A 57671-nucleotide genomic window follows, 5' to 3' on the forward strand; every position below is an offset into this window, starting at 1 on the left:
TTTCCGTTACAACGGTACCGACATTTCTTTACCTGAAATTTATAAGCAGAATAAGAAGCGCCGTGGCAAATCAAGATATCTATTATCTGTCATGGTAGATGTCATCAAAGATGGAGAAGCTATACCCGCTAAGGTAGTTTATGTTCGCAATAAAAACAACCGTAAGGAATATCTCTGTATCATTTCCACTGATATCACAATAGATGAGGATGAAATCATCCGTATTTACGGAAAGCGGTGGGATATCGAAGTATTCTTTAAAGTCTGTAAAAGCTATCTCAGACTTGGTAAAGAATGTAATTCTCTTTCCTATGATGCAATGACTGCTCATGTAGCCGTTATTTTTACGAGATATATGATGCTCATTGATAACTTAATTACTGCCAGATATTGAATTTTCAAGGTGCATAGCTAAAATCTATGTGCGAAGTTTGAGTAATATAGCCATAATTGAATTAATCCAATAAACTCACATAATTTGTAAGATAAGCTTTTTATTTTCTTTTCCTTTTGTATCCAAAGGAATACTATCTTTATTATAATAAGGGAGGCAGTTGGTATGGAACTCTCTTTTTAGGATTTTTATATCCGTCAATAAAATAGTCAACTAACCCCTTATTATAAATATATAATTGCCCCTTTAGTCAGCTGATATAATTTTGCTAATCGTCTTTTACTCCATTTTTTTGGATGCTTTTGAATTTCCCCAAATAATATATCTATCCAGTATAAAGCATATTGCACTGAACACACATATCGGTATGATTAGGAACAATATCCTAATCGAAAAGTGTGCGATAAAGCGGCTGGAAATTATCAGCATCGCGAATCCAAATATTCTCATAACAGTTGATAATAGTGAAGTAATTGCAGATATGTTTCCAACATTAACAATTTCACTATATTTTATTTCTGTATAATAAGCCGCTATTGTGATTGCAAAAACCGGGACTGCATAAAGAAACAGTTGTAGAATCGGCTTATTTATAAGAAACATTAATGCCACAGCTACTATTGCAATCATAAAAATCGGTACAGAAGTATTCCTAAACAATTTATTTACAGGAGCCTTATAAGCTAATATGGTAATAAGCTGAAAGGAAAGGTAAATACATATAAACCAATCTGAATTGATTCCATATTCGATAAACAGGCTCTGCCATAGCTGATAATGAACTTGTAAAAACATTTGAAATAACGCAAATAATATCAGCATATATCTTAATTGCTTTGTTTCTCTTATCTCTCTTAAAGAATCTTTTACAATGATAAGTATACTTCGGTTCCCTGATTTATCCACCCGATTCGGAATTCTGTAAAACACAACAATCAGCAACACATTAAGAAGCACAATACCAAGCATTACCCAATAAATATCCGTATTTATTATTCTATGTAATACAAATCCTAAGCAGGCTCCACCAATAGCTGATATCGAGGAAATCTGACTCATAGTACTAATGAAGCTCCCAATCGCATTCGACACTTTTTCTTTATCCTTGTTCTCTTTAATCCAAATTATAATATCAGAATCGATTGTTCCCGTTTCCATAGCTGTTGAAATGCCATATATAAACCAAGTAAGAATAAGAAACCAATAATTATCCGTACTAAGAATCAAAAGGTAGCTAAGCATCAGTAACAAGGACGAGATTAGATAAATATTTTTTTTGGGATATTTGTCTGCCAAAACTCCAGAGGGGTATTCAAACAGTACCACACCACATGAATAAAATGCCTGTATCATTGCTATTTGGGAATAGTCCATGCCTTTATCCAAAAAAATCAACGTTAAAAAAGCATGGGGCATCGCAATAGCTGCACTTTTTAGAGCTAAAGCCACATAATAAAAAATCACAGAGCTATCTGTATTGTCCACACATTTTACAATTTTCATTTTTACTTAATGCCACCCTTTCAACATTAAACTCAAGGTTACCGATTCCAACCCTGCTTAAAAGACCCATAATATGCATATACAATCCTCCTCTCCAATTTTGAATTCATCATTTTGATAACGCGTGACTGCTTCAGCGTGTTATCGAGATATAGTATAGTGAATAAGTTTTTTTTTGTCAATATTTTTTCGAATTTGAGTTTCCCCATTTTTTGTAACAAATAAAATGTACAAAATTAGTCCACTTGTTTATGTAAATAAAAAAGCAAAAACACCACCATAAATGTTATAATTAAATCACCATAAAATAATAAAACAAAGGAGTGTTTTTGCATGATTAATTATAACAGATTAGGATATGAGATTAAAAGAGATTTATCTAAATTTTCTGAAAAAATTTCAAAAAACTTAAAAAAACCCAAAAGCAAATTTGTGGTACAAATGTTATATGGTATTTTAGCAGGCAATAAAATTCATTTGAGTGAAATTGCTCGTTCCTTAAATGAGAAAATTACTCTGAAAAAAACTATAGATTGTCTTTCAAGAAATCTGTATCATTTCTCCGAGAAAAATCTTGTTATGGAAAATTATATTTCAGAAGTCAAAACAATAACAGATGAAAAAAATTCTGTTATTGTTATAGATAATTCTGATATTACAAAGCCTTGTAGTCCCCAGATGGAAGCTATTTCGGATGTACGTGATGGAAGTACTGGTGAAATCAGAAAGGGATATTTTACTATAGAAGCAGCTATTTTATCTAAAGATAAAAAGATGCCTATATCTGTTTATGAAAAAGTTTTTTCCACAGCTGAAAGTGGATTTGTAAGTATGACACATGAAAATATTAACTGCCTAAAGTCTTTGTCGGAACATTTTAGTAAAAGCTGTGTTCGTACTCTTGATAGAGGTTTTGATGCAAATGAATATTACAAGTATTTCTTAAAAAATAATGAAAAATTCGTTATTCGTGCAAAAAAGAATCGAAGTATTATTTATAAAAACCAAACGCAAAATATTATGGATGTTGCAAAAAAATATAAAGGGAATTATCGAATGGATTTTATGGATAAGCATGGCAAAAAAATTGAATGCAAAATTAGTTACATTCCAGTAAGTTTATGTGAATTTCCTAAACAGAATTTAGGACTAATTGTTGTATATGGTTTTGGAAAAGAACCTATGTTATTGCTTACAAATTTAAAATCGTCAGAAAAGAAAAAACTTTGTATGATTATTACAAAAGTATATTTGATGAGATGGCGTATAGAGGAATATTTTAAATTTAAGAGACAACAATTTGGATTAGAAGATTTGAGAGTTATGTCATTACAATCTATCCGAAATTTAAATTTATTTGCAAACCTTGTGGCAGGTTATATTGCAATAATAAACTCAGAAAAAGATGATACTATTTTTATGTTGGAATTGAAGGAATGTTCTAAGAGAATTTATAAGATACTTTTCGAAAAAATTAATTTTTACACTTTCATCATCTGCCATTTTTGTTTTCTTCTTTATACAGGTAAGTGCTACAGATCTGCTTCTGAATACTGGCGAACATGATATATCCTTCACGCTTATTACCTGTAGAATAAATGATGATTTAATAAGTCAGGTTGCAGATCTTGGAAAAGGTCAGAAAATCAAAGTAAAAGGATATTGTTCCGAAGTTGGCGAGATTATGGGATATACAATTAAGGTTGAATCCATAAGTGCAGAATAAGTTTCATTCATCGTTTTGCTTAAAAATCAGAATTTCTTATAAATACAGGTAAAAAAGGAGTATCGCTCTATAACTAGCTTTTAGTTATTTTGCGATACTCCTTTTTAGGATAGCTTGTCCTTATAAATGGATTTTCCAGTTTTTATATCAATATGCTCTAGCTGACGGTAAGCCTCCGAGGTGCTTTTTAGGTTCTTACAGGAAAGCCGGTATTCAATATAGGTGCTGACAATGTAATAAACAACAGCAAAAAACGGTACACCGATAAGCATACCGATGAGACCAAACAGACCACCTGCTGCAAGGATAGAAAAGATAACCCAGAAGGCAGAAAGACCGGTAGAGTCTCCTAAAATGGTAGGGCCAATGATATTGCCGTCAATCTGCTGAAGAACCAGAATAAAGATTAGAAAATACAGGCACTTCATTGGGTCAATAAATAAAATCAAAATAGCACTTGGGATAGCTCCAAAGTAAGGACCAAAAAATGGAATTACATTGGTAACGCCTACAATAACACTGACTAACAGGGTATATGGCATTTTAAAAAAACTCAGTCCAATAAAGCAGAGAACACCCATAATCATGGAATCGATAATTTTTCCCATGATAAAGCCACCGAAAATTTTATTACTCTGGCGGAGAGTTTCGATAATAACGTTGGCCGGATGCGTTTTAAAAAGGGCGTAAATAATCATTTTCCCCTGAGCTGCAAAATGTTCTTTTTCTATCAGAATATAGACGGAAACAATAATACCAATCAATAGGTTTTTAATGATATTGATAATGCCAATAACGCCGGTAGCAAAATAGTTTACCCAGGTGTTAACCTTAGATAAAAGGTCGGTTTCCACCCAGTTTTCAAAGTAGTCAGTAATTTTTACAATGCCTTCTTTAACATAGGAGGCTACAAGCTGGTTGTTATCCAGGGTATGATTAATCCAGTTGGTGAACATATCAATATGTCCAGGCATGTCCTTTATAATTCCAGTGATACTGACATATATCTCCGGAATAATCAGGCTTCCTAAAATATAAATGAGGAAGAAGGCTATCAGGAGAGAAAGAAAAATGGCGATACCACGGATAAAGGAAGAGATACGGGAGCTTACGGTATCCTTTTTACTTTTAGAAAGAACAAATCGGATAAGCTGCCGTTCAAAAAAATCCATAATCGGTGAAAGAAGATAAGCTATCACAAAACCAATTATAATTGGCTGAAGTATCCCTGTGAGCTTATGAAAAAAGGAACGTATCGTATCCAGGCGGAATAAAAGAAAAAAGAAGATTACGGCTGCAGCAATAACCAGAAAGGAAACTACTCCTACTGTAAAATAAGCCCGGAATCCCTGTTTTTTTGGTTCATTTTCTAAATCATGTATCATGATAACAGACCTCCTGTCTGACATAAAATTTTGATAAATGTATTCTGTAATTATTATAGCAGATAGAGAGAAAAAAACCAATACTGGAAGAAAATAATAAAAAAATAGAAAAAACAAAAAAATTTTTGTCAACAATGATAAAAAATATTGTGTTTTTATAAAAGATATGTTATAGTATTAACAAAAAAGGAGGATAAATAAAAACTATGGGGAAAACAACAAATAACAATGTCAGTATTGACAACATTTATCAGCTGGATGGCAGAGTGCCGATAGCAAAAGCGATTCCTTTTGGACTTCAACATGTGTTGGCGATGTTTGTATCCAATTTGACACCAATTCTTATGGTAACAGCAGTAGCAAAGCTTGCTGGAACAGATATCGTTGGTATTACGGGTGTAGATCAGGCGATGCTTCTACAGGCTGCGATGTTTATTGCCGGATTGGGAACACTGATTCAGCTGTATCCTATCTGGAGAGTGGGAGCTAAGTTACCAGTGGTCATGGGAGTAAGCTTCACCTTTCTAGCATCATTGCAGTATGTAGCAAGTACCTTTAATTATGAGACAATGATAGGGGCAATTATTGTCGGAGGCTGTATTGAAGGTTGCCTTGGACTTTGTGTTAAGTACTGGAGGCGGTTTGTGGCACCAATTGTATCAGCCTGTGTAGTAACAACCATCGGATTTTCGTTGCTTTCCGTAGGTGCAAGATCCTTTGGTGGCGGTTATGTAGAGGATTTTGGTTCTATAGAGAATATGATAATTGGTACTGTAACTTTGCTGGCATGTATTTTATTTAATTTATTTGCCAAGGGCTTCTGGAAACAGTTAAATGTATTGTTTGGTCTTGTAGTAGGATATACCTGTGCAGCAGTTATGGGCATGGTAGATTTTAGTAATTTTGCTGTTACCATTGATGAGGTAGGCTACATATCCCTCCCAAGATTTATGCCATATACACCACAGTTTAATATTGGAGCGATTATTGCAGTATTGGTAGTATTTTTAGTATCGGCAGCAGAGACAATTGGTGATACAACAGCAGTAGTATCCGGTGGACTGGGAAGAGATATTACAGAAAAGGAGCTTTCTGGTTCTTTAGCCTGTGATGGATTTTTAAGTGCTGTATCTGCCTGCTTTGGATGTACACCGATTACCTCTTTTAGCCAGAATGTAGGCCTGGTAGCTATGACAAAGGTAGTTAATCGTTATACCATTATGTTTGGTGCTCTGACCCTTATTCTTGCGGGACTGTTCCCGCCAATCGGAGCATTTTTCTCAACACTTCCGCAGCCGGTATTGGGAGGTTGTACTATTATGATGTTTGGTACCATTGTAGTCAGCGGCTTTACAATGCTGAGCAAATGTGGTTTTACACAGAGAAATACGGTAATTGCAGCATTGGCAATTAGCATTGGAATTGGATTTACTCAGGTACCAGGTATCTACAGTGCATTTCCAAAGATGGTAAATGATATTTTTGGGGGCAATCCGGTGGCTGGTGTATTTGTAATCGCTATGGCTCTGAATCTAATACTTCCAAAGGATATGGAAGTAAAGCGAGTTTCTTCTGAAAAATAAACAAAATTGACTCCTGATTCATATCTTAATAAAAAGAGTGAATCAGGAGTTTTTTATGTTTAAAGTAATGGTAGATGCAGGACATGGCGGTTTTGATAATGGAGCAACCTATGAAGGAAGAAGAGAAAAGGATGATACACTAAGGCTTGCCTTAGAGGTAGGAAGGATTCTGGAAGAGAATGGAGTAGATGTGGCCTTTACTCGGACAGAGGATATTTACCAGAGTCCTTCGGCAAAAGCCAGAATTGCAAATAACAGTGGAGCCGACCTTTTGGTTTCCATCCACCGGAATGCAGCCTATGCACCGAATACCTATAATGGAGTACAGACGCTGATTTATAATACAGGAGATATCAAGGAAACAATCGCAAATAATATCAATGAAGAGCTTGCTGAGGTCGGGTTTCAAAACCTGGGAACAGAAGTAAGACAGAATCTGGCAGTGCTGCGGCAAAGCCAGATGCCTGCAGTTTTAGTAGAAGCTGGTTTTATCGACAGCGACAAGGATAATGAGATTTTTGATGAATCCTTTTATGAAACAGCAAATGCAATTGCCCAAGGAATTTTACGGTCAATTTAGTAATGCCACACTGTAGTTATAAAATCTTAAGAATTCTTTAAAAAAAAATTTACAGAAATAGTAAGCTTTCTAGGATATGATAAATGAAGATAAAGAAGGAACTGTTTCGTTAGAGATAACAGAAGGAACAAAAGAAAGGAGAAATATAGATGAAGCAGAATATCCTTGATATAAAAAAGCTGATGAATGGGGCGACTATTGCAGGTATGCTGACTCTCTTAGTGCTTGTAATCCTGGGCTTTCGGATAGGGATTTTCCAGTCAGCAGAAAGCTTTCGCTCTTTTATAGAAAAGGGTGGACTATGGGGCATCGTGCTTTTTATTACCTTTCAGGCGGTACAGGTAGTAATTCCGGTGCTTCCGGGTTCCCTGGGCTGTGTGGTTGGTGTAATGGCCTTTGGACCGGTTATGGGATTTATCTATAACTACCTGGGAATCTGTCTTGGTTCCCTGTGGGCTTTTTTATTGGCCAGGCAGTATGGGCGTCCCTTTGTGAAAAAAATTACCAAGCCAGAGCACTTTGAAAAATATCAAAGCTGGCTGGAAAAGGAAAAACGCTTTGATACGCTGTTTGCAGCAGCAATATTTTTTCCGGTAGCACCAGATGACTTTCTTTGCTTTTTAGCTGGTTTAACAAAAATGACGGTAAAGAAATTCTCTGTTATTATTCTGCTGGGGAAACCAGCTGCTTTAGCTGCATACAGCTTTGCTTTGACAATGGGCTTTGAACAGATCATGAAATTTTTAGCCTAGACGGAGAAGAATTAAAAATGGAGGAAGGAGAGTTAAGATGATTTATATAAACATGCTTTCAAAAGCACACACCGTAAAGGGACAGGGGGTACTTTCAGCCCATGATGAGCAGGTAAGGCTGGTAAAAACAAGACTTTCAGATACCTGCTTTGTAACAGAGGATGACAGAGTGATGGGAGAGGTGAATCATTATCATACCATTAATCTACAATATTTTTTCCATGCTCTGTGGGCGAAATTAAGAGGCCGGGTGAGAGTAGGATATGTACATTTTTTGCCTGAAACACTGGAAAATAGTATTCATCTTCCGAATTGGATGAGAAGGATTTTTTACTGGTATGTAATTCGGTTTTATAAGGAAATGGATGAGCTGGTGGTTGTAAATCCGTATTTTATTAATGAACTTGAAAAATATGGTATTCCAAAGGATAAGGTAACATACATTCCTAATTTTGTTTCTGCCTTGGAATTTTATCCGGCAAAGGAAAAAAAGAAGAATGACCGTTTTACGGTTCTTTGTGCAGGGCAGCTTCAGAAGAGAAAGGGTGTGCTGGAGGTAATACGTCTGGCTGAGGAGCTTCCCCAGGTACGCTTTTTATGGGCTGGAAATTTTGCTTTTGGTAAGATTTCAGAAGGGTATGAGGAAATCAGAAAGGCTGTCGAAAATCCACCGGAAAATTTAGAATTTCTGGGACTTGTAGATAGAAAAGCCATGAAAAGGCTTTATCAGGAGGTAGACTTGTTTTTTCTGCCGTCCTACGAGGAACTGTTTCCAATGACGATTTTAGAGGCCTGGAGCTGTCATACACCGGTTCTGGTACGGAAGCTTCCAATCTATCAGAATGTACTTTTCGATTTTGTAGAATATGGAGAAAATCTGGAAGATTTTAGGGATAAAATCCAGCGGTGGGAAAAAAAGCCACCAGCCATGGAGCTACTAAGAGAGGCTGCTAAGCGGGGAAGTGCTTATTATTCGGAAGAAAGAATTGCCGGATTATGGAAAGAATTTTATATAGTTGCCAAGGAGCACCATTATGTTTATAATAATAGTCAGTATAAGAAACTAATGGGAGATAGAGTAAATGGCATACATTATTGATGGAAAAAGAATATCTGGTGAAATTAAGGATGAGGTAAAGGAACGTGTAGAGAGGCTGAAAGCACAGGGAAGGGAGATTAGGCTGGCAGTAGTGCAGGTAGGAAGTGATCCGGCGTCCACTGTTTATGTGGGAAATAAGAAAAAGGCCTGTGATTATGTAGGAATCTGCTCCCTCGCCTATGAGCTTCCAGAGGAAACGACAGAGGATGAACTGTTAGCATTAGTAGAAAAACTGAATGAAGATGACAGTGTAAATGGCATTTTAGTGCAGCTTCCGCTTCCTGTTCATATCCGAGAGGATAAGATAATAGAAACTATTAGTCCAAAGAAGGATGTGGATGGTTTTCATCCTCAGAGCGTAGGTGCTTTAAGTATTGGAAGAGAGGGCTTTGTATCCTGCACTCCTGCAGGGATTATTGAGCTTTTGAAGCGTTCTGGCATTGAGATAGCAGGAAAAGAGTGTGTTGTTGTCGGAAGAAGCAACATCGTAGGAAAACCGATGTCGATGCTTCTATTACGGGAAAATGGAACGGTAACGGTCTGCCATTCTAAAACAAAGAATTTAAAGGAAGTTACAAAAAGGGCTGACATTCTGGTGGCAGCTATCGGAAAACCAAGGTTTATTACAGAGGAATATGTAAAGCCGGGAGCCTGTGTGATAGATGTGGGCATTCACCGGAATGAGAATAATAAGCTTTGTGGTGACGTGGATTTTGAAAGGGTAGAGTCGGTTGCAGGAGCCATTACACCGGTACCGGGTGGCGTTGGTCCGATGACGATTTCTATGTTAATGTACAATTGCCTTTGGGCAGTGGAGAGAGAATACAAATGAAAAATGTAACTATGCAGGAAACGACAGAGATGTTTTTTTATCATGAGCAGAGTTTTTCTGTTATGATGATAGAAAAAGGGGAGCTTTTTTGCCCGTGGGAGCTGGGGCTTCTTTCCCAGAAACAGAACAAGGAAGAGCTTTTCATAAGAGGCAGCTATCAGATAGAAGATTTTGTACTTTATCTAGAAGGCTTTGAGGCTTACAGCAAACAAAAGGAGCTAATAATAAAAAAGGAAGATCTACATATACCATTAAGCTATAATGGAAGTGTATTGCTTGTACGGGAGCTATTAGAGAGATATGCAGAATACAAGCCTCTTTACGGATATAAAAAGCTTATGGAGCTTATTTTTGATCACGGTAAACTTATAACGGCCATTGATCATAGCCGTGCGATGTACCGGATACGAAGAAATCTGGAAGCGGGACTTCGGGATATGGCCAATCCCAAAGATGCCCGTTGTATTTTAAGTTTTATCGATGATTTGTTTGTTGGAAAATATAAGGAGTCTATCCGTACCAGATATTTTCAGGCGATAAAGAGAGCGATGGGAAAGGCATGGAGGAGGCTGGGAAAAAAAGATGAATCATAACCGGCTCTGGACGAAAAACTTTACGATTATTACCCTTGGAACGGTTGTTTCTATGCTGGGCAATGCGGTATCAGGCTTTGCCATCAGTCTGTTGGTGCTGGATTATACAGAATCTACATTTTTATATGCATTATTTATGGTGGTATATAATCTGCCAAAGATAATAACACCGATTTTGGCAGGTCCTTATGTAGATCGTTTTTCCAGGAAAAGGGTAGTCTATATACTGGATTTTTTGAGCTCCGGTATCTATCTGATTATGTTCTGGGTACTGGGACAGGGATTTTTTCATTACGGAGTATTTTTGCTGGTCTGCCTTTTGGTGGGTTCCATTGATGGTATTTATACCGTGGCTTATGACAGCCTGTACCCGAATCTGGTCAGCGAAGGTAATTTTTCAAAAGCATATTCCATATCCAGTATGATATATCCACTGGCAGCTTTTATGGTGCCAGTGGCTTCTTTTGCGTACAGTTATTTTGGAACGGCGGCTCCGTTGTTTTTATTTAATGCAGTTACCTTTTTTATTGCAGCGGTTTTTGAAACACAGATTGATTATAAGGAGAAGCATATAAAGAATGAATATCAGCATTTTGATGCTGCATCCTACAGACGTGACTTTAGGGAAGGACTGCAGTATTTGCTTGCAGAGAAGGGGCTTTTCATTATCACTGTTTATTTTTGTATTACGATATTTTCCGGTGGTGCGATAGAGACACTGATACTGCCGTTTTTTAAAAATCACCCCCAATACTTTCATACAGCAGTAGATGTAGTTACACTGTATACGATAGTAACCGGCTGTGGTGTTATAGGGCGTCTGGCTGGAGGCATGATTCATTACCGCTTTAAGTACCCGGCAGATAAGAAATTTATGATTGCATTAACGGTATATACAACCATCAGTTTTTTAGATATTTTCCGGCTGTACCTGCCGATAAACCTGATGATGCTTACCTATTTTATTACGGGAATTATGGGAGTAACCTCTTACAATATCCGTATTTCAGCGACCCAGTCCTATATTCCGGATGATAAAAGAGGAAGATTTAATGGTATTTTTAATATGGCCTGTACCTGTGGCAGCATCGTAGGCCAGCTTCTGGCAGGTGCCCTGGGTGACTTTTTCCCGGAACGGAGAATTATTATCGGCTTTGCATTGATTAATCTGGCTGCTGTGTGGCTGGTAATGTATCAAGGTAGAGAAGCAGTGAAAAAGATATACAACAGGAGTGTGTAGATATTGACATTTTAGCCTCCCTATCATACTTTAGGGAGGCTGATTTTATGACGATACCAAAGGTATAGATTGAAAATTGTGAAAAAGTAGAGAAAGAATGGCTCCTGTACGCTCTCATAGGAAGAAGTACAGGAGCCATTCCTTTGCAAACTTTTATTTCAGAATACCCGTTACTGTATTGACTTCAGAGCCTTCCGTATATTCCAGACGGATAGTATCGCCTTCCTGGTAGGTTACGATGCCGATATGCTCACCGACGTTGACATCATAGATACCGCTACGGCCCTTTAACAGTACATAGTAGTGCGAATTGCCTTCGATGACGCAGTCGGCAATTTTTTCAATTACACCGGTAATTGTTTTCGTATCTTCGGTGGAAATCTCAGCAGAAATATTATTCTGCTTTAGCTGGGTGACATAGTCCTTTTCACATTCGGCTATCGTATCACCAATAGCTACAATGGTATACTTTTCAATATTTACCATGGCATATTTCTTAACCAGACCGGCACTGTCCTTAAGGGCAATGAAATAGGTTGGCTCATTGGAAATATTTAAAAGCAGTGGGAAGGTAGCTACATAAGATAAGTTCTGTACCTTACCCTCGGCAGAGGCCATGGCAGAGTATTCCTTTGCACCGGAGATAGAGTAATAGCGGGTTTCTGCAGTACGCTGATTCATCAGAACAAATCCAACTAAGGATTCATCACTGACGACGCTGGTAACACCGGTATATACCCAGACATCATCATCCAGGGCAATGTAATTATAGCCTTCCGTTGTCTGTAAGCAGTCCTTTTGACCGAAAATGGAATTTAAGAAGCCGTGCTTTAAGGTTCCATAGTAATCATAGTAGGAAACTAAAAGGTTAGCTGAATATACACGGTCAATCCAGGTAGGAACCTCATCTACCTTGTAGTTTGTCATTTCTCCTGTAATTGCATTAACCAGAACTACATTTTTAACGGTCTGGCCACCGAAAAGACCGATAGTAAAGTCCTTAACCGGGCATACCCAGTAAGGAGTACCTTCCTCATCAATCTCAAAGTTAATGGTATCAAAGATATAGGTCGGATAATTAAATCTTAAGTGGCGGTAAATATAACGTCCGAAATGCTCAGACTCGGAATATTTGATACCAGAAGAAAGCTTAACACACTCGGCATTCTGGGTAGCCATATCAATTTTAATATAGGCTGGAAGTCCGTCCTTGCGGTTGGTAAGCCATTTAAACAGGCTGGCGTATTTTAATGGTGTGACCCGGACCGGAGCATCGTTTAAATTAATCTGTGCATAGTTATCTGCGACCTCAAACTGAGATACATATTCTACCATGCTTCCCATTTTACGGGAGCCTAACAGGGCAGCAGAGTCTTTATCCAGAAGTGGAATCTCGCTATAGGAAATCTGTTCGATATCCTGGGAAAAATCCCGGGTTTCTATGTTGATTAAATCCCGGTATTTTTTAGCATTGATAATCGGAGAGGATAACAAACTTCCGATGGCATATACGGCTAAAAGAACCAAAGTAAGGCTTAAGAAAAGCTTGAATACAGGGTTCTTTTTGGCCGGGCTTTCCAGATTCATTTCCAGATTTTTGCCGTTTTGCTTTAACCTTGGGCGGCTACCGAAAATAAGGGCAACAGCGGTCATAATTGCGAAAAGAATAAATAAAAATATCCAGAAGTCACGGGAATGGATATTAACCGCTGGTAAATAAATGTAATAGCAGATACTGCCAATCACCAGAAGAAAGATGAGGGGCAGCAAAATACGCGATAATTTTTTCATAAAATAAAACCTCCACATATAGCATTTTCTCTAATGATAACACTAATTTTAGGAAAGTTAAAGAAAAACTTATGATTTGGGTATTTCCTTTTAGAAAAAAAGCTGGTAGAATACAAGTTATGTAAGAAAGAAAGGAATGTAACGAATGAAGCTATTATTTGTTTCTCTGGGCTGCGATAAGAACCTGGTAGACAGTGAGGTTATGCTGGGACTAATCCGGGACAGAGGCTGGGAAATAACGGATGATGAAAATGAAGCAGAGGCGGTTGTAGTAAATACCTGCTGCTTTATACATGATGCAAAGGAGGAAAGCATCAATACCCTGATTGAGATAGGGGAGCTTAAGAAAACAGGAAAGGTAAAGGTGCTAGTGGCAGCAGGCTGTCTGGCACAGCGTTACCATGATGAGATAAAGGAAGAGCTTCCGGAGGTGGATGCGATTATTGGAACGACTGCTTATGAACATATTGTTGAAGCAGTAGAGACAGCCTGGAATGGAAAGAATTATGAAAAGCTGGAGGAGCTTAGCTATCTTCCAAAGAATGAAACTACCAGGATAACTACAACAGGAGGTCATTATGCCTACTTAAAGATTGCAGAGGGGTGCGACAAGCATTGTACCTACTGTATTATACCAAAGATCCGTGGAGACTTCAGAAGTGTTCCAATGGAAAAGCTTCTGGAGGAGGCCTCTTATTTGGCTCTGAATGGTGTAAAGGAGCTGATTTTAGTTGCTCAGGAGACCACTCTTTACGGAAAAGATATTTATGGGGAGAAGAAGCTTCCAGAGCTTTTACGGGAGCTGTGCAAGATTTCCGGTCTTGAGTGGATACGGCTTTTATACTGTTATCCGGAGGAGATTACAGACGAGCTGATTCAGGTTATCAGGGAAGAGAATAAAATCTGCAATTACCTGGATATGCCGATACAGCATTGTGCAGATTCAATTTTAAAGCGGATGGGCAGAAGGACCAGTAAGGCAGAGCTTGTGGAGATTGTTACAAGGCTCAGAAGGGAAATTCCGGATATCTGCCTTAGAACAACGCTGATTACCGGCTTCCCGGGAGAGACCGAGGAGGATCATAAGGAGCTTTTGGATTTTGTGGATGCTATGGAATTTGACCGGCTAGGTGTATTTACCTATTCACCAGAGGAAAATACAGCAGCAGCGAAAATGGAAAACCAGATTGACGAAAAAGTAAAATGCCGCCGCCAGCAGGAGCTGATGGAGCTGCAGCAGGAAATTGCCTTTGAAAAGGCAGAGGACAGCGAAGGCAGAAGGCTTATGGTTATGATTGAGGGCTCTTTACCGGAGGATGGCGTATATATTGGAAGAACCTACAAGGATGCACCAAAGGTGGATGGGTATATTTTTGTGAATTCGGAACGGGAGCTCTTATCTGGTGAGCTTGTGCCTGTTTATGTGACCGATGCCAAAGATTATGATTTAATTGGTGAATTAATTCAGTAACGGGAGGGTATACTATTATGAACCTACCAAATAAAATTACGATTGTCAGGACACTTTTAATACCGGTATTTCTGGTGTTTATGCTGGTGGAGGGAATTCCGAATGGAAAATATCTGGCAGCAGCTGTGTTTGTACTTGCTTCATTAACCGATGCTTTGGATGGACATATTGCCAGAAAATATAATCTGGTTACCAACTTTGGAAAGTTTATGGACCCGCTGGCAGATAAGCTGTTAGTCTGCTCTGCATTAATCTGCTTTGTAGAGCTTAAGCTTATGCCGGCCTGGATTGTTATTATCATTATCAGCCGTGAGTTCATTATCAGTGGCTTCCGTCTCGTTGCTTCCGATGGGGGAGTGGTAATTGCAGCTAGCTACTGGGGCAAATTCAAGACAGCGGCTCAGATGGTTATGTCCGTACTTTTGATTGTGCATCTGGAGTATATCTGGTTTAGTATTTTTGAACAGGTATTTATTTATCTTGCTCTGATCCTGACAGTAGTATCCCTGATTGATTATTTATATAAGAACCGAAAAATCTTAAATACAAAATAAGGAAGCGATAAACATGACAGCAGAGCTTATCAGTGTAGGAACAGAGATTCTTCTCGGAAATATTGTAAATACCAATGCAGCCTTTCTTTCCCAGGAATGTGCGAAGCTTGGACTATCGGTATATCACCAATGCGTTGTTGGTGATAATGAGGATAGGCTTTTAGAGGCCCTTAAGATGGCACTTAAACGTTCTGATATTGTAATTCTGACCGGAGGCCTGGGACCAACAAAGGATGATATGACAAAGGCAGCAGTGGCAAAGCTTGTAGGCCGGAGCATTGTAATGAATGAACATTCACGTCAGCGAATTATCGAATATTTTAAGGGTCGCGAGGATTATACCAGGGTTGCAGAAAATAACTGGAGACAGGCAGAGGTAATTGAAGGCTGCATTGTTGTAGATAATAAAAATAGTATTGCTCCGGGAGAAATTATAGAGCTTCCCGCAGGAAAACGGCTGATTTTAATGCCGGGACCACCCAATGAGCTAAAGCCGATGTTCCGAAATGACATTGGACCATATTTAGCTAAGCTGCAGGAGGTCGTCCTGTATTCAGAAATGGTAAAGGTCTGTGGGATTGGCGAAAGTATGGCAGAAACCATGGTTCTGGATTTGATTGAAGGCCAGGAGAACCCGACAATTGCCCCTTATGCGAAAACGGCAGAGGTACATTTCAGAGTAACAGCAAGGGCTGCTTCGGAAGAAGAAGGAAAGCAGCTGGTTGCTCCTGTGGTAGAAGAGCTAAAAAAGCGGTTTGGGGATAATGTATATACGACCAAGGAAGAGGAGAGCTTAGAGGAAGTAGTTATTTCTCTTTTAAAACAGCAAAGAAAAAAGATTGCAACGGCAGAATCCATTACTGGTGGTTTGATTGCTGCTACCCTGATTAACGTGCCTGGAGCTTCTTCGGTGGTGGACGAAAGCTTTGTGACCTATTCTAATGAGGCTAAGCATAAGCGTCTGGGAGTAAAGGAAGAAACCCTGAAAAGCTATGGAGCTGTCAGTGAGCAGACAGCCAAAGAAATGGCAGAGGGTATCTGCCAGGCTACCGGAGCCGATGTTGGTATTGCAGTGACAGGAATTGCAGGACCAGACGGAGGTACTCCGGAAAAACCGGTAGGACTGGTATATGTAGGCTGCTGTGTAGAGGGAAAATGTGAGGTAGAGGAGCTAAGACTCAAGGGAAATCGTCAGAAAATTCGGGATATGGTGGTAGTTCGTGCCCTGGATTTTATCAGAAGAGGAATTTTACAGTAAATTCATAAATCATTTTTATTTTTGCCATAAGTTTGACATAAGGATAGCTTACGCTAATGGCAAAGGAGTGATTGACATGAGGATTCGAAAAGGCTATATTATATTTGGTGTGATTTGTACTCTTGCAGTGTGCAGCTTTTCAGGCTGTCAGAAGGCGGATGATGTACAGACGACTTCTGCTGTAGAGACACAGACACCTGCACCGGCAGTGACAGAGACGCCGGTGGCATCACAGGAAACGAAGAACCCGGAACAAAACACAGAAAAAAAAGAAATATCCATCTATACCATTAATGATGATACTTTGGAAAGTGAACCGGTTATTGTAGAGGTTGAAGAAGAACTGACAGCAGAGGCTGTAGTAAAGGCTTCAGTAAAGTCGTTAGAGGAACATTCTTTGAAGATTGGCATCTACAGCGTGGTTCAGGAAGGAGATGCGGTAATTGTAAGCTTCCAGAAGGACACAGCACCGGTTGCTGGTGTAGGCTCTGGAGTAGAGGAGACGATATTAAACTGTATTTCTGATAGTTTGATTGACAACGTAGAGGGCTGCAAAAAAGTTATTTTCCGCGTAGAGGATGGCCCCTACGAGAGTGGACACATGATATTTGGAATAGATGAGGTTTATGCAAGTGAATAAGTAAAGGTTTTGGCTGTCTTGGTTTCTAGGGTATTATTGCCTAAGATAAGACAGCCTTTTTCTTTTCATCCGGCAGGAAAGGTATAACGATGAACAGAGTAATTATTATTGGCGGCGGAGCTGCCGGCATGCTGGCAGGAATTGTGGCAGCCAGGGCAGGAAGCGAGGTTACGCTTCTGGAGAAAAATGAAAAACTTGGAAAGAAGCTCTACATTACAGGAAAGGGACGCTGCAATGTGACAAATGCCTGTGATATGGAGGAACTGTTTCAGAGCATACGCTCCAATGAAAAATTTTTATACAGTGCCTTTTATAGCTTTACAAATGAACAGACAATGGAATTTTTTGAAGAGCTGGGAGTAAAGCTAAAGGTAGAGCGTGGAAACCGTGTATTTCCGGTTTCAGACAAGTCCTCTGATGTGATTTCTGCTTTACAAAGAGAATTAAAGCGGCTGGGGGTATCCTGCTACTTTAACTGTGAAGCCAAAAAGCTTTTGATAGAGAATGCTATGGTACAGGGAGTTCTTGTTCAGGAAAATGGAAGAGAGCAGGAGCTTTCAGCTGACCGTGTCATTGTAGCAACGGGGGGCCTGTCTTATCCCTCAACCGGTTCTACCGGAGATGGTTTCCGTCTGGCAGAGGAGGTTGGACATACAGTTAGCGAGTGCTCACCGGCACTGGTTCCGATAGAGATTTGTGAGAATTTTTATAAAGATTTGCAGGGACTTTCTTTAAAAAATGTTGCCCTTAAGATTCGGTGTGGAAAAAAGACGGTATATGAAGAACAAGGGGAGATGCTTTTTACGCACTTTGGCGTCAGCGGGCCTCTGGTTTTAACGGGAAGCAGTTATCTGGCACCGTATCTTTTGAAAAAACAAAAGGCGGTTCTTCATCTGGATTTAAAGCCAGCTCTTTCAGAGGAACAGTTAGATGAGCGGTTACTTCGGGATTTCAGTAAATTTGCAAATAAGCAGTACAGAAATTCTCTGGATGAGCTATTGCCAAGAAAGCTGATTCCTGTTATCATCACCTTGAGCGGTATTGCTCCGGAGAAGAAGGTAAATCTGATTACAAAGGAAGAGCGTAAGCGGCTGGTTTCCCTTATAAAGGATATGGAAATGGAAGTAAAGGGCTTTCGGGAATATAAAGAGGCAATTATTACCCGAGGCGGCATCCGGGTGAAGGAGATAACCCCATCAACCATGGAATCCAAGCTGATACAGGGACTTTATTTTGCAGGAGAGGTTCTGGATCTGGATGCAGTGACCGGCGGCTTTAATTTACAGATTGCATGGTCTACCGGCTATGCAGCAGGTGTTGCAGCAGCAGAGGGGTAAAAATAAAAAGAAATGAGGAAAATATATGAGCTTTAATGTAGCAATTGATGGACCGGCAGGTGCCGGAAAGAGTACAATAGCAAGACAGGCAGCAAAGCAGCTTAATTTTATCTATGTAGATACCGGAGCCATGTATCGGGCAATGGCGTTGTTTATGCTGAGAAAGGGTATCAGCAGTGAGGATACCAAAGGACTTGAAGCTGCCTGCAAAGAGGTAGATATTACGATTGAGTACCAAAATGGGGAGCAGCAGGTTATTTTAAATGGAGAAAATGTAAACGGGCTGATTCGTACCGAAGAAGTAGGAAAGATGGCCTCTGCTGTAGCAAGGAATGGAAAGATTCGTGAAAAACTGGTAGATTTGCAGCAGAAGCTGGCAAAAAAAGCGGATGTTATTATGGATGGCCGTGACATAGGCACCTGTGTTCTTCCACAGGCAGATGTAAAAATCTATCTGACAGCCAGTGTAGAAGAACGTGCCAGAAGAAGACACAAGGAGCTGGTAGAAAGGGGAGAAGACTGTGATATCGAAAAAATTAAGGCAGACATTATTGCCCGGGATGAGCAGGATATGAACCGTGAGATTTCACCGCTTAAAAAGGCTGAGGATGCTGTTTTGCTGGATGGCTCTGATATGACCATTCAGGAGGTAACAGAGGAAATCATCGGTTTGTGCAGAAGATAAGGAGAGCTGATATGGAAGTAACCGTAGCGAAAAGTGCCGGTTTCTGCTTTGGCGTAAAACGTGCTGTGGATACGGTATATGAGGAAATTAAAACAGGAGAGAGGGTCTATACCTATGGCCCCATTATCCATAATGATGAAGTGGTTTCTGATTTAAAGGACCGAGGAGTTGTAGTAATTAATTCTCTTGAAGAGCTGTCTTCTCTGAAAAAGGGAACCATAATTGTCCGTTCCCATGGTGTATCCAGAGCAGAATATGAGCAGATGCAGTCCTCTGGGTTCCGGATTATAGATGCTACCTGTCCCTTTGTAAAGAAAATTCATAATACAGTGATGGAGCATAGTGATAAGGGAGAGGAAATTATTATTATCGGTAGTGCCAATCACCCGGAGGTACAGGGAATTATAGGCTGGTGCAGTGGGAAATGTACTGTGATAGAAACGGCCCAGGAAGCCGAAAGTTATGAGTTTTTGGGCTCTGGGCAGCTTTGCCTGGTGGCACAGACGACATTTAATTACAAGAAATTTAAAGATTTAGTTGAAATTCTTTCAAAAAAGGGTTATGATATACTTGCTTTAAATACAATTTGCAACGCTACAGAGGTGCGGCAGAATGAGGCAAGGCAGCTTGCGAAAAATTCCGACGCGATGGTTGTAATAGGTGGTAAACAGAGTTCGAACACACAGAAGCTTGTGGAGATATGTAAAAGCGAATGTGCCGATACTTATTATATACAGACACTCGTTGACCTGGATTTAGAGATGCTTAAATCGTTTCGTAGCGTAGGTATTACCGCAGGGGCATCGACCCCAAAAAATATTATCAAGGAGGTCCAAATAGCATGTCAGAAATGAGTTTTGAACAGTTATTGGAAGAATCATTAGTAACAATTCATAATGGAGAGGTAGTAAAGGGCACGGTAATCGGTGTAAAAGAAGACGAAATCATCCTGAATATAGGTTACAAGGCCGATGGTATCATTTCAAGAAGTGAATATACCAACACTCCAAATGTGGATTTAAGAGAGGTTGTAAAAATCGGAGACGAGATGGAAGCAAAGGTTCTCAAGGTAAACGACGGAGAAGGACAAGTTCTCCTTACTTATAAGAGACTTGCTGCAGAAAAGGGTAACAAGAGATTAGAAGAAGCCTTCAATAGTAAAGAGGTTTTAACAGCACCAGTAGCTGCTGTATTAGATGGCGGTTTAAGTGTTGTTGTAGATGAGGCAAGAGTATTTATTCCTGCAAGCTTAGTATCTGATACTTATGAGAAGGATTTGTCCAAGTATAAGGATCAGGAGATTGAGTTCGTTATCAGCGAGTTTAATCCAAAGAGAAGGAGAATTATCGGTGACCGTAAGCAGCTGTTAGTTGCTAAGAAGCAGGAGCTTCAGAAGGAACTGTTTGCTAAGATTAAGGTTGGCGATACAGTAGAAGGTGTTATTAAGAATGTAACTGACTTTGGTGCATTTATTGATTTAGGTGGTGTTGACGGTCTGCTTCACATTTCTGAGATGTCCTGGGGCAGAGTTGAAAATCCTAAGAAGGTATTCAAGGTTGGCGACAGCATTAAGGTTCTTATTAAGGACATCCAGGGTGAGAAGATTGCCCTCAGCTTAAAGTTTGAGGATGCTAACCCATGGTTAAATGCTTCTGAGAAGTATGCAGTAGGTAATGAGGTAACCGGTAAGGTTGCACGAATGACGGATTTTGGTGCATTCGTAGAGTTAGAGGCAGGTGTAGATGCACTTCTTCATGTTTCCCAGATTTCCAGAGAACATGTTGAAAAGCCAGCTGATGTATTAAAGATTGGTCAGGAAATCACAGCTTTGGTTGTTGATTTTAACAATGACGATAAGAAAATCAGCATCAGCATGAAAGCCCTGTTAGTGCAGGAGGAGGCTCCAGAAGGGGAAACACAGACAGAGGAATAAGCCTATGGTAATGGATTATGAAGGATTCAAAAAGCAGGTATTCACATTAACAAAAATTGATTTGAATGCTTATAAGGAGCGTCAGATGAAGCGGCGTATTGATGCCTTGATTTCCAAACGCTCTGTAAAAGGATATGAAAACTATGTACAGCTTTTAAAGACAGATAAAGAGGCTTTTGATGAATTTGTCAATTATCTGACGATTAATGTATCTGAGTTCTATCGGAATCCGGAGCAGTGGGTGCTTTTGGAGAAGGAAATTATCCCACAGCTGATAAAACAGTTTGGCAATCGGCTGAAAATCTGGAGTGCAGCCTGCTCAACCGGTGATGAGCCATATTCCTTAGTTATGCTTCTGGCGAAGTTTATGCCATTGAGCAATATTAAAATTATTGCAACGGATATTGACAAGCAGGTTCTTGATAAGGCCCGGATGGGACTGTATAACGAAAAGAGTCTGAGAGGGCTTCCGAAGGAGTTTATTAAGGAATATTTTACGCAGATTAATGATAAAACCTATCAAATATCCGATAAGGTAAAGAAATGTGTTGATTTTTCACAGCACAATCTTCTGAAGGATACATATCCAACCGGCTGCGATATGATTATTTGCCGAAACGTATTGATTTACTTTACGGAAGAGGCAAAGGAGGATATCTATAAAAGGTTCAACGGCTCCCTTAAAAAGAATGGTCTTCTTTTTGTTGGCAGCACAGAGCAGATTATTCAGCCTCAGAATTTAGGCTATGTGTCTCAGAAATCATTTTTCTACAAAAAGGTATAAAAGATATGGCGGAATTCATTGCAATTCCGCCATTTGTATTTGATACAGGAGGAGTTTAGCTATGCTTCCTAAGGAATTTGAAAATCGTATGAAGAATATGTTGGGAGAGGAATATACAGCATTTCTTTCCAGCTATGATGAGAAAAAATGGCAGTCACTGCGAATTAATACTTTAAAAGCAAAAAAAGAGAACTTTCTATCAGAAAAGAAATTTTCGTTAGAACCGGTAGCCTGGTGTGAAGCAGGCTACTATTATGGGGATGGGGAACAGCCAGGAAAGCATCCCTATCATGAAGCAGGAGTCTATTATATCCAGGAGGCAAGTGCAATGGCTCCTGGGACTTATCTGGAAGCACAGCCGGGAGAACGTATTCTGGATCTATGTGCAGCTCCTGGTGGTAAGAGTACCCAGGCCGCTTGTATGCTTCAGGGAGAAGGACTTCTGGTATGTAATGAAATTCATCCAGCCCGGGCAAAGATTCTTTCAGAGAATATAGAGCGGATGGGAGTAAGGAATGCTTTGGTTACCAATGAGACGCCTCAGGCACTGGAAAAGGCGTTTCCGCTTTATTTTGACCGGATTTTGGTTGATGCACCATGCTCGGGAGAGGGTATGTTCCGGAAAAATGAAGAGGCAAGACAGGAGTGGAGTCCGGTAAATGTAGAGCTTTGTGCCAGCCGTCAGCAGGAGATCCTTCAATGTGCCTCTAATATGCTGAAGCCAGGAGGAAGGCTGGTATATTCGACCTGTACCTTTGCCCCTTTAGAAAATGAAAATATAGTTGGATGGTTTTTAAAAAATCATCCGGATTTTACGATAAAAGAAGTAAAAAAATGGGATGGAATGGCGGCTGGAGAGTCGACCTGGATGGAAGAGCCCATAGAAGAAATAAAAGGAACCCTTCGGCTTTGGCCTCACAAGCTCCGTGGTGAGGGTCATTATGTTGCTGTATTGGAAAGAGATTTATCAGGAACAGTGGGAAAAGAGCCACTGGTAGAAAAGGGGATTTCTGAAAAGGAGTGCAAGGAATATTTTGAATTTGCAAAGCAATATCTGAAAATACCTCCAAGGGGAAAGTTGATTCGTTTTGGAGAACAGCTGTATATAGCTCCTGACGAGCTTCCATCCCTTCACAGACTAAGAGTGTTAAGACCAGGACTACATCTGGGAACGATGAAAAAAAATCGGTTTGAGCCCTCCCATGCTCTGGCACTGGCCCTGAAACCTTCTGAGGTAAAAAATAGTTTACAGCTTTTGGCAGATGGAGAAGAAATTCATGCGTATCTTCGTGGTGAGACGTTTCAGGCAGAGGGAGAAAAGGGCTGGTATCTGATTTGTGCCGGAGATTATAGCATTGGCTGGGGAAAGCTTTCCGGAGGAATTATGAAAAATCATTACCCGAAAGGACTTCGTAAAAATTAGTAGTTGATTTTTAGGATACTATCTAGTATATTAAGTAAGTAGGTAAAATAGCATAAGGTGGCGAATGAATGGAAGAATTTGTAAAAGTGGCTGTGGATGCCATGGGTGGAGATAATGCACCAGAGGAAATCGTAAAGGGTGCTGTAGAAGCAGTAAAGGACTGCGATAAAATTAAAATAATTCTAGTAGGGCAGGAGAAGGTTGTAAAGGATACACTTTCTCATTACGAATATCCGGCAGATAGGATTTCGGTTGTCCATGCAGAGGAAGTTATTACGAATGACGAAGCACCAGTTATGGCAATTCGACGCAAGAAGGAATCTTCTATTGTAGTAGCCATGAACCTTGTAAAAAAGGGTGAGGCAGATGCTTTTGTTTCTGCTGGAAGCACAGGAGCTATTTTAGTTGGCGGACAGCTGATTGTAGGAAGAATCCGGGGAATCGAAAGACCACCATTGGCTCCGTTAATCCCGACATTAAGTGGAGTTTCTCTCTTGATTGATTGTGGTGCAAATGTAGATGCCAGATCATCTCATCTGGTTCAATTTGCAAAAATGGGTTCTGTTTATATGGAACATGTCATGGGAGTGAGGAATCCGAGAGTAGCGATTGTTAATATTGGTGCCGAGGAAGAAAAGGGTAATATGCTGGTAAAGGAAACCTATCCACTTCTTAAAAATTGCAATGAAATCAATTTTGTAGGAAGCATTGAAGCAAGAGATATTCCATATGGCAAGGCAGATGTAATTGTATGTGAAGCCTTTGTGGGAAATGTAATTCTGAAGCTCTACGAAGGTGTAGGCTCCGCAATGATGACAAAAATTAAGGACGGACTTATGAGTACCTTAAGAAGCAAGTTTGGAGCAGTACTGATTAAGCCGGCACTGAAAAAGACTTTAAAGTCCTTTGACGCCTCCGAGTATGGCGGAGCTCCGATGCTGGGACTGAATGGACTTGTAATCAAGACCCATGGAAGCTCCAAGAGCATAGAGGTAAAAAACTCAATTATTCAAAGTGTTGCCTTTAAGGAACAGCAGATTAATGAAAAAATAAAAAATAATGTAGTAAACAATGAGTAAAGAAAGGTGAAAAAAATGGAATTTGAAAAGCTGAAAAAGATTATTAGCGAGGTTCTCAACACAGAGGAAGAAGAAATCACAATGGAGGCTACATTCGTGGATGATTTGGGAGCAGATTCTTTGGATGTTTTCCAGATTATCATGGGAATCGAAGAAGAGTTTGACATCGAAATCGGGAATGAGGATGCAGAGAAGATCGTCACAGTAGGAGATGCTGTTGAAGCGATAAAGAACGCAGTTGCTGCTCTTTAATTAATTATAAATAAGAATTTTGAGGGGCTGTTGGAAGATTTACAACACCCCTTTATAATTAGGAGGAAAAATGAAACAAAGAGCTGTATTAGAAGAAAGGATTGGCTATTCCTTTCAGGAAAAGAGCCTTTTAAGACATGCCCTGACCCATAGCTCCTATGCCAATGAAAAAAGAATGAAAAAGGCTGCCAATAACGAGAGACTGGAGTTTTTAGGGGATGCTGTGCTGGAGCTGGTATCCAGTGAATTTATTTTTAAGAATCAGCCACAGATGCCGGAAGGTGAAATGACAAAGCTGCGTGCCAGTCTGGTATGTGAGCCGACCTTAGCCTTTTGTGCCAGGGAGATTACCCTTGGGGACTATCTTTTACTGGGAAAAGGAGAAGAAGGGACTGGTGGAAGAGAAAGAGACTCTATCCTTTCAGATGCAATGGAGGCGGTCATTGGTGCTATTTATCTGGATGGTGGTTTTACTAATGCAAAAGAGTTCGTAATCCGATTTATTCTGTCGGATATGGATAAAAAGAAGCTCTTTTTTGATAGTAAGACTATCCTGCAGGAGATTGTCCAGAGTCGTTCCAGAGAGCCGCTTATCTATGAACTGGTTAAGGAGGAAGGACCGGATCACAATAAGAAGTTTACGGTAGAAGCAAGGCTGGGAGCAGTAAAGCTTTCAGAGGGAAGTGGAAGAACGAAAAAGGGAGCAGAGCAGCAGGCGGCCTATCGTGCAATTTTAGAATTAAGAGAGAATGAGGAGTAACCCCCATATGTATTTGAAAAGTATTGAGATACAAGGCTTTAAGTCTTTCGCCCATAAAATAGTGTTTGAATTTCATGATGGCATTACAGCAATTGTAGGGCCAAATGGCAGTGGAAAGAGTAATGTAGCAGATGCAGTCCGCTGGGTGCTTGGTGAACAGAGTGCAAAGCAGCTGCGTGGTTCTAAGATGGAGGATGTTATCTTTTCCGGTACAGAGCTTAGAAAGCCGCAGGGCTTTGCTTATGTTGCAATCACCCTGGATAATTCCGACCACAAGCTTGCAACCTCCTATGAAGAGGTTACGGTTGCAAGAAGAGTATACCGTTCCGGTGAAAGTGAATATCTGATGAATGGGACAAACTGCCGCTTAAAGGATGTGCAGGAGCTGTTTCTGGATACCGGTATCGGTAAGGAGGGTTATTCAATTATCGGCCAGGGACAGATTGATAAAATACTGAGTGGAAAGCCGGAGGAGAGAAGAGAGCTTTTTGATGAAGCAGCAGGTATTGTTAAATTCAAGAAAAGAAAGGCTGCGGCAGAAAAAAATCTGGAAGCAGAGCGGATGAATTTAAGCCGTGTTAAAGATATTCTGGCAGAAATAGAGACGCAGATAGCACCATTGGAAAAGCAGTCCGTTGTGGCAAAGGAGTATTTAAGACTTCGTGATGAATTAAAGACTCTGGATGTAAATATGTTCTTAATGGACTATGACCGGATACATACAACCTTAGAGGAGCTTAATAAAAAAGCAGAAATTGTTGCCGGTGACCTTTCAGAGACACAGAAGGAGTATGACAGCACGAAGGAAGAGTATGAGCGGTTGGAAAGACAGATGGAGGAAAAAAACGCCTCCCTGGATGAAAAAAGAAGCTTGCTGTCAGACAGCCGGTTGAAAAAGGAACAGCTAGAGAGTCAGATTAAGGTATTAACTGAGCAAATTCTGGCAACAAGACAGAGCAGTAATCAGTATAAGGAAAGAGTAGCTGCTACAGAGAGCTCCTTGGAGACCAAAGAAGAAGAGCTGATTTCTTATGAAAAAAAGCTTGAGGAGATGAATCAGGGATACCTTTTACTGGAAGAGGAATGTCAGCAAGAGGAAGAAAAACTGGCCCTTTTGGCAGAAGTGATTACTGGGAATGAGCAAAGAACAGATGAGTTAAACCAGGAGATTATACGTCTTTTGAATGAAAGTGCCGATGTTAAGGCAAGAATTCAGAGATTCGATACCATATTTGAGCAGAGCAATATTAAAAAGGCAGAGCTGACCCAGAAAATTCTGAAAAATAAAAGTGATGAAGCTGCTTTTTGTGAGGCTCTGGAAAAGGAAGAAGCAGAGCTTTCTGTTATTGAAACGAAAAAAGAGGTACTTTTATCCAATAACCAGGAATTTGAAAAGGATATTTTAGCTCTGAACCAGGAATTGTCGCAAATCCGGCAGTCTGAGGAGAACTGCCGCCAGGAGTATCACAGAGAGTATTCCCGGCTGGAATCCCTGAAAAACATCACTGAACGGTATGAAGGGTATGGACAGAGTATCCGCCGGGTTATGGAACAAAAGGAGAAAAATCCGGGAATTATTGGTGTAGTTGCTGATATAATTAAAGTAGAGAAAAGCTATGAGCTGGCAGTAGAGACTGCTTTGGGCGGCAGCATTCAAAATATTGTTACAGACAGTGAGGTTACAGCAAAGCAGCTGATTGGCTTTTTGAAGCAGAACAAATATGGAAGAGCAACCTTCCTGCCATTGACGGGTATCCGTGGAAAGGCGGGACTTTCTAATGAGCAGGCCTTAAAGGAAAAGGGTGCCATTGGTCTTGCCAGTACGCTGGTAAATGCCGGTAAAGAGTTTTCTACCCTGGTTGATTATTTGCTGGGACGGGTATTAGTAGTAGATAATATTGACAATGCTATTGCGATTGGAAGGAAATACAATCAGACCATCCGTATGGTTACCCTGGAGGGTGACCAGATTAATCCGGGCGGCTCGATGTCCGGTGGAGCCTATAAGAACTCCAGCAATCTTTTAGGAAGACGAAGAGAGATGGAGGAGCTGGAAGAGAAAATTCATAAGCTTCAGGAAAAAGAAAAGACTCTTGAAGCGGACAGGGAAAAGAAACGAGAGGAACGTAAGAAGCTTACAGAGGCGATAGAGAGTAATAAAGCAAAGCTTCAGGAGCTCAGTATTTCTGAAAATACGGTACGCTTGAAGTTTGAACAGCTGGTACAGTTAAAGGAAAACAATGAGAGGCTTTTGGAGCAGATTCGTGAGGATAGCTATCAGATTGAAACACAGATGAAGGATTTAAAATCCAGCATGGCAGAGCTTACCGCTTCCTTAGAGCAAAAGGAAGAGAAAAAGAAAGAGAAAGAGGCTTTGATTGCGGCTCTTACAAAGGAGACGGAGGAGAAGAAGGAAGCAGAGCTTGTACAAAGAGAAGCTGTTTCTGCGAAAAAGCTTTCTTATTCTACGGCAGAGCAGAACCGGAGATTTGCTAAGGAGAATATAGAGCGTATTCAACAGGAAATCCATGGACTAAAGGAGGAGCTGTCACAGCTTAAGGAGCAGATGGTCCAAGGTGAGAGCCGTGCTGTTTCTAAGGAGCAGGATATTGAAAATGTCCGTTTAGGAATCAAGGATTTTGAAGAACAGATTTCAACCTTGGAAAAGGAAATTACAGAGCTTATCACAGTAAAGGAAGAAATAGAAAAGGGACATAAGAGCTTTTTTGCCAAAAGGGAGGATATTTCTGCCCGGATGAATGAGCTGGACAAGGAAAGCTTCCGTCTTGGCAATCAGAAGGAAAAGCTTTCTGAGCAGGCAGAGACTATAATGAATTATATGTGGGAAGAATATGAGCTTACCTACAATTCGGCTCTTGCCTTGAAGCAGGAGACAGACAATACCCTGTCGCAGATGAAAAAGGCTATCAGCGAGTTAAAAGGAAGGATTAAGGCTCTGGGTGATGTCAATGTCAATGCGATTGAAGACTTTAAGAATCTTTCCGAGCGTTATCAGCTGTTAAAGACCCAGCATGATGACCTGATACAGGCAGAAGAGGTTCTTGTGAAGGTAATCGGTGATTTGGAAGAGGAGATGCGTAAGCAGTTTGAATCCAAATTCCAGGAGATAAAAACAGAGTTTGATAAGGTATTTAAAGAGCTTTTTGGCGGTGGTAAGGGCACCTTAGAGCTTCAGGAGGATGAGGATATCCTGGAGGCAGGCATCCGCATTATTGCTCAGCCGCCAGGAAAGAAGCTGCAGAACATGATGCAGCTGTCCGGTGGAGAAAAGGCACTGACAGCAATTTCTCTGCTGTTTGCTATTCAGAACCTAAAGCCTTCTCCATTCTGTCTGTTGGATGAGATTGAGGCTGCTCTGGATGATTCTAATGTATCCAGATATGCAAAATATCTTCACAAGCTGACAAAGGATACCCAGTTTATTGTTATTACCCATAGACGTGGTACCATGGCAGCTGCTGATATCCTGTATGGTATTACCATGCAGGAAAAGGGGGTATCCACACTGGTATCGGTAAATCTTTTGGAGGATGAATTAGATAAATAGGAGGCATATAGTATGGGAGAGAAGAAGGGCTTTTTTGGAAGACTGGTATCCGGGCTGTCTAAGACCAGAGATCAGATTATTTCAGGAATAGACTCTATTTTTACTGGCTCCAGTAATATTGATGAGGATTTTTATGAAGAGCTGGAAGAGCTTTTGATTATGGCAGATCTGGGTATTAATACAACGACCCGGATTATTGAGGAATTGAAGGCAAAGGTAAAGGAGCAGGGCATTAAGGAGCCAAAGGAATGCAGGGAGCTTTTGATGGAGAGCATCAAAGGACAGATGGACCTTTCCGAGGATGCCTATCAATTTGAGAACAGAAAATCGGTTGTTCTTCTGATTGGAGTTAACGGTGTAGGAAAAACAACTTCCGTAGGAAAGCTGGCCGGTCAGTTAAAGGATATGGGGAAAAAGGTTATGGTGGCAGCTGCTGATACCTTCCGTGCAGGTGCAATTGAACAGCTGACGGAATGGGCAAACCGTGCCGGTGTAGAGATTATTTCCCAGCAAGAGGGCTCAGACCCTGCAGCCGTTGTGTTTGATGCTGTAACGGCAGCGAAAGCAAGGGATGTGGATGTGCTGATTTGTGATACGGCAGGACGCCTTCACAATAAGAAAAATCTGATGGAGGAGCTTAAAAAGATTAACCGAATTATTGAGAGGGAATATCCGGAAGCTTACAGGGAAACCTTAGTCGTGCTGGATGGAACGACAGGACAGAATGCCATGGCCCAGGCAAAGCAGTTTAATGAGGTGGCAGAAATCACGGGCATTGTGCTTACAAAGCTGGATGGTACAGCTAAGGGCGGTATTGCCATTGCAATTCAGTCGGAGCTTGGTATTCCTGTAAAATATATTGGAATTGGAGAAAGTATGAATGATTTGCAGAAATTTAATGCAGATGATTTTGTAAATGTACTTTTTGACGAAGGAGAGTAAGCGTATGATGACATTAGAGAAGTTTGAAGAGGCGTGTGAAAGCGTAAAAAAAGTAATTTCCAGAACAAAGCTGGTATACAGTGAGTATTTCAGCGAGACAACAGGCAACAAGGTATATTTTAAGCCGGAGAACATGCAGTATACGGGAGCTTATAAGGTAAGAGGGGCCTATTATAAAATAAGTACCTTAACTGACGAAGAAAGAAACCGTGGACTGATTACAGCTTCTGCCGGTAACCACGCCCAGGGTGTTGCTTATGCAGCGAAGCTTTACGGAGCAAAGGCTGTGATCGTTATGCCTACGACGACTCCTCTAATTAAAGTTAATCGTACCAGAAGCTATGGTGCTGAGGTAGTACTTCATGGAGATGTATATGACGATGCCTGCAGCTATGCCCTGAAGCTTGCGGAAGAAAAGGGTTATACCTTTATTCATCCTTTTGACGATGAAACAGTAGCGACAGGCCAGGGAACTATCGCTATGGAGATTTTTAAGGATTTGCCAACCGTTGATATTATTTTAGTACCAATCGGCGGTGGTGGACTGGCTTCTGGTGTGTCCACTCTGGCAAAGCTTTTGAATCCGAATATCAAGGTAATCGGTGTGGAGCCTGCAGGGGCGAACTGTATGAAGGAATCCTTAAAGGCAGGTAGAGTAGTATCCCTGCCTAAGGTAGAAACCATTGCTGATGGTACAGCAGTAAAAACACCGGGAAGCAAAATCTTCCCATATATTCAGAAAAATATCGATGAAATCATTACTGTCGAAGACGATGAGCTGATTGTTACCTTCCTTGATATGATGGAAAATCACAAGATGGTGGTAGAAAATTCCGGTCTTTTAACAGTAGCGGCACTAAAGCATTTAAACTGCCAGAATAAAAAGGTGGTTTCTGTTTTAAGCGGCGGCAATATGGATGTTATTACAATTTCCTCTGTTGTGCAGCACGGCTTGATTGCCAGAGACCGTATTTTTACTGTATCTGTACAGCTGCCAGATAGACCGGGAGAGCTGGTTAATGTAGCATCTATTATTGCAAAGGAGCAGGGCAATGTAATCCGTCTGGATCACAATCAGTTTATAAGCATTAACAGGAATGCAGCAGTAGAGCTTACAATTACCATGGAGGCCTTTGGTCCTGAGCATAAGGAGCAGATTTTAAAGGCATTGAGAAAGCAAGGATATCGTCCGGAGATTAAGCAGCCGGTGCTGTAAAGGATTTTTTAAATCTGGAATTGAAAAGCTCAGAGGTATTTGTTATAGTTAATATACGGGGAAACCAAAGCGAGGCGGCCTGTCCTCTTTTACGGAGGGCATAAAACAGCCCTCCGGACGAAAGAAAGGAGGGTTGCCAATGATTACATATTCGGATTTAATTCAGTTTTGTATTTTCATTGTAGCCCTTGCAGGCCTGTGTTATCAGGTGTTCAAGGATAAAGAAAAGTAGCCGCCACATCCTTGGAAATGTGACGGCTTTTATTAAGTAATAGCCAATTACTTTTGAGGGTGAGCCGCTTCCGGTTTCCCTTTTCTAAGCTTACTATAACATTTTTTTCTGGATTTTTCAACTATTTTAAAAATAAAAGTGCCGGAGTGTACTGCAGAGTGCCTAATTAAGTATGATTAGTTCTTGACTTTTATCCAAAATCTGTTATACTATAATTAATAAAGGGCTAAATACGGGATTGCTGTGTCTTTTTACAGCAATCCCTTTTGTGTATATAAGGCGGGGCTTTGAAAAAATCTTTTTTGTTTGGTTATTGACAAAAAAGAAAATTTATATTACTATAGTAAGCAGACAAGAACATTTGTTCAGAAAAAGGAGAACGATTATGGTAAAAGATGATAACAAGAGAAAAGCATTGGAGTCAGCGCTTTCACAGATTGAGAAGCAGTATGGAAAGGGCTCTGTCATGAAGCTGGGCGATTCCTCTGCTAATATGAATATAGAAACAGTTCCTACAGGCTCTATCAGCCTGGACATTGCATTAGGTCTTGGAGGTGTGCCAAAGGGTCGTATTATTGAGGTTTATGGACCCGAGTCCAGTGGTAAGACCACAGTAGCCTTACATATGATTGCTGAGGTTCAGAAAAGAGGCGGTATTGCAGGCTTTATTGATGCAGAGCATGCCTTGGATCCGGTTTATGCGAAAAATATTGGTGTTGATATTGACAATCTTTACATTTCACAGCCGGATTGTGGTGAGCAGGCCTTGGAGATTACAGAGACGATGGTACGCTCCGGAGCGGTTGATATTATTATCGTAGACTCTGTGGCAGCCCTTGTTCCTAAGGCTGAAATTGATGGAGATATGGGAGATTCCCATGTAGGACTTCAGGCGAGGCTGATGTCCCAGGCTCTTAGAAAGCTGACAGCGGTTATCAGTAAGTCCCATTGTACAGTTATCTTTATCAACCAGCTTCGTGAAAAGGTTGGAGTGATGTTTGGTAATCCAGAGACGACTACCGGAGGCCGGGCTCTGAAATTCTACTCCTCCATCCGTCTGGATGTCAGACGAATTGAGGCTTTGAAGCAGGGCGGTGAGGTAATTGGTAACCGCACCCGTATTAAGGTAGTTAAGAACAAAATCGCACCTCCATTTAAGGAAGCCGAGTTTGATATCATGTTTGGAGAGGGTATTTCCAGAGAAGGAGATATTCTTGATCTGGCAGCGAATACCGGCATTATTGTAAAAAGCGGTGCATGGTATGCTTATAATGACTCAAAGATTGGACAGGGGCGTGAGAATGCCAAGCAGTACCTAAAGGAAAAGCCGGAAGTATTTGCCGAGGTAGAGAGAAAGGTAAGGGAACATTACAATCTGCAGGCTGATGGTGTGACAGAAGAGACTAAGGGCAAGGGTACAGCTAAAGCAGAAGATAGTGAAGAAGTATGAGAATTATAAGCCTTGAAAAGGGAAGAGGACAGAAGGTATATGTGAATCTGGAGGATAGCAGCCGTTTTTTGCTATATACTGGAGATATCAGCAGGTATCATTTGGAAGAAAATATGGAGCTTTCCCAGGAGCTTTTTTCACGGATTATGGAGGAGACGCTCTATCGACGGGCCAGACAGAAGGCATTAGCAGTATTGAAGAGAGCCGATCAGAGTGAAAGTGAGCTTAGAAGGAAGCTTAAGCAGTCAGAGTATCCAGAAGAGATTATAGAAAAGACGATTGCCTATGTATATTCTTATCATTATCTGAATGATGAACGCTATGCAAAGAACTATATCCGGTACAAGTCTGATACAAAAAGCAGACGTCAGATAGTAAATGAGCTCCGACAAAAGGGAGTATCTAAAGAAGTAGTGGATACTGTTTTGGAGGAGACAGCAGGAGATGACACTGAGGCGATTCGTCGGGCTATCAGGAAGAAGACTTCTGATGTAGAAGCTTTGGAGTATGAACAGAAGCAGAAGCTTGCGGCCTATCTTTACCGTAAGGGCTTTATGGAAGAGGATATCCGTAGAGAATTAAAAATGAGATAATTGTCAAAATCTGTTGTAAATTAAAGAAAATTTACAACAGATTTTCTTTTTGTGAATATAAAATAAAAATATATGCTTTTGTATAAAAGTTCTTGAAAATTATAATAAAACAGTATAAAATGGAAAAAAGTGGTATATTTTTCCAAAATGATGTCAGTGTCTAAGGAGGTAAATATATGCTATATAATTATTCCTTGGAAATAGGAACAGTCCTTTTTATGACAATTATACTGTTGCACTTTCTGGCAAGCCAGCAGTTCCCAATAATACAGACAAGGCTGTTTTTCCTTTTTCTTATATTTAGTATTTTGGAATCTATCGTAGATATTGTTTCCTGCGTTGCGATTTACCATAAGGACATGGTTCCATTATGGTTAAATGAGTTGCTGGTATTGATTTATTTTCTTGTACAGGGAATCAGCTACTATCTTTTTTATTTGTATACGATTTCCGTCTGTAGCATTTCAAAGAAAAAGAGAAAAATTTGGAGTATTCAGGGAATTATTCCGATGACACTCCATCTTCTTATTGTAATTTCTGCACCATTTAATGGATTTTTATATTATTTTGATGAAAATTATTTGTATCACCATGGAGCGGGACGACCTTATTTGTATTTTTGCATTTTTGCAATAGTATCCATGGGAGCAGCAATCACTTATAAAAATAGAGGAAGGCTAAGAATACTGTATAAAACGATTATTTTATACTATTCGCTTATTTGCTGCGTGACACTTTTTGTGCAATACTACTGCCCACAGGTAATTATTACAGGCTTTGGAAGATCTTGTATTGTTCTCTTAATGTACTTATCAATGCAGAATATGGGAGAATATACGGATAATATGCTGGAGATTTATAATTCTTCTGCCTTTTCTGTTATGTTTAAGGAGGTACAGAAAAGTCAGAGGTTTGCTATGATTACTTTAGAGCTGGAAAAATATAATATGATAGCAGTACAGCTTGGAAACAAGAATGCTACCCTGTTACTGCGGCAGGTAGCACAAAAATTGTATCATATTGGGAAAAAATATTATGTTTTTCGAAATGGATATGCGACCTTTACAATTCTGTCAAAAGCCGATTCAAATAGAGTGGAATATATTATTGATACGATACGAAGCCTTTTGCAGATGCCCTGGATAGTAAATGGAAGAAACATTTATCTGAATGGAAATCTTGTAATTCAGTATTATCCGGAGCACTTTCAGACTATTGAGGAAGCGACCTCCTTCAGCACTTACCTTCTTGAAAGGGCTGCAATTTTTGGAAATAACGTGGATCTCTATGGAAATGAGGAACTGGTATCAGAATTTAAAAGAAATGCAGAGGTAGAGCAGGCTTTGGATTATGCACTTAAACAGGAAATGCTGGATGTGTATTATCAGCCGATTTATTCTGTGGGAGAAGATAAGATTACCTCAGCGGAGGCATTGGTAAGACTTTTTGACAGAAAGCTTGGCTTTATTTCTCCAGCTGAATTTATACCAATTGCAGAAAAAATGGACGGATTATTGCTTTAGGAAATCTGGTAATGGAAAAAGCCTGCTGCTTTATAAAGGAAAGGCTTTTAATAAATCCAAACAATAAAATTGATGAAATTCACATTAATGTTTCCGTGATTCAGTGTATGCAGCCGGATATGTCAGAACAAATTCTTTCTATTATTGATAAGTATCAGGTGCCACCGGAAATGATTTATCTGGAGGTAACAGAGCAGGCTACTATGTCTGCGACACTTTTAATGCGGGAGCATATGAAGAAGTTGGGGGAACGAGGTATTCGTTTTGCCTTGGATGATTATGGTACAGGCAATTCCAACTGCTCTTATCTGATTGATTTTTCTTTTCAAAAGGTAAAATTTGATCGTTTTATGATGCAGGCTTACTTTGAGAAGGAGGATGCAAAGGTAATTCTTCAGAATGAGATTGGCACACTTAAAAAGCTTGGTATCTCTGTTGTAGTAGAAGGAATTGAGACCAGAGAGCAGGTAGAAGAGATGGAGAAGCAGCAGGTAGATTATATCCAGGGCTACTATTATGCGAAACCGATGCCGGGAACTGAATTTTTAGAATATTTGGAAAAATGGTATAAAGAACATGTACATGGCAAAAGAATACCGACAGAAGTCTTGACATTAGGATAAAAAAAGTATAAAATTTATATGTTGTATATCTGTACAATGAAAATTAAATAAGGAGGTGTTCCTGTGCCAGAACTAAAATGGTTAGCCATTTTTGCGGTTCTTTTAATCGTGGTTGCTTTTGTTGTCTGGAAAGCTGCTATTTCCTACCGTATCAAGGTTGTAGAGCAGAAGCTGGGAAGTGCAGAAGAAAAGGCAAGGGAGATTATTGATGAAGCCTTGAAGACAGCAGAGAGCAAAAAGCGTGAAGCCCTTCTGGAAGCGAAAGAGGAGTCTTTAAAGACAAAGAATGAGCTTGAAAAGGAAACAAGAGAACGCAGAAGTGAGCTGCAGCGTTATGAAAAACGTGTTCTAACTAAGGAAGAAACTTTAGATAGAAAAACCGAAGCACTTGAAAAGAAAGAATCCAAGTTATCTGCAAAGGAAGCTGAGCTGGACAAGCTGAAGGAAAAAGTAGAAGCTTTGGAAGGACAGCGGCTGGCAGAACTGGAAAGAATCTCTGGACTGACCTCCGAACAAGCAAAAGATTATCTTTTAAGAACTGTTGAAGATGAAGTAAAGCATGAAACTGCGATGCTGGTAAAAGAATTAGAAAGCAAAGCAAAAGAAGAAGCAGACAAAAAAGCAAAGGATTATGTCGTTACTGCGATTCAGAAATGTGCAGCAGACCATGTGGCTGAGACAACAATTTCTGTTGTACAGCTTCCAAACGATGAAATGAAGGGACGAATCATTGGTAGAGAGGGTAGAAATATTCGTACTCTGGAAACCATGACTGGTGTAGACTTAATTATTGATGATACACCAGAGGCAGTTATTTTATCTGCCTTTGATCCAATCAGAAGAGAGGTAGCAAGAATTGCTCTTGAAAAACTGATTGTAGATGGAAGAATCCATCCTGCCAGAATCGAGGAAATGGTTGAAAAGGCTCAGAAGGAAGTTGAAGTAATGATTCGTGAAGAAGGTGAAGCAGCTACCCTGGAGGTAGGTGTTCATAGTATTCATCCTGAGCTGGTAAAATTGCTGGGACGTATGAAATTCCGTACAAGCTATGGTCAGAATGCTTTGAAGCATTCTATTGAGGTTGCACAGCTGTCAGGACTTCTGGCAGGCGAAATCGGAGCAGATGTCCGTCTGGCAAAAAGAGCCGGTTTATTACATGATATCGGTAAGTCTGTAGATCATGATATGGAGGGCTCACATATTCAGATTGGTGTGGATCTTTGTAGGAAATACAAGGAATCTCCAGTTATTATTAATGCGGTAGAAGCACATCATGGAGATGTTGAACCGGAGACTCTGATTGCAGGTATCGTTCAGGCAGCGGATACCATTTCAGCTGCAAGACCGGGTGCAAGAAGAGAAACGCTTGAAACGTATACAAACAGATTAAAACAATTAGAAGATATTACGAATAGCTTTAAGGGTGTTGATAAATCCTTTGCTATCCAGGCCGGAAGAGAAGTACGTGTTATGGTTATCCCAGAACAGGTCAGCGATGACGAGATGGTATTGCTCGCCCGGGATTTATCAAAACAGATTGAATCGGAATTAGAATATCCGGGTCAGATTAAGGTAAATGTGATTCGGGAGTCCAGAGCTACAGAATATGCAAAGTAGGATTTTTTAAATGTAAAGCGGCAGCTGCGAAAGCAGTTGACCGCTTTCTTTTTTCATTATATTAAATTTATTATTTACACAGAACATATATTCTGATATGATGTAGATATGTAGAAAGGAGCTGGTGACATGGCAGAAAGGATAATTTTCCATATTGATGTAAATTCGGCTTTCCTGTCATGGGAGTCGGTACGCCGGGTGAAAAAGGGAGAGTCGGACCTTCGGGAAATACCTGCTGCAGTCGGTGGAGACAGGAAGAAGCGGCATGGTGTGATACTGGCGAAGTCGATACCGGCGAAGCGGTATGGCATTCATACGGGAGAGAGCATTATGGAGGCTTTAAAAAAGTGTCCCCAGCTTTATCTTTTGCCTCCGGATTTTGGCTTGTATTCTGCGTGCTCTCGGGCATTTATTACTATTTTAAAGGAATATTCTCCTGTGGTAGAACAGGTCAGCATCGATGAAGCTTTTGTAGATATGACTGGGATGGAGAAGCTTTTTGGACCGCCGATAGAGGTGGCGGAGAAAATCAGAGACAGGATTTTTGAGGAACTGGGCTTTACGGTTAATGTAGGGATTTCTGCCAATAAGCTTTTGGCGAAGATGGCGAGTGATTTTGAAAAACCGGGTAAGGTGCATACATTATACCCGGAAGAGATAGCAAAGAAGATGTGGCCATTGCCGGTAGGAGAACTGTATTCTGTGGGACGTTCTACAGTAAAACAGTTGTACCTTCTGGGCATTCGTACCATTGGCGATTTGGCGAAGGCTGACCCGGAGCTTCTAAAGCGGCATTTGAAAAAGCATGGTGAGCTTATCTGGAACTTTGCTAATGGAAGAGATGTCTCGATTGTTGAAGAGGAGGCTGCTCCCAATAAGGGATATGGGAACTCAACTACGATTGCCTTTGATGTGACCGATGAAAGTGTTGCTAAAATGGTGCTGCTTTCTCTGACAGAGACAGTAGCCAGCCGGCTTAGGCAGGCAGGAGTAAAGGCAGAGAGTGTCAGCGTATCCATCCGGGATGCAGATTTTCATAATTCCTCCCACCAGATGCTGCTTATGAGGCCTACAGACATTACTTATGATATTTATGAGGCGGCCTGCCAGCTTTTTGATGAGCTTTGGGATGGAGAGCCTATTCGGCTTCTGGGAGTTAGCACCGGCAGACTGGTAGAAAAGGATGCTCCGGAGCAGTTAAGCTTTTTTGATGAGGATTTGCAGAAAAAGGAGGAAAAGCTTAAGAAGCTGGATGCGGCTATCGACATGATACGCAGTCGTTATGGTGTGGATGCGGTGAAACGGGCTGCCTTTGTGAAAGCCCCGGTAGACCATGTGGCAGGAAAGCATTTAAGGGCACAAGAGGGTGGAACAAAGATTTTAAAAAGCACGTCTAAAGGTGATGACTAGAGCATATATTGTACTGTTTGACCTGTGAAAGGAAAGAGTACATGAAGCAGAGGATGGAAGTAATATTGGTATTACTTTTGGCAGTGGTGATTACGTTGCTTGGCGGCCCCCTTAATGAGCTGGCGATTTTCCGCTGTACCGTAGAGAGGGAGGCAGTCTGCTTTCCTGTAGGAAAAGATGTTTCTGGTGGACAGGAGATTTTTTTTGAAGATAGCTTTGGAGAAGCTAGAAGCTTTGGAGGAGAACGTCAGCATGAGGGCTGTGATATTATAGCAGGCAATAATAAGCCAGGATATTTTCCGGTATTCAGTGTTTGTGAAGGGATTGTGGAAAATATCGGATGGCTTAAGCTGGGGGGCTATCGGATTGGAATTCGCAGTACTGGCGGGATATACTACTATTATGCCCATCTGGACAGCTATGCAGAGGGGATTTCACAGGGAGCCAGGGTAGAAGCCGGGACACTGCTGGGATTTATGGGAGACAGTGGCTATGGCGAGGAGGGTACCAGGGGGCAGTTTCCAGTACACCTGCACTTTGGTATTTATACAGGAACAATGGAAAAAGGACAGAATCCTTTCTGGATATTAAAAAGGCTTAAAAATAAACAAATTGCTTTTATACCGGTTCCTGTGGTAAAATAAAAAGAGCCTCAGAATAGGGGAGAGACAGGAGGAAGCTTATGGAGATTCAGTTATGGCGGGAGATTTTAGATCCTTATGCATTGGCTGTAGATGAGCTGGTGCTTAAATTTAATCATATTATCAGAGAATATAGAAATGCTGGACTTTACTCGCCGATTGAGCTGGTCAATGGTAGAGTGAAGACGATTTCCAGTATTTTAGAAAAGGCACAGCGGAAAAAAATAGAGCTGGAGGACATTGAAGAAAAGCTGGATGATATTGCAGGAATTCGTATTATCTGTCAGTTTGTCGAGGACATTGATAAGGTAGTAGAGTTGATTCATCAGAGAGAGGATATGAAGGTCATACAGGAAAAAAACTATATCAAGGAGCAGAAGGCAAGCGGTTATCGAAGCTATCATTTGATTATTGAGTATTCTGTACAGACGATGCACGGACCAAAGAAGCTGAAGGCTGAAATTCAGATTCGTACTCTGGGTATGAATTTCTGGGCTACGATAGAGCATTCCTTACAGTACAAGTATAAGACTAATATGCCGGAGCATATCAGAAAGCGTCTTTTAAAGGCGGCGGAGGCTGTTGTAATTCTGGATGAGGAGATGGCCAGCGTACGCTCGGAGATTATGGATGCCCAGAATTCCTTCCGGAAGAAAGCAGATATTGTCTCAGATATTTTGACCAATATCCAGAACCTCTATAAGCTTGCGAATAAGCGGGAGGTTGTAAAGATACAGGATGAGTTCTTCCGTTTGTACCAGAATGATGATTTGGAGCAGCTGGAGCGGTTTAACAAGCAGCTGGATATTATTTCAGAGGGTTATCGTGCCCAGAGCCTAAAATAAATTTACAGCAGTGAGGACTGGTATGAGATTAGATAAATTTCTGGCAGATGCCGGAACAGGTACAAGAAGTGAGGTTAAGCGCCTGATTAAAAGAGGCCGGGTTTTTGTCAATGGAGAGCAGGCGAAGAAACCGGAGATAAAAGTAGAGCCAGGAGTGGATAAAATTATCTGTGATGGAGAGAGCATTGACTATCAGCAAAATTATTATTATATGCTCAATAAGCCGGCTGGAGTAGTGTCTGCTACCGAGGATGGCTACTGCCAGACAGTGCTTGATATTCTGAAAGCTCCAGTCAAAAAGAATCTCTTTCCGGTAGGCCGGTTGGACAAGGATACCGAGGGGCTTCTACTGATTACAGACGATGGAGACCTGGCACACCAGCTTTTAAGCCCGAAAAAGCATGTTGGGAAGGTCTATTATGCAAGGATTGATGGAAAAGTGAGTGATGAGGATGTAGAGGCCTTTCGGAAGGGACTTTCCCTAGGAGAGCTTGAGACACTTCCAGCAGAGCTTACGATAATAAAACAGGGTGAGATTTCGGAGATTGAGCTTTTGATTTATGAGGGTAAGTTTCACCAGGTGAAGAGGATGTTTCAGGCAGTTGGGAAAGAGGTAATTTATTTAAAACGTCTTTCCATGGGAGGTCTTAAGTTAGATGAGGCTCTTGCACCGGGAGAGAGTCGGCCGCTTACAAAGGAAGAGATTGAAGGATTAAAAAACAGGAGTTAATATGTTAAAGAATATAGAAGCAGTTATCTTTGATTTAGATGGCACTCTGGTAGATTCCATGTGGATGTGGGAGGCTATTGATGTTGAATATCTTGGCAGGTTCGGCATTTCTATGCCGGAGGATTTACAGGCATGTATTGAAGGTATGAGTTTTTCAGAAACAGCAGTTTACTTTAAGGAGCGTTTTGACATTCCGGAACCATTAGAGGAGATTAAAAAAGAGTGGAATCGGATGGCATGGGACAAGTATGCCCATGAGGTACCTTTTAAGAAAGGGGCTATGGGATTTTTAAAATATTTGAAGAAAAGGGGAATAAAAACAGGAATTGCTACCAGTAATTCAAAGGAGCTGGTAGAGACAGTTATCGGAAGATATGGAGCGGAAGCTTTTTTTGACAGTATTCATACAGCCTGTGAAGTGCCGAAGGGAAAACCGGCACCGGATATCTATGAGCTGGTGGCGACGGAGCTACAGGTAGCTCCAGAAAATTGTCTTGTATTTGAAGATGTTGTGCAGGGGATTATGGCTGGAAAGAATGCTGGTATGAAGGTATGCTCGGTCTATGATGATTTTTCAAAGGATATGGATGAGAGAAAAAGAGAGCTTTCGGATTATTATATACACAGCTATGAGGAGATACCCTTGCTGTAAGGAGCAGAGATAGAAAAGAGGAAAATAGATTGGAAAAGGATTTTTTACCAATTTCAAAAGAAGATATGAAAAAAAGAGGCTGGACTGAGGTGGATTTTGTCTATGTCATAGGAGATGCCTATGTAGACCATCATTCCTTTGGTCCGGCTATTATTAGCCGTGTGCTGGAAAGTCATGGCTATAAGGTTGGAATTATTTCCCAACCGGATTGGAAAAAGGATGAAAGCATTGCTGTCTTTGGAAAGCCCCGGCTGGGTTTTTTAATCTGTGGCGGCAATATGGATACCATGGTAAACCATTATACGGTAGCGAAAAAGCATAGAAAACAGGATGCCTATACGCCGGGCGGCGTAATGGGGAAACGTCCTGACAGGGCAACAATAGTCTACGGTAATCTGATTCGGCGTACCTACAAGGACAGTCCGATTATTATAGGAGGTATTGAGGCAAGCCTTAGAAGACTGGGACATTATGATTATTGGAGTGACAGCGTCAAGCGTTCAATTCTTCTGGATTCAGGAGCCGATATTTTATCCTATGGCATGGGAGAGCATTCGATTGTAGAGATTGCAGATGCTTTGGATAGTGGATTGGCTGTTTCGGATATTACCTTTATTCAGGGAACAGTCTATAGGGCGAAAAGCCTTGAGGATGTGTATGACTATAAGCTCCTGCCGGATTTTGACAGAATAAAAAGTGAAAAGAGAGCATTTGCAGAGAGCTTTTATATCCAGTACTGCAATACAGACCCATATTCGGGACAGCGTCTTGTGGAAAAGTATAAGGAGATGGAATATGTGGTGCAGAATCCGCCGGCAAAGCCACTGACTCAGGAAGAGATGGATGAGGTATATTCCCTGCCGTATATGAGAACCTATCATCCTTCCTATGAGAAGGAGGGCGGTGTACCTGCGATGAAGGAGCTTGCCTTTAGCTTGGTGAGCAACCGTGGCTGCTTTGGTGGCTGTAATTTTTGTGCTCTGACCTTTCATCAGGGACGGATTGTGCAGACCAGAAGCCATGAATCTATTATTGAGGAAGCCAGGCTTTTAACCCAGGAAAAGGATTTTAAGGGATATATTAATGATGTTGGCGGCCCTACCGCTAATTTCCGTCATGCAGCCTGTGAGAAACAGAAAACGAGGGGAGCCTGCCCGACAAAGCAGTGCCTCTTCCCAGCTCCCTGCAAGAATCTGAAGATTGACCATCAGGATTACTGCGAGCTTTTAAAGAAGCTTAGGTCACTTCCAAAGGTAAAAAAGGTATTTATCCGTTCCGGCATCCGCTTTGATTATTTGAGCCACGATAAAGACAGACGGTTTACAAGGGAGCTGTGTGAGCATCATGTCAGCGGACAGCTCAAGGTAGCTCCGGAGCATGTTAGTGACAAGGTTCTAAAGCTGATGGGAAAACCGGAAAATGCAGTATATGAGCGTTTTATTAAGGAATATAAAAAAATCAATAAGGAGCTTGATAAAAAGCAGTATGTCGTGCCTTATCTGATGTCCTCCCATCCGGGTTCGGATATGAAGGAGGCGGTGAAGCTGGCAGAATATATACGGGATTTAGGATATATGCCGGAGCAGGTACAGGATTTTTATCCGACACCGGCAACGATTTCTACCTGTATGTATTATACTGGACTGGATCCAAGAACAAAGGAAAAGGTCTATGTGCCGAAAACAATGAAAGAAAAGCAGATGCAGCGGGCTTTAATCCAATACCGTAATCCGGAAAACTATGAGCTGGTAGCAGAGGCCCTTCGGATTGCTGGAAGGACAGACTTAATTGGATTTGATGAGAAATGTCTGATTCGTCCCCGTAATTTTGCAAAAAAAGGAAAGCTACAAAAAAAGAAAAGAATACGGAATGTGCATAAGAAAAGGGCCTGATAGAAAGGAAATGGCAACATGAAAAGAGAAAAAACGGAGTATGGCTATATTGATTATCGAAAGAAACGGCAGTTTCTTATGACGTTTCTTATGGTGCTCATTGGAATTGCAATTTATTTTCTGGGACGAGCTTTGAATAAGGGAGAAAGTTCTAATGTATTTACTGTAGCTGCGATTTTAATGGTACTGCCAGGAGCGAAATATTTCGTGAATTTTATTGTATTTTTCCCATATAGCACACCACAAAGAGCACAGCATGAGGAGCTGAAGGCCCTGCTTGGAAACAGAGGCAGCCTGTATTCTGACCTTGTGATTACTTCGCCGGAAAAGGTAATGAATCTAGATTTTCTATGGATTGAGGAGGGGTGTGTCCTTGGTGTTCTTGGAAAAGACGGGCAGGAGCTTGCCTATATTCAACAGTATCTTTCCCAGAATGTCCGTAACTGGGCTTCGGATTGCCGGGTCAAAATTTTGGGGAGCTATCAGGAGCTTCTGAAAGAATTGACAGAGCAGATGAAGCGGTCTGAAAAGGAAAAGACAGAAGACCTGAAAAAAGCCAAGGAGTATATAAGGTCTTTAATTGTATAAAAGGAAGATGTTATGAGAGAAATTAAAATTAGTGAAACAGAAGCTGGACAAAGGCTTACTAAGCTTCTGGAGAAGTATATGGAGGCGGCACCTAAAAGCTTTTTCTATAAAATGCTGCGAAAAAAGAATATAACACTGAATGATAAAAAGGCGGAGGGAAATGAGAGACTGGCTCCGGGAGATAGTGTAAAGCTTTATCTTTCGGAGGAGACGCTTCTGAAGTTTCAAAGAGTGGAAGCTGATGGAGAAAAAGTACCAGTTAAGGCTGTGAAAAAGGAAAAAACAGACCTGCAAGTGCTATATGAAAATAAGCATATTCTTGTGATTAATAAACCGGCAGGGATGCTTTCCCAGAAAGCAAGGCCAGAGGATGTTTCTCTGATTGAGCATATTACAGAGTATCTGCTTGATGAGGGAGAGCTTACGAAGGAGCAGCTTACCTATTTTCGTCCGGGTATCTGTAACCGTTTAGATAGAAATACCAGCGGCATTATTGTAGCAGGAAAGACTCTGGAGGGGCTTCAAAAAATGGGAGAACTTTTTCGGGAACGGACAATGGACAAGTATTATTATTGTGTGGTAAAGGGACAAGTAGAAAAAAAGCAGCGAATTGAGGGCTGGCTTACGAAAAATCACAGCCATAATAAGGTGACAATTAGCCAGAAAAAGACTGAAGGGGCAGAGTATATCAAAACGGAATATGAGCCGTTAAAGTGGGATGAAGACTTTACTCTTCTTAAGGTAAAGCTGATTACAGGCCGTTCTCACCAGATTCGAGCCCATTTGGAGAGTATTGGACATCCAATTGTTGGCGATGGCAAGTATGGAGATATCTATGTAAATAAATATTTTAAAAAGACTTATCAACTGAAGCATCAGCTTTTACATGCTGGAGAGCTTCATATGCCGGAGCTTTTAGGAACCTTTGAAGAGCTCTCTGGAAGAGTATTCTTAGCTCCTCTTCCAGATTACTTTGAAGAGATTATAAAGGGGGAATTCTGATGCCATCTTGGAATTCACGGGGCTTACGAGGCTCTACCCTGGAGGAAATGATTAATCTGACGAACGAAAAATATCGTGCAAACCGGCTGGCAGTGATTCAGAAGGTGCCTACACCGATTACACCGATTCATATTGATAAGGCGACAAGGCATATTACTCTGGCTTATTTTGACCAGAAAAGCACGGTAGACTATATCGGGGCAGTGCAGGGGATACCTGTCTGCTTTGATGCCAAAGAGTGTGCCGGTGATACCTTTCCACTTCAGAACATTCATGAACATCAGGTTGCTTTTATGAAAGAGTTTGAGGAGCAGAAAGGTATTGCGTTTTTATTGATTTATTTTAAAAAACAGGATGTTTTTTACTACCTCACCTTTGAGGAGCTTTGGAAATATTGGGAACGGGCTCAGAATGGAGGAAGAAAGAGCTTTCGCTTTGATGAGCTTGACCCACATTATCAGATATCTACTCATAATGGAGTATTTGTCCATTATCTGGAGATGCTGAATCAGGATTTAGAAAATCGGGATTGACACAGAAAAGTTAATATGCTACCATATTATCACATTATCATAATGAAGTGATGAGAATAATAAAAGAAGGGCGGCGGTTTTATGTTACATACTCCAGAAGGAGTCAGGGATATTTATAATGGGGAATGCAAGTGGAAACAGGGGCTTCTGAAAAGTCTTCACCAGGTATTTCATCTCTATGGCTTTGAAGACATAGAAACTCCGTCTTTTGAATTTTTTGAGGTTTTTAATAAAGAACGGGGAACCATACCTTCCAGAGAGATGTATAAGCTGTTTGACCGGGAAGGCAATACCTTAGTTTTGCGGCCGGATATGACACCTTCGGTAGCCCGCTGTGCGGCGAAGTATTTTAAGGAGGAGAACCGGCCGATACGGTTGTGCTACAGTGGCAGTACTTTTATCAACAATGAAAGCCATAAGGGTAAGCTAAATGAGGTGACGCAGTTAGGAGCCGAGCTTTTGAATGACCAAAGTGTTGAAGCCGATGCAGAAATGCTTGCTATGACAGTAGAAGCCTTGAAAACGGCAGGACTTAAGGAATTTCAGGTTGAAGTGGGCCATGCTGATTTTTTGAATGGGCTTTTGGAGGAGGGCAGCTTTTCTGAGGAAGAAAGAATGGAGCTGAAGCTGCTTTTAGAGAGTAAAAATCTTTTTGGAATGGAAGAATTTTTGGAAAAAAGGAAGCTTCCTATGCATTTACAAGGGCTTCTGGCTATGTTGCCAGAGCTGTTTGGTACAATTGAGGATTTGCTTAAAATAGAAGCTCTGGTACAAAATGAACGTTCTACTAGAGCACTGGAGCGGTTAAAACGATTGTATCGGCTATTAGGCTTTTATGGACTGGAAAAGTACATTACCTTTGACCTTGGTATGCTGAGCCGCTATGATTATTATACGGGAATTATTCTTAAGGCCTATACCTATGGCACAGGAGAACCAGTGGCTAAGGGTGGAAGATATGATTCTTTGGTTGGGCAGTTTGGAAAGGATGCTCCGGCAATTGGTGTTGCGATTGTGGCGGATCAGCTTTTACTTGCTCTGGAGCGGCAGAAAAAAGGCTGGGAGGAGACAGCGGATTTGACGGTAATCCTGTACAGTGGAGAAAAAAGCAAGCAGGCAGTTTCTATGGCTGCTGAGCTTCGTAAATGTGGTAAGAGAGTATCCTTAGTATGCGTTCCTGCAGGTAACGAAAAAGAGTCGGCAAGGGATTACAAGGATGATAAGCAGATTGAAAAACTGATTGTGCTTTAGGAGGCTTTCATGGAGGATAAGAGATATATTACGTTTGCTCTGGCAAAGGGCAGGATTGCCCGCCAGACTATGGGAATATTGGAGCAGATAGGGATTACCTGTGAGGAAATTAAGAACAAGGATAGCCGGAAGCTTATTTTTGTAAATGAGGAACTAAGGCTTAAATTCTTTCTTGCCAAGGCAAGCGATGTACCTACGTATGTAGAGTATGGAGCTGCTGATTTGGGGGTTGTAGGAAAGGATACCATTCTGGAGGAGAACCGGAAAATTTACGAGGTTGTGGATCTGGGCCTTGGCAGATGCCGGATGTGCGTTGCAGGACCGCCAGAGGCGAAAAAGTATCTGGACAGCGGTGAGCTTATCCGGGTTGCGACAAAGTATCCGAATATAGCAAAAGGCTATTTTTATAATCGTCGGCATCAGACAGTAGAGATTATTAAGCTGAATGGTTCTATTGAGCTGGCACCCTTAGTAGGGCTTTCAGAGATGATTGTTGATATTGTAGAGACTGGCTCTACCTTGAAGGAAAACGGACTTGTGGTACTGGAGGAGATTTGTCCGTTATCGGCACGGATGGTAGTAAATCAGGTTAGTATGAAAATGGAAAAGGAACGGATTGGAAAGCTGATTCATGACTTAAAGGAAGTGCTTTCTTAAAACGGGAAGGGAGAAGAAACAGCATGAGATGTCTGGAATTAACACAAGAGGTTAAGAAGAATATTTTAGAGGATTTGTTAGAACGGAGCCCAAACAGCTATGGAGGCTATGAAGCAGCTGTTTCAGAAATTATTGGGGCTGTTAAGGATAAGGGTGACGAGGCTTTGTTTTCCTATACAAAAAGGTTTGATGGCATTGAATTGGATGCAGAAAGTGTCAGAGTAACTCCAGAGGAGATAGAAGAAGCCTATACGCAGGTGGATGAGGAGTTTCTTGCAATTATCAGAAAGGCTATTGAAAACATCCGGGTATACCATGAGAAGCAGAAGCAGTACAGCTGGTTTGACAGCACACCGCAGGGAACGATTCTGGGACAAAAGGTAACGCCTTTAGAGCGGGTTGGTGTATATGTACCGGGTGGCAAAGCAGCCTATCCTTCCTCGGTGCTTATGAATACTATTCCGGCAAAGGTAGCTGGAGTAGAAAAGATTATCATGGTAACACCGCCGGATAAAGAAGGCAGGGTGACACCAACAACACTGGTAGCTGCCAGGGAGGCTGGTGCAGATGAGATTTACAAGGTAGGTGGGGCTCAGGCAATAGCGGCATTGGCTTACGGAACAGAATCTATACCTAAGGTTCATAAAATTGTAGGTCCGGGTAATATTTATGTGGCTCTTGCTAAAAAAGCAGTTTATGGGTACGTTAGTATTGATTCTATAGCTGGACCAAGTGAAATCCTGGTGCTGGCAGATGAGACAGCTAACCCAAGATATGTGGCAGCTGACCTTTTATCTCAGGCAGAGCATGACGAGCTGGCTTCAGCAATTCTGGTTACAACCAGTAAGGAGCTTGCAAAGGAAGTTGAAAAGGAAATCGAAGGATTTTTACAGGTTCTTTCACGTCGTGAGATTCTGGAAAAATCACTGGAGAATTACGGTTATATCCTGATAGCAGATACAATGGAAATGGCCATTGATACAGTAAATGAAATTGCTTCTGAGCATTTAGAGATTGTAACAAAGGATCCTTTCCAGATAATGACAAAGATTAAAAATGCCGGGGCTATTTTCCTGGGAGAGTATTCCAGTGAGCCGTTGGGAGATTATTTTGCAGGACCGAATCATGTACTTCCTACCAATGGTACGGCAAAGTTTTTCTCGCCTCTTAGTGTAGATGATTTTATAAAGAAATCCAGTATTATTTCTTATTCAAGAGAGGCACTGTATCCATTTCACCAGGATATCGTAAGCTTTGCTAAGGCGGAAGGTCTGACTGCTCATGCAAATTCTATTGCAGTCCGCTTTGAAAAGGAGTAAAATAGTTAATAGAAAAGCAGAAGATGCCGATATACTATTAGAAGTGTAAATAAACATATGTCAACAGATCAAAGGAGTGATAATATGGCAGCTGGTTTTAATGTTAATAACAATGCGAACCTGTTTAACAGTATGTTCGGAACGACAGCCACAGGCGGCAGTACAGGAGGTAGTTCTGTCCTGGGCGACTATGCAATGATTCGAAGCGGAGCCTATAAAAAGCTTTTGAATGCGTACTATGATAAGAAGGAAAAGGCCGAAGGTACTGATTCAACAGAGGACACTGCAGAGCAAAAGGCAGAAAAAACGGCACTTATGACAATTAAGGCTGCAGCTTCTGAGTTAAAGGACGCAGCTACAGCTCTTAGTGCAGCAGAAGGTACCGGTGAAGAGAGACTGGAAAAGGCAAAGAGCCTTGTGAAGGCTTATAATGCCCTGTTAGACAGCACGCAGGATGTAGAGAATACCAAGATATTACAGAAGACTCTCTGGATGATTAGTGATATGAAAGCAAATGATGGGCTTTTAGAGGACGCTGGCATTACAATTGGGGCAGATAATAAGCTTATTTTAAATGAAGAGAAGTTCAAGGCTGCAGATAAAAGTGTACTGGACACCTTATTTACTGGCAGAAGCTCTTTGATGGGCAAGGTGGGAAATAAGACCTTTGATATTGTAAACAGGGCTGCAGAGGCTGTTACAAAGCTGAAGGGCGGTTCTGTATATACCGATAAGGGGGCTTATACAAAGCTGAATACCAGTACCTTATACGATGGATTATTCTAACTAATTTGCTTAGCTTGAAAGGATGACAGATGATAGCACGGACAAGTGAAATTAGCAGAAAAACAAAGGAAACGGAAATTACCATAAAGCTTTGTCTGGATGGCAGTGGAGAAAGCCGCATACTTACAGGTATCGGCTTTTTCGACCATATGCTGACAGGCTTTGCAAAGCATGGTTTTTTTGACTTAGAGCTTACTTGTAAAGGGGATCTTGAGGTAGATACCCACCATACCGTTGAGGATGTAGGAATTGTTCTCGGGCAGGCGATTCGGGAAGCCCTGGGAGATAAGACAGGTATCCGCCGGTATGGCTATTTTATTCTGCCAATGGATGAAACCTTGATGCTTTGCTCCCTGGATTTGTCGGGAAGACCCTACTTTAATTTTGACACCAGCTTTACGGCAGAGCGTCTGGGAGAGCTGGAGACGGAAACGATACGGGAATTTTTATATGCAGTTTCCTACAGTGCAGGTATGAATCTGCATATAAAGGAGCTGGCAGGAGAAAATAATCACCATAAGGTAGAAGCCATATTTAAGGCCTTTGGAAAGGCTTTGGATGAAGCGACAGGCTGGGAGCCCAGAAATAAAGGCATTCTTTCTACCAAGGGAGCACTATAAAAGGAGTAAAAGCCATGGCATATAAAAAGATAATTGCATACATCAATGCAGAAAATGAAATGGATAATGTAGTTTTAAAAGCAGCAGAAAAATATTCCCATGAAGGAGCGGATGAGCTGTTTATTTACAATTATGCAAAGGATACAGCTTCCCGGGAAGAGTTTTTAAAGCTTTTAAAGAAGATTGCCGGTGTGGTGGATATTCCGTTTTCTGCAGGCTATTATATTGAGAATTTTGAGGATGTGAAAAAGCTTTTATATACGGGAGCTTCTCAGATTGTCATTCGTGAAGAGCTTATGACGAATGAGGAGAGTCTGGAGGAAGCTATTGAGAGGTTTGGTTCAGATAAGTTCATTATTGAAACGGATGCCAACGGTGATTTTTCTGCTTATGAAAAATCCATTCATTGGGAAAGAATGGGCTTTGATACGATTTTGCTGAAGCATGTAAATGCCTCTGTCCGCTTGGAGGAAAATATCAATCGCTCCAATCTTCCGGTGATTATCCGTGACAGCCTGACCCGCCACATGATTGGTGATATAATAAATATCAATAATGTGCTTGGTGTAGCAACAAACTATTACCGGGATAAGGATTTAATGAAAGCAAAGCAGGGCTTGAAGGAAAATGGAGTTTTAATTAATCTGTTTGAAAGCAGTATGGCTTTTTCCCAATTTAAGAAAAACAGTGATGGTCTGGTGCCGGTTATTACTCAGGATTATAAGACCGGTGAAGTATTGATGTTAGCTTATATGAATGAGGAGGCTTATCAGAAGACAATTGAAACAGGGAAAATGGTATATTACAGCCGTAGTCGTCAGAAGCTTTGGTGCAAGGGAGAAACTTCTGGACATCATCAGTATGTAAAACACTTGATGATTGACTGTGATAGTGATACAATATTAGCAAAGGTTCGTCAGATTGGTGCAGCCTGCCATACAGGGCATGCTACCTGCTTTTTTACCGATTTGGTAAAAAAAGAATATGACGATACTAATCCGTTGACGGTATTTCAGGATGTTTATGATATCATAAAGGATCGAAAGCAGAATCCCAAGGAGGGCTCTTATACTAATTATCTTTTTGATAAGGGAATTGACAAGATTCTAAAAAAGTGTGGAGAAGAGGCTACGGAGATTGTCATAGCGGCTAAGAATCCGGAAACAGAGGAACTAAAATATGAGATAAGTGATTTTCTTTATCATCTGATGGTTTTAATGGCAGAATGTGGTTTAAGCTGGAATGATGTAATAAAGGAACTGGCTCATCGAAGATAATCAGGAGGGAATTATGGCATTTTTAAGTGGGTTTGTAAGTTATGCAATTAAGTTTATTGTGTTTGGTGTAGTAGCAATAGCAGGAGTATTTTTAGGGAAATCTCTGCGTGAAAAAAAGAATGCCTCCAAATAAGCTTTGGAAAAAGGAAGGGAGTTCGCAAAATTAGGCGGACTCCCTTATTTTGATTTGACAAAGATAGAAAGAACCCGTATAATAATAAATTAGCGAATTATTGAATTTAATAGATAGCATGGAGGAATAACAAATGAAAGCATATGGAGTAAACGAGCTTCGCCGGCTGTATCTGGAATTTTTTGAAAGTAAAGAGCATCTGGCGTTAAAGAGCTTTTCCTTAGTACCACATAACGACAACAGTCTGTTGCTAATTAACTCCGGTATGGCACCTATGAAGCCTTATTTTACAGGACAGGAAATCCCACCAAGAAGAAGAGTGACGACCTGTCAGAAGTGTATTCGTACCGGTGATATTGAAAATGTAGGTAAGACGGCAAGACATCTTACCTTCTTTGAGATGCTAGGAAATTTCTCCTTTGGCGATTATTTTAAAAGAGAAGCGATCCACTGGTCCTGGGAATTCTTAACCGAGGTTGTTGGTATGGATAAGGAGCGTCTGTATCCATCTATCTATGCAGAGGATGAAGAGGCTTTTGATATCTGGACAAAGGAAATTGGTGTACCTGCAGAGAAGATTACCCGGTTTGAGCGGGATGAGAATGGTGAATGTGATAATTTCTGGGAGCATGGTGCAGGTCCTTGTGGCCCTTGCTCTGAGATTTACTATGACCGTGGACTGAAATATGGCTGCGGCAGTCCGGATTGTAAGGTGGGCTGTGAGTGTGACCGTTTCATGGAGGTATGGAACAATGTATTTACCCAGTTTGAAAGTGATGGAAACCGCCACTATACTGAGCTGGAGCAGAAGAACATTGATACCGGTATGGGGCTGGAGCGTCTGGCAGTTGTAGTTCAGGATGTAGATTCGGTATTTGATATTGATACAATGAAGGCTATCCGTGATGAGGTATGCCGTCTGGCAAATGTTACCTATCAGCAGGATGAAAAGACAGATGTTTCTATTCGTCTGATTACTGACCATATCCGTTCCGTTACCTTTATGGTATCTGACGGTATTATGCCTTCCAATGAAGGACGTGGTTATGTACTCCGCCGTCTGTTACGTCGTGCAGCCCGCCATGGACGTTTACTCGGTATCCAGGATAAGTTCCTTGCAAAGCTTTGCAATACGGTAATTGAAGAGTGTAAGGATGGTTATCCAGAGCTGTTCGAAAAGAAAGAGATGATTTTCAAGGTATTAAGCCAGGAGGAAGAAAAGTTCTATAAGACTATTGACCAGGGACTTTCTATTCTGTCAGAGATGGCAGAGGAGCTTATAAAGTCTGCTGGTAAGGTACTGGCTGGTGAAGATGCCTTCAAGCTTTATGATACCTATGGCTTCCCAATTGATTTAACTAAGGAAATCCTGGAGGAAAAGGGCCTTACCATTGACGAAGAGGGTTTTAAGACCGCTATGGAGGAGCAGAGACAGAAGGCAAGAGCTGCCAGAAAGACTACCAACTATATGGGAGCAGATGTTACTGTATACCAGTCTATTGATGTAGCTGTTTCCAGCAAGTTTGTGGGCTATGACCGTCTGGAGCATGAGTCTGAGATTACCGTACTTACTACAGAGGAGGAGCTTACAGAGGCTCTGACCGATGGACAGACCGGTACGATTATTGTTAATGAAACACCATTCTACGCTACGATGGGTGGTCAGCAGGGCGATATTGGTGTAATCAAGACAGCAGACGGTGAATTTACCGTTGAGGATACCATTAAGCTGCAGGGTACGAAAATTGGCCATGTAGGAAAGATGACAAAGGGTATGCTAAAGGTTGGCGACAAGGTTACCTTATCTGTATGTGAGAAGAACCGTACAGATACCTGCAAAAACCACAGTGCGACCCACCTTCTTCAGAAGGCTCTGCGTACCGTACTGGGAAATCATGTAGAACAGGCTGGTTCTTATGTAGCAGCTGACCGTCTGCGTTTTGACTTTACCCATTTCTCAGCCTTGACAAAAGAGGAAATTGCTAAGGTTGAGGCGATTGTAAATGAAGAAATCAGCAAGGGTCTGAATGTAGAGACTATGGAAATGACCCTGGAGGAAGCAAAGAAAACCGGTGCTATGGCATTGTTTGGTGAGAAATATGGTGAAAAAGTTCGTGTCGTAAAAATGGGCGATTTCAGTATTGAGCTTTGCGGTGGAACCCATGTTAAGAATACCTCTGCGATTACTGCATTAAAGATTGTTTCCGAGAGTGGTATTGCAGCTGGTGTCAGAAGAATTGAGGCCCTCACCTCCCAGGGGGTATTTGCTTATTATAACCATCTGGAGGAGGAGCTTCATGAAGCGGCTAAGGCTGCTAAGACAGAGCCTGCCGGACTGGTAAAGAGAATCGAAGGTATGCAGGAGGAATTAAAGGCTCTCCAGGCAGAAAATCAGAAGCTGAAGGCAAAGGCTGCAAAGGATGCCCTTGGAGATGTGATGGATAAGGTAGTAGAGATTAAGGGCGTTAAGGTATTAGCTGCCAAGCTTGAAAACGTGGATATGAATGAGCTTCGTAACCTGGGCGATTCCTTAAAGGAGAAGCTGGGTGAGGGAGTTGTTCTCCTGGCTTCTGCAAAGGATGACAAGGTAAGCTTGATTTCTATGGCTACCGAGGGCGCTATGAAGGCAGGTGCCCATGCAGGCAATCTGATTAAGGAGGTAGCTTCCATGGTAGGCGGTGGCGGCGGCGGTCGTCCAAATATGGCTCAGGCTGGTGGTAAGAATCCATCCGGTATTGAGGCTGCCCTGGCAAAGGCAAAGGAAGTTGTCGAAGGACAGATTAAATAAAAGAAATGCTTGAATAAAGGCTGATATACGCTTGGTATATCGGCCTTTCTAAGCAGAAAAAGAAAAGGTATTATATGAAAAGGTATACGTTGGAGAGTAAAATTAAGAAGATATACTTTGTGGGGTTTGTAGGGATTATTCTTATTTCTGTACTGGGGTTTGCAGTGATGAGTAACAGTATGTATTCTGAGCAGGCTTTTACATTTTGTGAGAATACAGTAAGCCTGAACCTGAACCTCCTGGAAAACCGACTGATGCAGATTCAGGAAATCCAGAGGTCCATTGCAGAGGACTCCAGGATAAAAGAAATTATTAAGTATCATGCTGTAAATGAAGAGATTGATTATTCTATAGAATTATACCAGCAAAGAGAGGTCGCAGACAGATTTTCACTGTTGTTCCGAAGTGAAGGAATCGACAATGCCTATATTGTTGATGCACGGGGAGAGTGTCTTTATACGTATAAAGCTTCCCTGTATCCAGGCAGGCTAATAGAAGAGGAATGGTTTCAGGAGATTATGGAAAAGGCATATATGAGCAGCTCTTATATATCAAGAGTCCATGATAAAAGTTATCTGCTCAATGGATCGAAAGAAACCTGTATTTCCATGGTAATGCCGATTACACTGGGGGCAGATGGAGTAGTATTTTCACCAAAGGCATATCTTGTTTGCGATGTAAGTCCCGGACAGATTTTGGAATCCAGTTCTGCCGATATTAAGTTTGCCCTTTTGTATGCAGAAGAGGAATGGTACTCCTTTGAAGAAATAGAGGGCAGTGAGGATATCCGAAAAGAAATAGAAGAAGGAGATGCCAGTGTAAGAAAAATCAGGAGAAAAGGTGATAATGATTTGTTGGTTGTGTCTATGGGGACGAAAAATTTTGGTTTGCAGCTGATTGGTGTTAAAGAGCTGGCAGAAGAAAGTCAGATGCAAAGAAACCTGATTTTGCTTGCTGGTATTACAATGGGAGCGGCGGCTTTGCTTACCCTGATTGTTTCCAAACAAACTACCGCGGCAATCGTAAGGCCTGTAAAAAGACTGATTGAAAAGTGCAATGAGGTTTCTGCGGGAAACTATGAAATTGAGTTTGAAAAGGAAGAAATCCAGGAACTGGGAGTCTTGTCAGATACCATTCAGAATATGATAGATAATGTCGTTTCCCTGAACAAGAAGATGGTAGAGGAAGAAAAAAGATTTTCCCAGCAGAGGCTGAGAGCACTACAGCATCAAATTAATCCTCATTTTATTAATAATGTATTGCAATCCATCAAAGCGCTGGCCCTGGAAGGAAAAATGAAGGAAATCTCAGATATGGCAACCTGTCTGGGAAAGGTAATGGCATATTCGGTATACCAGCCTTATGAGAGTGTAACTGTAAAAGAAGAGCTGGAGCATATAAAAAATTATCTGGAGGTTCAGAATATCCGTTTTGAAAACCGGATCATTTATTCGGTAGAATGCAGCGGCCAGGCGGGAAATGCCAAAATTTTAAAGCTAATCCTGCAGCCTTTGGTAGAAAATGCAATAGAGCATGGTCTTGGACTTAGGGAAAGGGAGATTATTACCATTGATGCTGTGGAAGAGGAGGATATGGTCTGTATTATCATCAGTGATAATGGAAAAGGCATATCAGAGGAGAAAATACTGCAGATAAGAGAAAAGCTGGCTTCAGGAGAAGTATATGATCAGCAGAAGAGTATTGGGATTTTGAATGTAAATGAGAGATTGATCAACAAATATGGAAAGGAATATGGACTGGAGCTGTTTTCTAAAGAAGGAAATCAGACAACGGTTATTGTAAAGCTACCAAAGGAAAGAGAGGAGAATGGGGAATATGAAGGTATTGCTGGTAGATGATGAGATGATTGCAATAAAAATGTTAAAGAAGCTGATTCCCTGGGGAGAGCTTGGTCTGGAGCTGATGGGCTATGCCAAGGATGGCAATGAAGCATACCAGATGGTTTTGAAGGAAATGCCGGATATTATTATAACTGATATCCGTATGGGAAACATGGATGGACTTCAGCTGGTAGAAAGGGTGTTTAATTTATCAAAAAATGTGAAAATTCTTCTGACCAGTGCTTATGCAGATTTTGACTTTGCAAAGGAAGCGATACGGCTGGGGTGTAGTGATTACATATTGAAGCCTGTAGATGAGGATGAGCTTGAGGAAGCCCTTCGTAAAATGATAGAGGACATTCGCGGAAAACAGAATGAAAGAAAGCTTATTGATAGAAGCGAGAAACAGCTGTGGATGCTGGAATTATATAAATATATGAAAAGCAGCAGCCATGCAAATAAGGCTTTGAAATATAAAAAGGATTATGACTTTGATTTTTTGGACTATATTGTTTTCTTGATCCAGAGAGATAGCAGCTCGATTGATGAATATATTAATACAAGCAGCATTGAAATGCTGCAGGAAAAGTATGTGCTGCATATTCTGGAACGGGTCGTAGGCGAGGAATATAAAAAGAAGTTTTTGTTTTTTGATTATGAGGATGATACCTGGATTCTTATTGTAGAAAAGACAGAAGCAGAGGAAATGATGGATACTGGACGGAGGCTGGCAGAGGTGCTTCAGGAGGAACTGAATCTGAATGTGCTGTTCTGCTTTAGCACACAGGGAAAGAGCTTAGAGGAGCTTCCTGACTTGTACGGGCAGGTGAAGAGCCTGCAAAAATATGCTTTTTACATAGGGGACGAAAAGATACTTGGGTATAATTATAACTGTGTGGGGGCAGAGATTGAACAGATCCGGGAGATAGGGGCTAAAAGAGAAGCTGAGTACTCTATAAAACAGAAGGAAAAAGAAACAAAGAAAAAGTTCAGTAAGCCTGTGGAAGAAAGCCTTCAGTTTATTGAAGCAAATTACAATAAAAATCTGTCTCTGGATGAAATTTGTGAGAATGTAGCAGTGAGCAAGAATTATTTTTGCTATCTGTTTAAAAGAGAACTGGGAGTCAGTTTGTGGAATTATCTGACCCAGATACGACTAGGTCAGGCCAAACGGCTTTTGGAGGAAACAGATCTAAAGACCTATGAGATTGCATTTGAGGTAGGGTATGATAATCCGAGTTATTTTTCAAAGATATTTAAAAAGCTAGAGTCTGTGACACCTAATGAA

General features: G+C 41.0%; 48 protein-coding genes and 3 pseudogenes (1 of these 51 running past the window's edge). 48 read left to right on the top strand and 3 right to left on the bottom strand.

The window, feature by feature from the left end:
* Nucleotides 1-364: pseudogene (locus ASU35_RS03345) on the top strand (transposase); the annotation flags it as partial.
* Nucleotides 365-673: 309 nt separating this feature from the next.
* Here the strand turns inward: ASU35_RS03345 and ASU35_RS03350 are convergent.
* Nucleotides 674-1897, bottom strand: a complete 1224-nt coding sequence (locus ASU35_RS03350) for an MFS transporter (RefSeq protein ID WP_058351648.1) — start codon at nucleotides 1895-1897, stop codon at nucleotides 674-676.
* A 333-nt stretch (nucleotides 1898-2230) separates the two neighbouring features.
* Here ASU35_RS03350 and ASU35_RS03355 point away from each other — a divergent pair, with 333 nt between their 5' ends.
* Nucleotides 2231-3463, top strand: coding sequence for a transposase (locus tag ASU35_RS03355; RefSeq protein WP_058351649.1), 1233 nt, complete (start codon nucleotides 2231-2233; stop codon nucleotides 3461-3463).
* A gap of 264 nt (nucleotides 3464-3727) precedes the next feature.
* Here the strand turns inward: ASU35_RS03355 and ASU35_RS03360 are convergent, their stop codons facing one another.
* Complete coding sequence (locus ASU35_RS03360; RefSeq protein WP_058351650.1) at nucleotides 3728-5008, bottom strand: AI-2E family transporter; 1281 nt, start codon at nucleotides 5006-5008, stop codon at nucleotides 3728-3730.
* Nucleotides 5009-5214: 206 nt separating this feature from the next.
* Between ASU35_RS03360 and ASU35_RS03365 the strand changes: the two genes are divergently transcribed.
* The 7 genes from ASU35_RS03365 (at nucleotide 5215) to ASU35_RS03395 (ending at nucleotide 11687) form a co-directional block, all read left to right on the top strand.
* Nucleotides 5215-6591: a uracil-xanthine permease family protein gene (locus ASU35_RS03365; RefSeq protein ID WP_058351651.1), complete on the top strand. Its 1377-nt coding sequence runs from the start codon at nucleotides 5215-5217 to the stop codon at nucleotides 6589-6591.
* A 55-nt stretch (nucleotides 6592-6646) separates the two neighbouring features.
* Nucleotides 6647-7171 carry an N-acetylmuramoyl-L-alanine amidase family protein gene (locus tag ASU35_RS03370; RefSeq protein WP_058351652.1) on the top strand — a complete coding sequence of 175 codons (525 nt, stop codon included), beginning with the start codon at nucleotides 6647-6649 and terminating at the stop codon, nucleotides 7169-7171.
* Between the two features lie 149 nt (nucleotides 7172-7320).
* Nucleotides 7321-7923 (top strand): TVP38/TMEM64 family protein, encoded by a 603-nt coding sequence (locus ASU35_RS03375; protein WP_058351653.1) that lies wholly within the window; start codon nucleotides 7321-7323, stop codon nucleotides 7921-7923.
* Nucleotides 7924-7960: 37 nt separating this feature from the next.
* The gene (locus ASU35_RS03380; protein ID WP_058351654.1) at nucleotides 7961-9022 is read left to right on the top strand and encodes a glycosyltransferase family 4 protein; all 1062 of its coding nucleotides are present in this window, start codon (nucleotides 7961-7963) and stop codon (nucleotides 9020-9022) included.
* Nucleotides 9006-9854 (top strand): bifunctional methylenetetrahydrofolate dehydrogenase/methenyltetrahydrofolate cyclohydrolase FolD, encoded by an 849-nt coding sequence (gene folD, locus ASU35_RS03385; RefSeq protein ID WP_058351655.1) that lies wholly within the window; start codon nucleotides 9006-9008, stop codon nucleotides 9852-9854. The genes ASU35_RS03380 and folD overlap by 17 nt, the downstream gene beginning before the upstream one ends.
* On the top strand, nucleotides 9851-10447 hold the full coding sequence (locus tag ASU35_RS03390) for a hypothetical protein (RefSeq protein WP_058351656.1): 597 nt from the start codon (nucleotides 9851-9853) through the stop codon (nucleotides 10445-10447). Before folD ends, ASU35_RS03390 begins: the two co-directional genes overlap by 4 nt.
* Complete coding sequence (locus tag ASU35_RS03395) at nucleotides 10437-11687, top strand: MFS transporter (RefSeq protein ID WP_058351657.1); 1251 nt, start codon at nucleotides 10437-10439, stop codon at nucleotides 11685-11687. Before ASU35_RS03390 ends, ASU35_RS03395 begins: the two co-directional genes overlap by 11 nt.
* 153 nt (nucleotides 11688-11840) lie before the next feature.
* Here ASU35_RS03395 and ASU35_RS03400 read toward each other — a convergent pair whose 3' ends face one another.
* Entirely contained in the window at nucleotides 11841-13478 is a 1638-nt protein-coding gene (locus tag ASU35_RS03400) for a hypothetical protein (RefSeq protein ID WP_058351658.1), read from the bottom strand.
* Between the two features lie 145 nt (nucleotides 13479-13623).
* Here ASU35_RS03400 and rimO point away from each other — a divergent pair, with 145 nt between their 5' ends.
* The 39 genes and pseudogenes from rimO to ASU35_RS03595 form a co-directional block, all read left to right on the top strand.
* Nucleotides 13624-14949, top strand: a complete 1326-nt coding sequence (gene rimO / locus ASU35_RS03405; protein WP_058351659.1) for a 30S ribosomal protein S12 methylthiotransferase RimO — start codon at nucleotides 13624-13626, stop codon at nucleotides 14947-14949.
* Nucleotides 14950-14966: 17 nt separating this feature from the next.
* Entirely contained in the window at nucleotides 14967-15503 is a 537-nt protein-coding gene (gene pgsA / locus ASU35_RS03410; protein ID WP_058351660.1) for a CDP-diacylglycerol--glycerol-3-phosphate 3-phosphatidyltransferase, read from the top strand.
* A gap of 13 nt (nucleotides 15504-15516) precedes the next feature.
* The gene (locus ASU35_RS03415) at nucleotides 15517-16761 is read left to right on the top strand and encodes a competence/damage-inducible protein A (RefSeq protein WP_058351661.1); all 1245 of its coding nucleotides are present in this window, start codon (nucleotides 15517-15519) and stop codon (nucleotides 16759-16761) included.
* A gap of 76 nt (nucleotides 16762-16837) precedes the next feature.
* A complete protein-coding gene (locus tag ASU35_RS03420; protein ID WP_058351662.1) occupies nucleotides 16838-17401 on the top strand; it encodes a hypothetical protein in 564 nt (187 codons plus the stop codon).
* A gap of 80 nt (nucleotides 17402-17481) precedes the next feature.
* A pseudogene (locus ASU35_RS03425) lies at nucleotides 17482-18738 on the top strand (BaiN/RdsA family NAD(P)/FAD-dependent oxidoreductase); the annotation flags it as partial.
* 25 nt (nucleotides 18739-18763) lie between these two features.
* Entirely contained in the window at nucleotides 18764-19423 is a 660-nt protein-coding gene (gene cmk, locus ASU35_RS03430; RefSeq protein WP_058351664.1) for a (d)CMP kinase, read from the top strand.
* Between the two features lie 11 nt (nucleotides 19424-19434).
* Nucleotides 19435-20277, top strand: coding sequence for a 4-hydroxy-3-methylbut-2-enyl diphosphate reductase (gene ispH, locus ASU35_RS03435; protein WP_058351665.1), 843 nt, complete (start codon nucleotides 19435-19437; stop codon nucleotides 20275-20277).
* Nucleotides 20265-21356: a 30S ribosomal protein S1 gene (rpsA, locus tag ASU35_RS03440; RefSeq protein WP_058351666.1), complete on the top strand. Its 1092-nt coding sequence runs from the start codon at nucleotides 20265-20267 to the stop codon at nucleotides 21354-21356. The genes ispH and rpsA overlap by 13 nt, the downstream gene beginning before the upstream one ends.
* 4 nt (nucleotides 21357-21360) lie before the next feature.
* A complete protein-coding gene (locus tag ASU35_RS03445) occupies nucleotides 21361-22140 on the top strand; it encodes a CheR family methyltransferase (protein WP_058351667.1) in 780 nt (259 codons plus the stop codon).
* A 61-nt stretch (nucleotides 22141-22201) separates the two neighbouring features.
* Entirely contained in the window at nucleotides 22202-23563 is a 1362-nt protein-coding gene (locus tag ASU35_RS03450; protein ID WP_058351668.1) for an RsmF rRNA methyltransferase first C-terminal domain-containing protein, read from the top strand.
* Nucleotides 23564-23631: 68 nt separating this feature from the next.
* Entirely contained in the window at nucleotides 23632-24642 is a 1011-nt protein-coding gene (plsX, locus tag ASU35_RS03455; RefSeq protein WP_058351669.1) for a phosphate acyltransferase PlsX, read from the top strand.
* Between the two features lie 15 nt (nucleotides 24643-24657).
* On the top strand, nucleotides 24658-24894 hold the full coding sequence (gene acpP / locus ASU35_RS03460; RefSeq protein ID WP_058351670.1) for an acyl carrier protein: 237 nt from the start codon (nucleotides 24658-24660) through the stop codon (nucleotides 24892-24894).
* 70 nt (nucleotides 24895-24964) lie between these two features.
* On the top strand, nucleotides 24965-25654 hold the full coding sequence (gene rnc, locus ASU35_RS03465) for a ribonuclease III (RefSeq protein WP_058351671.1): 690 nt from the start codon (nucleotides 24965-24967) through the stop codon (nucleotides 25652-25654).
* A gap of 7 nt (nucleotides 25655-25661) precedes the next feature.
* Complete coding sequence (smc, locus tag ASU35_RS03470; RefSeq protein ID WP_058351672.1) at nucleotides 25662-29222, top strand: chromosome segregation protein SMC; 3561 nt, start codon at nucleotides 25662-25664, stop codon at nucleotides 29220-29222.
* Nucleotides 29223-29234: 12 nt separating this feature from the next.
* Nucleotides 29235-30164 carry a signal recognition particle-docking protein FtsY gene (gene ftsY / locus ASU35_RS03475; RefSeq protein ID WP_058351673.1) on the top strand — a complete coding sequence of 310 codons (930 nt, stop codon included), beginning with the start codon at nucleotides 29235-29237 and terminating at the stop codon, nucleotides 30162-30164.
* 4 nt (nucleotides 30165-30168) lie between these two features.
* On the top strand, nucleotides 30169-31380 hold the full coding sequence (gene ilvA / locus ASU35_RS03480) for a threonine ammonia-lyase (protein ID WP_058351674.1): 1212 nt from the start codon (nucleotides 30169-30171) through the stop codon (nucleotides 31378-31380).
* A gap of 139 nt (nucleotides 31381-31519) precedes the next feature.
* A complete protein-coding gene (locus tag ASU35_RS20565) occupies nucleotides 31520-31612 on the top strand; it encodes a putative holin-like toxin (protein ID WP_341415872.1) in 93 nt (30 codons plus the stop codon).
* Between the two features lie 385 nt (nucleotides 31613-31997).
* Nucleotides 31998-33062, top strand: a complete 1065-nt coding sequence (gene recA / locus ASU35_RS03485; protein ID WP_058351675.1) for a recombinase RecA — start codon at nucleotides 31998-32000, stop codon at nucleotides 33060-33062.
* Nucleotides 33059-33655, top strand: a complete 597-nt coding sequence (locus ASU35_RS03490; RefSeq protein ID WP_058351676.1) for a regulatory protein RecX — start codon at nucleotides 33059-33061, stop codon at nucleotides 33653-33655. Before recA ends, ASU35_RS03490 begins: the two co-directional genes overlap by 4 nt.
* An 845-nt stretch (nucleotides 33656-34500) precedes the next feature.
* Nucleotides 34501-35801: pseudogene (locus ASU35_RS20060) on the top strand (EAL domain-containing protein).
* A gap of 87 nt (nucleotides 35802-35888) precedes the next feature.
* Complete coding sequence (gene rny, locus ASU35_RS03505; protein ID WP_341415897.1) at nucleotides 35889-37418, top strand: ribonuclease Y; 1530 nt, start codon at nucleotides 35889-35891, stop codon at nucleotides 37416-37418.
* Nucleotides 37419-37547: 129 nt separating this feature from the next.
* The gene (locus ASU35_RS03510) at nucleotides 37548-38828 is read left to right on the top strand and encodes a DNA polymerase Y family protein (RefSeq protein WP_058351680.1); all 1281 of its coding nucleotides are present in this window, start codon (nucleotides 37548-37550) and stop codon (nucleotides 38826-38828) included.
* Between the two features lie 41 nt (nucleotides 38829-38869).
* Entirely contained in the window at nucleotides 38870-39472 is a 603-nt protein-coding gene (locus ASU35_RS03515; RefSeq protein WP_058351681.1) for a M23 family metallopeptidase, read from the top strand.
* A gap of 38 nt (nucleotides 39473-39510) precedes the next feature.
* The gene (locus ASU35_RS03520; RefSeq protein ID WP_058351682.1) at nucleotides 39511-40314 is read left to right on the top strand and encodes a GTP pyrophosphokinase; all 804 of its coding nucleotides are present in this window, start codon (nucleotides 39511-39513) and stop codon (nucleotides 40312-40314) included.
* Nucleotides 40315-40336: 22 nt separating this feature from the next.
* Nucleotides 40337-41044 (top strand): pseudouridine synthase, encoded by a 708-nt coding sequence (locus ASU35_RS03525; protein WP_058351683.1) that lies wholly within the window; start codon nucleotides 40337-40339, stop codon nucleotides 41042-41044.
* 1 nt (nucleotide 41045) lies between these two features.
* Entirely contained in the window at nucleotides 41046-41696 is a 651-nt protein-coding gene (locus ASU35_RS03530) for an HAD family hydrolase (protein ID WP_058351684.1), read from the top strand.
* A 29-nt stretch (nucleotides 41697-41725) separates the two neighbouring features.
* Nucleotides 41726-43588, top strand: a complete 1863-nt coding sequence (locus ASU35_RS03535; RefSeq protein WP_058351685.1) for a YgiQ family radical SAM protein — start codon at nucleotides 41726-41728, stop codon at nucleotides 43586-43588.
* A gap of 18 nt (nucleotides 43589-43606) precedes the next feature.
* Nucleotides 43607-44176 carry a hypothetical protein gene (locus tag ASU35_RS03540; protein ID WP_058351686.1) on the top strand — a complete coding sequence of 190 codons (570 nt, stop codon included), beginning with the start codon at nucleotides 43607-43609 and terminating at the stop codon, nucleotides 44174-44176.
* Nucleotides 44177-44188: 12 nt separating this feature from the next.
* Nucleotides 44189-45178, top strand: coding sequence for an RluA family pseudouridine synthase (locus tag ASU35_RS03545; protein ID WP_058351687.1), 990 nt, complete (start codon nucleotides 44189-44191; stop codon nucleotides 45176-45178).
* Nucleotides 45178-45711 (top strand): Holliday junction resolvase RecU, encoded by a 534-nt coding sequence (locus ASU35_RS03550; protein ID WP_058351688.1) that lies wholly within the window; start codon nucleotides 45178-45180, stop codon nucleotides 45709-45711. Before ASU35_RS03545 ends, ASU35_RS03550 begins: the two co-directional genes overlap by 1 nt.
* A gap of 81 nt (nucleotides 45712-45792) precedes the next feature.
* A complete protein-coding gene (gene hisZ / locus ASU35_RS03555) occupies nucleotides 45793-46962 on the top strand; it encodes an ATP phosphoribosyltransferase regulatory subunit (protein WP_058351689.1) in 1170 nt (389 codons plus the stop codon).
* A 9-nt stretch (nucleotides 46963-46971) separates the two neighbouring features.
* Complete coding sequence (hisG, locus tag ASU35_RS03560; RefSeq protein ID WP_058351690.1) at nucleotides 46972-47619, top strand: ATP phosphoribosyltransferase; 648 nt, start codon at nucleotides 46972-46974, stop codon at nucleotides 47617-47619.
* A 23-nt stretch (nucleotides 47620-47642) separates the two neighbouring features.
* Complete coding sequence (gene hisD, locus ASU35_RS03565) at nucleotides 47643-48938, top strand: histidinol dehydrogenase (protein WP_058351691.1); 1296 nt, start codon at nucleotides 47643-47645, stop codon at nucleotides 48936-48938.
* An 84-nt stretch (nucleotides 48939-49022) separates the two neighbouring features.
* The gene (locus tag ASU35_RS03570; RefSeq protein WP_058351692.1) at nucleotides 49023-49724 is read left to right on the top strand and encodes a hypothetical protein; all 702 of its coding nucleotides are present in this window, start codon (nucleotides 49023-49025) and stop codon (nucleotides 49722-49724) included.
* A 29-nt stretch (nucleotides 49725-49753) separates the two neighbouring features.
* Entirely contained in the window at nucleotides 49754-50344 is a 591-nt protein-coding gene (hisB, locus tag ASU35_RS03575; RefSeq protein WP_058351693.1) for an imidazoleglycerol-phosphate dehydratase HisB, read from the top strand.
* Between the two features lie 14 nt (nucleotides 50345-50358).
* Entirely contained in the window at nucleotides 50359-51621 is a 1263-nt protein-coding gene (hisIE, locus tag ASU35_RS18490; RefSeq protein ID WP_083504121.1) for a bifunctional phosphoribosyl-AMP cyclohydrolase/phosphoribosyl-ATP diphosphatase HisIE, read from the top strand.
* 266 nt (nucleotides 51622-51887) lie between these two features.
* Nucleotides 51888-54542, top strand: coding sequence for an alanine--tRNA ligase (gene alaS, locus ASU35_RS03585; protein ID WP_058351694.1), 2655 nt, complete (start codon nucleotides 51888-51890; stop codon nucleotides 54540-54542).
* Between the two features lie 74 nt (nucleotides 54543-54616).
* Nucleotides 54617-56401, top strand: coding sequence for a histidine kinase (locus tag ASU35_RS03590; protein ID WP_058351695.1), 1785 nt, complete (start codon nucleotides 54617-54619; stop codon nucleotides 56399-56401).
* Nucleotides 56379-57671, top strand: partial view of a response regulator transcription factor gene (locus ASU35_RS03595; RefSeq protein ID WP_058351696.1) — the 5' portion only. The gene runs 42 nt beyond the window's last position; the window shows 1293 of its 1335 coding nt (coding positions 1-1293); its start codon is at nucleotides 56379-56381; its stop codon lies beyond the right edge, outside the window. Before ASU35_RS03590 ends, ASU35_RS03595 begins: the two co-directional genes overlap by 23 nt.

The sequence above is a fragment of the Acetivibrio ethanolgignens genome, from assembly GCF_001461035.1.
Taxonomy (GTDB): Bacteria; Bacillota; Clostridia; order Lachnospirales; family Lachnospiraceae; genus Velocimicrobium; species Velocimicrobium ethanolgignens.

What these genes read in the sequence shown, in the direction of transcription:
- ASU35_RS03445 (WP_058351667.1), top strand. Translation starts at nt 21,361, where the DNA reads ATGGTAATGGATTATGAAGGATTCAAAAAGCAGGTATTCACATTAACA.
- ASU35_RS03395 (WP_058351657.1), top strand. Translation starts at nt 10,437, where the DNA reads ATGAATCATAACCGGCTCTGGACGAAAAACTTTACGATTATTACCCTT.
- ASU35_RS03520 (WP_058351682.1), top strand. Translation starts at nt 39,511, where the DNA reads ATGGAGATTCAGTTATGGCGGGAGATTTTAGATCCTTATGCATTGGCT.
- alaS (WP_058351694.1), top strand. Translation starts at nt 51,888, where the DNA reads ATGAAAGCATATGGAGTAAACGAGCTTCGCCGGCTGTATCTGGAATTT.
- ASU35_RS03530 (WP_058351684.1), top strand. Translation starts at nt 41,046, where the DNA reads ATGTTAAAGAATATAGAAGCAGTTATCTTTGATTTAGATGGCACTCTG.
- hisZ (WP_058351689.1), top strand. Translation starts at nt 45,793, where the DNA reads ATGTTACATACTCCAGAAGGAGTCAGGGATATTTATAATGGGGAATGC.
- ASU35_RS03360 (WP_058351650.1), bottom strand. Translation starts at nt 5,008, where the DNA reads ATGATACATGATTTAGAAAATGAACCAAAAAAACAGGGATTCCGGGCT.
- ASU35_RS03540 (WP_058351686.1), top strand. Translation starts at nt 43,607, where the DNA reads ATGAAAAGAGAAAAAACGGAGTATGGCTATATTGATTATCGAAAGAAA.
- ASU35_RS03355 (WP_058351649.1), top strand. Translation starts at nt 2,231, where the DNA reads ATGATTAATTATAACAGATTAGGATATGAGATTAAAAGAGATTTATCT.
- acpP (WP_058351670.1), top strand. Translation starts at nt 24,658, where the DNA reads ATGGAATTTGAAAAGCTGAAAAAGATTATTAGCGAGGTTCTCAACACA.
- ASU35_RS03570 (WP_058351692.1), top strand. Translation starts at nt 49,023, where the DNA reads ATGGCAGCTGGTTTTAATGTTAATAACAATGCGAACCTGTTTAACAGT.
- ASU35_RS03400 (WP_058351658.1), bottom strand. Translation starts at nt 13,478, where the DNA reads ATGAAAAAATTATCGCGTATTTTGCTGCCCCTCATCTTTCTTCTGGTG.
- ASU35_RS03370 (WP_058351652.1), top strand. Translation starts at nt 6,647, where the DNA reads ATGTTTAAAGTAATGGTAGATGCAGGACATGGCGGTTTTGATAATGGA.
- folD (WP_058351655.1), top strand. Translation starts at nt 9,006, where the DNA reads ATGGCATACATTATTGATGGAAAAAGAATATCTGGTGAAATTAAGGAT.
- ftsY (WP_058351673.1), top strand. Translation starts at nt 29,235, where the DNA reads ATGGGAGAGAAGAAGGGCTTTTTTGGAAGACTGGTATCCGGGCTGTCT.
- ASU35_RS03415 (WP_058351661.1), top strand. Translation starts at nt 15,517, where the DNA reads ATGACAGCAGAGCTTATCAGTGTAGGAACAGAGATTCTTCTCGGAAAT.
- ASU35_RS03380 (WP_058351654.1), top strand. Translation starts at nt 7,961, where the DNA reads ATGATTTATATAAACATGCTTTCAAAAGCACACACCGTAAAGGGACAG.
- ASU35_RS03590 (WP_058351695.1), top strand. Translation starts at nt 54,617, where the DNA reads ATGAAAAGGTATACGTTGGAGAGTAAAATTAAGAAGATATACTTTGTG.
- ASU35_RS03490 (WP_058351676.1), top strand. Translation starts at nt 33,059, where the DNA reads ATGAGAATTATAAGCCTTGAAAAGGGAAGAGGACAGAAGGTATATGTG.
- hisG (WP_058351690.1), top strand. Translation starts at nt 46,972, where the DNA reads ATGGAGGATAAGAGATATATTACGTTTGCTCTGGCAAAGGGCAGGATT.
- plsX (WP_058351669.1), top strand. Translation starts at nt 23,632, where the DNA reads ATGGAAGAATTTGTAAAAGTGGCTGTGGATGCCATGGGTGGAGATAAT.
- recA (WP_058351675.1), top strand. Translation starts at nt 31,998, where the DNA reads ATGGTAAAAGATGATAACAAGAGAAAAGCATTGGAGTCAGCGCTTTCA.
- ASU35_RS03375 (WP_058351653.1), top strand. Translation starts at nt 7,321, where the DNA reads ATGAAGCAGAATATCCTTGATATAAAAAAGCTGATGAATGGGGCGACT.
- hisIE (WP_083504121.1), top strand. Translation starts at nt 50,359, where the DNA reads ATGGCATATAAAAAGATAATTGCATACATCAATGCAGAAAATGAAATG.
- ASU35_RS03550 (WP_058351688.1), top strand. Translation starts at nt 45,178, where the DNA reads ATGCCATCTTGGAATTCACGGGGCTTACGAGGCTCTACCCTGGAGGAA.
- ASU35_RS03450 (WP_058351668.1), top strand. Translation starts at nt 22,202, where the DNA reads ATGCTTCCTAAGGAATTTGAAAATCGTATGAAGAATATGTTGGGAGAG.
- ASU35_RS03350 (WP_058351648.1), bottom strand. Translation starts at nt 1,897, where the DNA reads ATGAAAATTGTAAAATGTGTGGACAATACAGATAGCTCTGTGATTTTT.
- pgsA (WP_058351660.1), top strand. Translation starts at nt 14,967, where the DNA reads ATGAACCTACCAAATAAAATTACGATTGTCAGGACACTTTTAATACCG.
- ASU35_RS03525 (WP_058351683.1), top strand. Translation starts at nt 40,337, where the DNA reads ATGAGATTAGATAAATTTCTGGCAGATGCCGGAACAGGTACAAGAAGT.
- ASU35_RS03420 (WP_058351662.1), top strand. Translation starts at nt 16,838, where the DNA reads ATGAGGATTCGAAAAGGCTATATTATATTTGGTGTGATTTGTACTCTT.
- ASU35_RS03510 (WP_058351680.1), top strand. Translation starts at nt 37,548, where the DNA reads ATGGCAGAAAGGATAATTTTCCATATTGATGTAAATTCGGCTTTCCTG.
- hisB (WP_058351693.1), top strand. Translation starts at nt 49,754, where the DNA reads ATGATAGCACGGACAAGTGAAATTAGCAGAAAAACAAAGGAAACGGAA.
- cmk (WP_058351664.1), top strand. Translation starts at nt 18,764, where the DNA reads ATGAGCTTTAATGTAGCAATTGATGGACCGGCAGGTGCCGGAAAGAGT.
- ASU35_RS20565 (WP_341415872.1), top strand. Translation starts at nt 31,520, where the DNA reads ATGATTACATATTCGGATTTAATTCAGTTTTGTATTTTCATTGTAGCC.
- hisD (WP_058351691.1), top strand. Translation starts at nt 47,643, where the DNA reads ATGAGATGTCTGGAATTAACACAAGAGGTTAAGAAGAATATTTTAGAG.
- ASU35_RS03365 (WP_058351651.1), top strand. Translation starts at nt 5,215, where the DNA reads ATGGGGAAAACAACAAATAACAATGTCAGTATTGACAACATTTATCAG.
- rnc (WP_058351671.1), top strand. Translation starts at nt 24,965, where the DNA reads ATGAAACAAAGAGCTGTATTAGAAGAAAGGATTGGCTATTCCTTTCAG.
- ASU35_RS03390 (WP_058351656.1), top strand. Translation starts at nt 9,851, where the DNA reads ATGAAAAATGTAACTATGCAGGAAACGACAGAGATGTTTTTTTATCAT.
- ASU35_RS03545 (WP_058351687.1), top strand. Translation starts at nt 44,189, where the DNA reads ATGAGAGAAATTAAAATTAGTGAAACAGAAGCTGGACAAAGGCTTACT.
- ilvA (WP_058351674.1), top strand. Translation starts at nt 30,169, where the DNA reads ATGATGACATTAGAGAAGTTTGAAGAGGCGTGTGAAAGCGTAAAAAAA.
- rimO (WP_058351659.1), top strand. Translation starts at nt 13,624, where the DNA reads ATGAAGCTATTATTTGTTTCTCTGGGCTGCGATAAGAACCTGGTAGAC.
- smc (WP_058351672.1), top strand. Translation starts at nt 25,662, where the DNA reads ATGTATTTGAAAAGTATTGAGATACAAGGCTTTAAGTCTTTCGCCCAT.
- ASU35_RS03515 (WP_058351681.1), top strand. Translation starts at nt 38,870, where the DNA reads ATGAAGCAGAGGATGGAAGTAATATTGGTATTACTTTTGGCAGTGGTG.
- rpsA (WP_058351666.1), top strand. Translation starts at nt 20,265, where the DNA reads ATGTCAGAAATGAGTTTTGAACAGTTATTGGAAGAATCATTAGTAACA.
- ispH (WP_058351665.1), top strand. Translation starts at nt 19,435, where the DNA reads ATGGAAGTAACCGTAGCGAAAAGTGCCGGTTTCTGCTTTGGCGTAAAA.